This window comes from Mucilaginibacter sp. P4_A11 (assembly GCF_056402535.1).
Window position 1 is genome coordinate 173,015 of record NZ_JBFUHE010000011.1, and the last position, 57,671, is coordinate 230,685.

Annotated in this window: 48 protein-coding genes (2 of these 48 running past the window's edge); 13 read left to right on the plus strand and 35 right to left on the minus strand. The window is 43.4% G+C overall.

Annotation, left to right across the window (positions count from 1 at the left end; all coding sequences use genetic code 11):
• Window positions 1-642, minus strand: the 5' portion of a protein-coding gene (gene recF / locus AC1DUD_RS20915) for a DNA replication/repair protein RecF (RefSeq protein WP_477377933.1). The gene continues 459 nt to the left of window position 1, outside the view; only the first 642 of its 1,101 coding nucleotides appear in the window; it begins with the start codon at window positions 640-642; its stop codon lies beyond the left edge, outside the window.
• Between the two features lie 285 nt (window positions 643-927).
• Between recF and AC1DUD_RS20920 the strand changes: the two genes are divergently transcribed.
• The 6 genes from AC1DUD_RS20920 to AC1DUD_RS20945 all read left to right on the plus strand — a co-directional run bounded on the left by AC1DUD_RS20920 (window position 928) and on the right by AC1DUD_RS20945 (window position 5,294).
• Window positions 928-1,605, plus strand: a complete 678-nt coding sequence (locus AC1DUD_RS20920; RefSeq protein ID WP_477377935.1) for a tetratricopeptide repeat protein — start codon at window positions 928-930, stop codon at window positions 1,603-1,605.
• A 186-nt stretch (window positions 1,606-1,791) separates the two neighbouring features.
• Window positions 1,792-2,286 carry a 6,7-dimethyl-8-ribityllumazine synthase gene (ribH, locus tag AC1DUD_RS20925; RefSeq protein ID WP_477377937.1) on the plus strand — a complete coding sequence of 165 codons (495 nt, stop codon included), beginning with the start codon at window positions 1,792-1,794 and terminating at the stop codon, window positions 2,284-2,286.
• Window positions 2,287-2,514: 228 nt separating this feature from the next.
• On the plus strand, window positions 2,515-2,844 hold the full coding sequence (gene ytxJ / locus AC1DUD_RS20930) for a bacillithiol system redox-active protein YtxJ (RefSeq protein WP_110586608.1): 330 nt from the start codon (window positions 2,515-2,517) through the stop codon (window positions 2,842-2,844).
• Between the two features lie 162 nt (window positions 2,845-3,006).
• The gene (gene lipA / locus AC1DUD_RS20935) at window positions 3,007-3,888 is read left to right on the plus strand and encodes a lipoyl synthase (RefSeq protein ID WP_477377940.1); all 882 of its coding nucleotides are present in this window, start codon (window positions 3,007-3,009) and stop codon (window positions 3,886-3,888) included.
• 24 nt (window positions 3,889-3,912) lie between these two features.
• The gene (locus AC1DUD_RS20940; protein WP_477377942.1) at window positions 3,913-4,464 is read left to right on the plus strand and encodes an RNA polymerase sigma factor; all 552 of its coding nucleotides are present in this window, start codon (window positions 3,913-3,915) and stop codon (window positions 4,462-4,464) included.
• A 2-nt stretch (window positions 4,465-4,466) separates the two neighbouring features.
• Complete coding sequence (locus tag AC1DUD_RS20945) at window positions 4,467-5,294, plus strand: anti-sigma factor (protein ID WP_477377944.1); 828 nt, start codon at window positions 4,467-4,469, stop codon at window positions 5,292-5,294.
• Between the two features lie 348 nt (window positions 5,295-5,642).
• On the opposite strand, the gene AC1DUD_RS20950 is transcribed toward AC1DUD_RS20945, so the two are convergent.
• Both AC1DUD_RS20950 and AC1DUD_RS20955 read right to left on the minus strand, forming a co-directional pair.
• The gene (locus AC1DUD_RS20950; RefSeq protein ID WP_477377946.1) at window positions 5,643-7,148 is read right to left on the minus strand and encodes an NAD(P)H-hydrate dehydratase; all 1,506 of its coding nucleotides are present in this window, start codon (window positions 7,146-7,148) and stop codon (window positions 5,643-5,645) included.
• A 189-nt stretch (window positions 7,149-7,337) separates the two neighbouring features.
• Window positions 7,338-8,837, minus strand: a complete 1,500-nt coding sequence (locus AC1DUD_RS20955; RefSeq protein WP_477377948.1) for a catalase — start codon at window positions 8,835-8,837, stop codon at window positions 7,338-7,340.
• Window positions 8,838-8,929: 92 nt separating this feature from the next.
• Between AC1DUD_RS20955 and AC1DUD_RS20960 the strand changes: the two genes are divergently transcribed.
• The 3 genes from AC1DUD_RS20960 (at window position 8,930) to AC1DUD_RS20970 (ending at window position 13,679) form a co-directional block, all read left to right on the plus strand.
• On the plus strand, window positions 8,930-9,865 hold the full coding sequence (locus tag AC1DUD_RS20960; protein WP_477377950.1) for a LysR substrate-binding domain-containing protein: 936 nt from the start codon (window positions 8,930-8,932) through the stop codon (window positions 9,863-9,865).
• Between the two features lie 226 nt (window positions 9,866-10,091).
• The gene (locus AC1DUD_RS20965) at window positions 10,092-12,509 is read left to right on the plus strand and encodes a TonB-dependent siderophore receptor (RefSeq protein WP_477377952.1); all 2,418 of its coding nucleotides are present in this window, start codon (window positions 10,092-10,094) and stop codon (window positions 12,507-12,509) included.
• A gap of 3 nt (window positions 12,510-12,512) precedes the next feature.
• Complete coding sequence (locus AC1DUD_RS20970) at window positions 12,513-13,679, plus strand: PepSY-associated TM helix domain-containing protein (RefSeq protein WP_477377954.1); 1,167 nt, start codon at window positions 12,513-12,515, stop codon at window positions 13,677-13,679.
• A gap of 113 nt (window positions 13,680-13,792) precedes the next feature.
• Here AC1DUD_RS20970 and AC1DUD_RS20975 read toward each other — a convergent pair whose 3' ends face one another.
• The 7 genes from AC1DUD_RS20975 to AC1DUD_RS21005 all read right to left on the minus strand — a co-directional run bounded on the left by AC1DUD_RS20975 (window position 13,793) and on the right by AC1DUD_RS21005 (window position 21,560).
• Complete coding sequence (locus AC1DUD_RS20975) at window positions 13,793-14,815, minus strand: 2Fe-2S iron-sulfur cluster-binding protein (RefSeq protein ID WP_477377957.1); 1,023 nt, start codon at window positions 14,813-14,815, stop codon at window positions 13,793-13,795.
• Window positions 14,816-14,818: 3 nt separating this feature from the next.
• Window positions 14,819-16,279: an amino acid permease gene (locus tag AC1DUD_RS20980; RefSeq protein WP_477377959.1), complete on the minus strand. Its 1,461-nt coding sequence runs from the start codon at window positions 16,277-16,279 to the stop codon at window positions 14,819-14,821.
• Window positions 16,280-16,626: 347 nt separating this feature from the next.
• The gene (locus AC1DUD_RS20985; protein WP_091220078.1) at window positions 16,627-17,238 is read right to left on the minus strand and encodes a superoxide dismutase; all 612 of its coding nucleotides are present in this window, start codon (window positions 17,236-17,238) and stop codon (window positions 16,627-16,629) included.
• 196 nt (window positions 17,239-17,434) lie between these two features.
• A complete protein-coding gene (locus AC1DUD_RS20990; RefSeq protein WP_477377962.1) occupies window positions 17,435-17,908 on the minus strand; it encodes a nucleoside deaminase in 474 nt (157 codons plus the stop codon).
• Window positions 17,909-18,244: a tRNA-binding protein gene (locus tag AC1DUD_RS20995; RefSeq protein ID WP_321556869.1), complete on the minus strand. Its 336-nt coding sequence runs from the start codon at window positions 18,242-18,244 to the stop codon at window positions 17,909-17,911.
• 169 nt (window positions 18,245-18,413) lie between these two features.
• Window positions 18,414-18,737, minus strand: a complete 324-nt coding sequence (locus AC1DUD_RS21000) for a hypothetical protein (RefSeq protein WP_477377965.1) — start codon at window positions 18,735-18,737, stop codon at window positions 18,414-18,416.
• A gap of 207 nt (window positions 18,738-18,944) precedes the next feature.
• Window positions 18,945-21,560, minus strand: coding sequence for a ligase-associated DNA damage response DEXH box helicase (locus AC1DUD_RS21005; protein ID WP_477377967.1), 2,616 nt, complete (start codon window positions 21,558-21,560; stop codon window positions 18,945-18,947).
• 84 nt (window positions 21,561-21,644) lie between these two features.
• Here AC1DUD_RS21005 and AC1DUD_RS21010 point away from each other — a divergent pair, with 84 nt between their 5' ends.
• Entirely contained in the window at window positions 21,645-22,313 is a 669-nt protein-coding gene (locus AC1DUD_RS21010; RefSeq protein ID WP_477377969.1) for a hypothetical protein, read from the plus strand.
• A gap of 220 nt (window positions 22,314-22,533) precedes the next feature.
• Here the strand turns inward: AC1DUD_RS21010 and AC1DUD_RS21015 are convergent, their stop codons facing one another.
• The 4 genes from AC1DUD_RS21015 to nagB all read right to left on the minus strand — a co-directional run bounded on the left by AC1DUD_RS21015 (window position 22,534) and on the right by nagB (window position 29,284).
• Window positions 22,534-25,395 carry a M16 family metallopeptidase gene (locus AC1DUD_RS21015; protein WP_477377971.1) on the minus strand — a complete coding sequence of 954 codons (2,862 nt, stop codon included), beginning with the start codon at window positions 25,393-25,395 and terminating at the stop codon, window positions 22,534-22,536.
• 71 nt (window positions 25,396-25,466) lie between these two features.
• Complete coding sequence (locus AC1DUD_RS21020; protein ID WP_477377973.1) at window positions 25,467-26,012, minus strand: DUF2059 domain-containing protein; 546 nt, start codon at window positions 26,010-26,012, stop codon at window positions 25,467-25,469.
• 1 nt (window position 26,013) lies between these two features.
• Entirely contained in the window at window positions 26,014-27,126 is a 1,113-nt protein-coding gene (locus AC1DUD_RS21025) for an acyltransferase family protein (protein ID WP_477377975.1), read from the minus strand.
• 238 nt (window positions 27,127-27,364) lie between these two features.
• Window positions 27,365-29,284 (minus strand): glucosamine-6-phosphate deaminase, encoded by a 1,920-nt coding sequence (nagB, locus tag AC1DUD_RS21030; RefSeq protein ID WP_477377977.1) that lies wholly within the window; start codon window positions 29,282-29,284, stop codon window positions 27,365-27,367.
• A 116-nt stretch (window positions 29,285-29,400) separates the two neighbouring features.
• Here nagB and AC1DUD_RS21035 point away from each other — a divergent pair, with 116 nt between their 5' ends.
• Window positions 29,401-30,594: an anhydro-N-acetylmuramic acid kinase gene (locus AC1DUD_RS21035; RefSeq protein ID WP_477377979.1), complete on the plus strand. Its 1,194-nt coding sequence runs from the start codon at window positions 29,401-29,403 to the stop codon at window positions 30,592-30,594.
• Between the two features lie 6 nt (window positions 30,595-30,600).
• On the opposite strand, the gene AC1DUD_RS21040 is transcribed toward AC1DUD_RS21035, so the two are convergent.
• The 13 genes from AC1DUD_RS21040 to AC1DUD_RS21100 all read right to left on the minus strand — a co-directional run bounded on the left by AC1DUD_RS21040 (window position 30,601) and on the right by AC1DUD_RS21100 (window position 50,311).
• On the minus strand, window positions 30,601-31,503 hold the full coding sequence (locus tag AC1DUD_RS21040; RefSeq protein ID WP_477377981.1) for a glycosyltransferase family A protein: 903 nt from the start codon (window positions 31,501-31,503) through the stop codon (window positions 30,601-30,603).
• Window positions 31,504-31,622: 119 nt separating this feature from the next.
• Window positions 31,623-33,572 carry an OmpA family protein gene (locus tag AC1DUD_RS21045; RefSeq protein WP_477377983.1) on the minus strand — a complete coding sequence of 650 codons (1,950 nt, stop codon included), beginning with the start codon at window positions 33,570-33,572 and terminating at the stop codon, window positions 31,623-31,625.
• Between the two features lies 1 nt (window position 33,573).
• Window positions 33,574-34,572 (minus strand): PorP/SprF family type IX secretion system membrane protein, encoded by a 999-nt coding sequence (locus AC1DUD_RS21050; RefSeq protein ID WP_477377985.1) that lies wholly within the window; start codon window positions 34,570-34,572, stop codon window positions 33,574-33,576.
• The gene (locus tag AC1DUD_RS21055; RefSeq protein WP_477377987.1) at window positions 34,569-36,608 is read right to left on the minus strand and encodes an Ig-like domain-containing protein; all 2,040 of its coding nucleotides are present in this window, start codon (window positions 36,606-36,608) and stop codon (window positions 34,569-34,571) included. The genes AC1DUD_RS21050 and AC1DUD_RS21055 overlap by 4 nt, the downstream gene beginning before the upstream one ends.
• Window positions 36,609-36,887: 279 nt before the next feature.
• Complete coding sequence (locus AC1DUD_RS21060) at window positions 36,888-37,889, minus strand: PorP/SprF family type IX secretion system membrane protein (protein WP_477377989.1); 1,002 nt, start codon at window positions 37,887-37,889, stop codon at window positions 36,888-36,890.
• Window positions 37,886-42,508, minus strand: coding sequence for an Ig-like domain-containing protein (locus AC1DUD_RS21065; RefSeq protein ID WP_477377991.1), 4,623 nt, complete (start codon window positions 42,506-42,508; stop codon window positions 37,886-37,888). The genes AC1DUD_RS21060 and AC1DUD_RS21065 overlap by 4 nt, the downstream gene beginning before the upstream one ends.
• A gap of 48 nt (window positions 42,509-42,556) precedes the next feature.
• On the minus strand, window positions 42,557-44,041 hold the full coding sequence (locus tag AC1DUD_RS21070) for an oligosaccharide flippase family protein (protein ID WP_477377993.1): 1,485 nt from the start codon (window positions 44,039-44,041) through the stop codon (window positions 42,557-42,559).
• Window positions 44,042-45,172, minus strand: coding sequence for a glycosyltransferase (locus AC1DUD_RS21075; protein WP_477377995.1), 1,131 nt, complete (start codon window positions 45,170-45,172; stop codon window positions 44,042-44,044).
• 1 nt (window position 45,173) lies between these two features.
• Window positions 45,174-45,941 (minus strand): class I SAM-dependent methyltransferase, encoded by a 768-nt coding sequence (locus tag AC1DUD_RS21080; protein ID WP_477377997.1) that lies wholly within the window; start codon window positions 45,939-45,941, stop codon window positions 45,174-45,176.
• 56 nt (window positions 45,942-45,997) lie between these two features.
• Window positions 45,998-46,681 (minus strand): class I SAM-dependent methyltransferase, encoded by a 684-nt coding sequence (locus tag AC1DUD_RS21085; protein ID WP_477377999.1) that lies wholly within the window; start codon window positions 46,679-46,681, stop codon window positions 45,998-46,000.
• Window positions 46,682-46,786: 105 nt separating this feature from the next.
• Complete coding sequence (locus AC1DUD_RS21090) at window positions 46,787-47,818, minus strand: LamG-like jellyroll fold domain-containing protein (protein WP_477378001.1); 1,032 nt, start codon at window positions 47,816-47,818, stop codon at window positions 46,787-46,789.
• A gap of 118 nt (window positions 47,819-47,936) precedes the next feature.
• Window positions 47,937-49,937 (minus strand): TonB family protein, encoded by a 2,001-nt coding sequence (locus AC1DUD_RS21095; protein ID WP_477378003.1) that lies wholly within the window; start codon window positions 49,935-49,937, stop codon window positions 47,937-47,939.
• A gap of 2 nt (window positions 49,938-49,939) precedes the next feature.
• Window positions 49,940-50,311: a BlaI/MecI/CopY family transcriptional regulator gene (locus AC1DUD_RS21100; RefSeq protein ID WP_477378005.1), complete on the minus strand. Its 372-nt coding sequence runs from the start codon at window positions 50,309-50,311 to the stop codon at window positions 49,940-49,942.
• Between the two features lie 157 nt (window positions 50,312-50,468).
• On the opposite strand from AC1DUD_RS21100, the gene AC1DUD_RS21105 reads away from it, so the two are divergent.
• On the plus strand, window positions 50,469-51,872 hold the full coding sequence (locus tag AC1DUD_RS21105) for an MBL fold metallo-hydrolase RNA specificity domain-containing protein (protein WP_477378008.1): 1,404 nt from the start codon (window positions 50,469-50,471) through the stop codon (window positions 51,870-51,872).
• A gap of 195 nt (window positions 51,873-52,067) precedes the next feature.
• On the plus strand, window positions 52,068-52,316 hold the full coding sequence (locus AC1DUD_RS21110; RefSeq protein ID WP_477378010.1) for a GIY-YIG nuclease family protein: 249 nt from the start codon (window positions 52,068-52,070) through the stop codon (window positions 52,314-52,316).
• 231 nt (window positions 52,317-52,547) lie between these two features.
• Here the strand turns inward: AC1DUD_RS21110 and AC1DUD_RS21115 are convergent, their stop codons facing one another.
• The 8 genes from AC1DUD_RS21115 to AC1DUD_RS21150 form a co-directional block, all read right to left on the minus strand.
• Window positions 52,548-53,402 carry an NAD(P)-dependent oxidoreductase gene (locus AC1DUD_RS21115; protein WP_477378012.1) on the minus strand — a complete coding sequence of 285 codons (855 nt, stop codon included), beginning with the start codon at window positions 53,400-53,402 and terminating at the stop codon, window positions 52,548-52,550.
• Between the two features lie 58 nt (window positions 53,403-53,460).
• Complete coding sequence (locus AC1DUD_RS21120; protein ID WP_477378014.1) at window positions 53,461-54,234, minus strand: SDR family NAD(P)-dependent oxidoreductase; 774 nt, start codon at window positions 54,232-54,234, stop codon at window positions 53,461-53,463.
• Window positions 54,235-54,327: 93 nt separating this feature from the next.
• Window positions 54,328-54,900 carry a Crp/Fnr family transcriptional regulator gene (locus AC1DUD_RS21125; RefSeq protein WP_477378017.1) on the minus strand — a complete coding sequence of 191 codons (573 nt, stop codon included), beginning with the start codon at window positions 54,898-54,900 and terminating at the stop codon, window positions 54,328-54,330.
• A 144-nt stretch (window positions 54,901-55,044) separates the two neighbouring features.
• Window positions 55,045-55,473: a nuclear transport factor 2-like protein gene (locus AC1DUD_RS21130; protein ID WP_477378019.1), complete on the minus strand. Its 429-nt coding sequence runs from the start codon at window positions 55,471-55,473 to the stop codon at window positions 55,045-55,047.
• 109 nt (window positions 55,474-55,582) lie between these two features.
• Window positions 55,583-55,717, minus strand: a complete 135-nt coding sequence (locus AC1DUD_RS21135; protein ID WP_477378021.1) for an SDR family oxidoreductase — start codon at window positions 55,715-55,717, stop codon at window positions 55,583-55,585.
• Window positions 55,710-56,336: an SDR family NAD(P)-dependent oxidoreductase gene (locus AC1DUD_RS21140; protein ID WP_477378023.1), complete on the minus strand. Its 627-nt coding sequence runs from the start codon at window positions 56,334-56,336 to the stop codon at window positions 55,710-55,712. The genes AC1DUD_RS21135 and AC1DUD_RS21140 overlap by 8 nt, the downstream gene beginning before the upstream one ends.
• Window positions 56,337-56,478: 142 nt before the next feature.
• The gene (locus AC1DUD_RS21145; RefSeq protein WP_477378025.1) at window positions 56,479-57,219 is read right to left on the minus strand and encodes an SDR family oxidoreductase; all 741 of its coding nucleotides are present in this window, start codon (window positions 57,217-57,219) and stop codon (window positions 56,479-56,481) included.
• A gap of 354 nt (window positions 57,220-57,573) precedes the next feature.
• Window positions 57,574-57,671: the 3' end of a helix-turn-helix domain-containing protein gene (locus AC1DUD_RS21150; RefSeq protein ID WP_477378027.1), read on the minus strand. Its footprint extends 880 nt past the window's final position; 98 of the gene's 978 nt are visible here — the last part of the coding sequence; its start codon lies off the right edge, out of view — the gene reads right to left on this strand; it ends in the stop codon at window positions 57,574-57,576.

Here is a 57,671-nt window from a genome sequence, read left to right on the forward strand (position 1 = left end):
AAAATCATAATGCTGATTAAATACCGGCACAAAAGTATCCATAAAAGCACGCCGTCTTTCAAAAATGCGCATGCCCGAGTCCATTAACTGCTCATTTATCACTTCAAACAACCCGGCATCATACCGTCCTGTTTCATTTACCTGTTTTAAAAGCGCGTTACGATTGGTAAGGATCTTATTATAAACTATCAGCTCATCTAAATAATGGTTATCTGTTTGCGATATTACATTATCAATAAACTTACGACGCTCTTCGCTCCCTTCAGTAATGATACTGGTATCGTTAGGCGATATCATAACCAGCGGAAGCAACCCGATATGATCGGCCAGGCGCTGATAATCCTTTTTATTACGTTTAAACTGTTTTTTCTGATTGCGCTTTACCGAGCAGGCCACCGTTTCGGGCTGGTCATTTTTGTTAAAAGTACCGGTAATGATAAAAAAGTCGGCCCCTTGCTTGATTTGCTGGCTATCTATAGGATTAAAGTAGCTTTTACATAACGACAGGTAATGAATTGCGTCAAGCAGATTGGTTTTGCCTGCTCCGTTATTCCCCGTAAAAGCATTAACCTCCTCGCTGAAAACCAGTTCGGCCTCATCGTAATTTTTAAAGTTGATAACTGACAGCTGTTGCAGGTGCATGGGATGGCAAAGTTAGTATTTTTTGGTGGTTGATTTTGGTTGAGTGGTTGATTAAGTGAATGGTTGGTATGCGGTATTTTTTTGGTAAACCATTTATTAAATAAACGACTTAGCTTAAAATAAAAACATAGCTTTTTAACCTTTTTCCTACTCGCGAATCAACAAAACTAATTACTCACTCAATCAACACAATCAACTACTCACCCTTCTTTAAAGATTTAATACAAAAGGTATTGCCAGTAAATTTGAAAACCGTATTTTTGCAAACTTAATTTTAGAACAACAATGTCAAAAACCCAGGCGAACACCAAAGTTGCAGCACCGGAAAACAATTTTGGTCAGAGTGGCAAATTTGTACGCGAGAACCAAAAAAGCTTACTGTTTATTGTAGGGGCTATTATTGCCCTTATTGCAATCTATTTCATTTACATTAAATTATACTTAGGTCCACGTGAAGTAACTGCTGCTAACCAAATGTATAAAGCGCAGGATTTTTGGCAGCAAAAAAACTGGGATAAAGCTATTAAAGGCGATGCCGGCTTCCCTGGTTTTGAAAAGATCATCAGCGATTACAGTAACACAAAAGCTGCTAACCTTGCTTACTTTTATCTGGGTACAGCCTATTTAAATAAAGGTGATTACCGTAAAGCTATTGACAACCTGACTAACTACCGCGGCGACGATAACATGGTAGCAGCCGAAGCTTTTGGCAGCACCGGCGACGCTTACGTAGAACTGAAAGATTACGAAAAAGCCGAAACCTATTTCAGCAAAGCTGCCGATAAAGCAAAGAATAAATTTTTATCACCGCTTTACCTTAAAAAGTTAGGTTTAACTTACGAGGCCCAGAAAAACAACAAAGATGCTGTTGAAGCCTATAAAAGAGTAAAAACTGAATATCCCGAAAGCGCAGAGGCTCAAAATATCGACGAATATATAGCCCGCGCCGAAGCGAAACAATAATTTATTTCGGATTTGAGAATTTCGATTTCGGATTTATCAGGTAGTTAAATACCTTTAAATCCGGAATCGATTTTTTTTATAAGCAGATTTAATCGTCGATCACAGCGCTTAACAAATCCGAAATCGAACCTCCGAAATTCGAAATAAAAAATATCCGAAATCGAAATTCCCAAATCCGAAATTATCATGGCTACCCATCTTAAAAACCTTTCCGACTTTTCAAATACCGAAATACCTTCGGCAGCCCCATACCGCTTCGGTATAGTTGTGGCCGAATGGAATGCCGAAATTACCAATGCACTTTACCAGGGTGCCTACCAAAGCCTGGTTAGTAATGGCGCACTGGCCGAAAATATTTTTTCATACCAGGTGCCCGGTAGCTTTGAGCTTACATCAGGAGCAGAGCTTTTATTAAAAAAAGGCGACCTTGATGCGGTAATTTGCCTGGGCTGCGTAATCCAGGGCGAAACAAGGCATTTTGATTTTATTTGTAACGCAGTAGCAAACGGAGTAAGCAATGTTGCCATAAAATACTCAAAACCTGTTATATTTGGTGTATTAACTACCGATAATCAGCAACAGGCTATTGACAGGGCAGGCGGTAAACATGGCAATAAAGGCGATGAAGCGGCTATCACCGCTATCAAAATGGCGGCCCTTGCTGAAACATTAAACAGTTAAAACCCGTTAAAGCAATTAATTTTAGCTCAACATGAAAAAATTAGTTTACATAGCACTTATAGCCGTGGCAGTTGCTACAGTATCATCCTGCTCAAATAAATTGTGCCCGGCTTACGGTTCATACCCTAAAACAGGTCGTTAAATAATTGTCATTTTTAAACCTGCTTAAACACATTACACAGTTTTTGTGTTATAATTACGTTATAGCATTTTAACTATATAATAAATATGAACTGGATTTCGTTGGAGACGGCCGATCAGCTTATGGCGATCAAACAACAAGAAGGCTATAGCCTTATATTTAAACATAGTACACGTTGCTCCATCAGTATGATGGCAAAAAGACGCTTCGAGCTTGACTGGGATAACCTTCCCGAAAACATATCCCTTTACTTTTTAGACCTGATCAAATACCGCGACCTGTCAAACCAGGTTGCACAACTGTTCCAGGTTCATCATGAATCGCCACAATTATTACTTATCAAAGATGGCGAATGCATACTTGACCAATCCCACAGCGGTATTTCTGTTGATGAAACTTTAGAAGTGCTGAATTAGATTTCTTATCTTATAGATCATAGTTCATGGTTTTATGAGTTTTTTAGCTCATAGATATTTCGTTTTAGATTAATCTTAATCAATTTGCAATAATCCGTAGTTGCTATGAACTATGAACCATCATCCATGAACTAATATTTAGTTTTTAACTACATTTGTAACATGATTGAATTACCGGTAGTTCCTGCTGTTAGCCAACCTGTACGCAAGCCCGATTGGCTTAGGGTTAAGCTTCCTACAGGAAAAGAATACGCCCACGTACGCAGCCTGGTTGATACCCATAAGCTGCACACTATATGCGAAAGTGGTAACTGCCCTAATATGGGCGAGTGCTGGGGAGCCGGTACTGCTACTTTCATGATCCTGGGTAATATTTGTACCCGCTCGTGCTCTTTTTGTGCTGTTGCAACCGGCAGGCCTTTAGCTGTTGATGTTGATGAGCCTAACCGCGTAGCAAGTTCTGTACAACTTATGCAGGTAAAACATTGCGTTATTACCTCTGTCGATCGTGACGATTTGAAAGATGGCGGTTCCATTATCTGGGCCGAAACGATCAATGCCATTCGCCGCGAAAGCCCCGACACTACTTTAGAAACCCTGCTACCCGATTTTAAAGGTAACTGGGATAACCTTGCCCGCGTTTTGGAAACCAGGCCCGAGGTGGTTTCACACAACCTGGAAACTGTAAGGCGCCTTACAAAAGAGGTACGGATACAAGCCAAATATGACCGCAGTCTTGAAGCATTGAAACATATTTCAGAAGCAGGTTTACGTACAAAATCGGGTATTATGCTTGGTTTGGGCGAAACCGAAGAAGATGTACTGGAAGCTATGGACGATCTGCTTGCGGCCGGTGTACATATCCTTACGCTGGGACAATATTTACAACCTACACGCAACCACCACCCGGTGATAGACTGGATCCATCCTGATCAGTTTGCACGTTATAAGGAATTTGGCCTTCAAAAAGGCTTTAGGTATGTTGAAAGCGGGCCATTGGTGCGCTCATCTTACCACGCAGAAAAACACTTGTTTGAAATGTGATAATTCCTTTATATCTTCACCAAGTTGAGTAAAAAACGAAAAATATCGCTGTCGGAAGAAGAACTGGTGCTGTCATTGCAGCACCGGGAAAAAATTGCCGTCGAAGCGCTATATGATATGTATTCGGCCTCGTTATTTGGGGTAATATCACGCATTATAAATGACACCGCTATAGCCGAAGATGTTTTACAGGAAACTTTTGTAAAAATCTGGCATTCCTTTTCAAGCTACAGTACTGAAAAAGGCCGTTTATTTACCTGGATGGTTAATATCGCACGCAACCTTGCGATAGACAAGATCAGATCGAAAGATTTTAAGAATCAAAACAAAAACCAGGAGATAGAAAATAACGTAACTTTCATTGACGAGCAAAGAAACACAGTTTACAAACCTGAGTTAATGGGCGTTAAGGCTTTAGTGCAAACACTAAAGCCCGAACAAAAGCTAATCGTTGAGCTGGTGTATTTTAAAGGTTATACCCATGTGGAAGCCGCCGAAGAACTGGGCATTCCATTAGGCACCATTAAAACCCGGTTAAGAATGGCTATACTGGAACTCAGAAAACATTTTAATTGAAGGTGGAAGATTTAAAAGCATATATAGAATCAGGGATACTGGAGCTTTACGTTTTGGGGGATGTTATCCCAGCCGAAAAGCTACAGGTTGAGGAGATGGCTTCAAAACATCCGGCTATTAAGGCTGAGCTGGATGAAATTGAGCGCTCAATGGAACTGTATGCTGAAGAAAATGCCATTGAACCATCCGAACATTTACGCAGCCGCATATTAGGCAGCCTGCTTACCAATTTTGGCGACGATAATAACTTTCCAACACAAACACACGTAGAACGTGAAAAAGTTGTTGTTATGCAGCCAGATAAAGAAAAAGAAACCAATTTTTATAAATATGCATTTGCTGCATGCCTTGCTTTATTGTTAGCAAGCGCAGTGGCATTGTATAATCTTTATAGCCGCCTTAACGATACAAATACTCAGCTAAGCGCAATGCAGGCCCAAAACCAGCATTTTAGCAACACCGTTAGTGCAAAAGATAGCGAACTTAACCTTTTAAGAGATACATCATATAAACTGATCCACTTAAGAGGTACCGCCAAATCACCAGAATCGATAATGACCGTGGCCTTTAGCCCATCCAAACAAAAAGTGGTTATTGATATGGAAGGCCTTAAACTTCCGGCAAATGATCAAACTCACCAGTACCAGCTTTGGGCATTGGTAGGTGGTAAGCCGGTTGACCTGGGTGTATTTGATTCAACAGCAGATTCAAGCGGATTTAAGAACATGAAAGCAATAGCATCTGCAGACGCTTTCGCCGTAACACTTGAACCAAGGGGCGGCAGTTCAAGCCCAACACTGTCAGAAATGGTGGTTCTCGGCAAATACTAAAGCAATAAAAAGCATCCCACAGGTGCTAAAAACTAAAAAGCTTACATCTTTTTCAGATTTATTCCGAAAAAGATGTAAGCTTTTTGTTTTTTATGCGTTAGTTACCTATATTTCGTGTAAACCTAAACTACACTAAATAAATAATTTAACTTTTTTTTAACAAAAACCGAAACCAATTATTAGTTTTTTTGTAACTAATAGAAACGTACAAGCGTCTTATGATTAGTTAGGACATAAACGAGAAAAAGCAACCTAAAAAACCTAACTCCCAGATTTGAGTATTTAGTTCTTTATAAGATCAGTTAATAGTTAATTAAAACGGGCGTATGATACTTGCGGCCGTTTTTTTTATGCCTTTAATTTTGCCATCGTAACCGGTAATTGTGTAATAAGCTTACCAGGCAAAACCACATGCATACGGTTCGGTAACGCCAATTCATCTCCGGCCTTACCATGGATATAGGCGCCAATAATGCAGGCTTGCTCCGGTTGATACTTTTGCCCAAGCAAAGCAGCGATAACACCCGTAAGCACATCGCCCATTCCCCCGCTTGCCATAGCGGCATTTCCTGACGAATTAAAGTAAGCGATGCCACCCGGCGCGGCAATAATGGTGTAATCATTTTTCAGCAGAATACACAAATTTAGTTCCTGTGCTTTTTTTAGCGCGGTTTGCAGTCGTTGCCACCAGTTGGTATGTTCTCCAAAAAGCCTGTCGAACTCTTTCATGTGCGGGGTTAAGATACTTCCCGGAGGCAGCTGTGTTAACAATTCCTGGTTTTCGGCGAGCAGGTTCAACGCATCAGCATCAATAACCAATGGCTTTTTGTAGTTTTTGATGATCGCTTTTAACAATAGCAAAGCATCATCGTCTTTACCTAAACCTGGCCCAACAGCTATCGAACTAAACTTTTCCCATTCAATGTCGGGCAGCTCATCGCCATTCCGCACTATAGCCATAATTTCGGGCAGATAACTGTTAAGTGCAGTTAATCCACTTTCAGGAATACAAGCTGTTGTTAACCCAGCACCCGCGTGTGCCGCTGCAGATGAGCTTAATAACGCGGCTCCCATAGTTTTTGCCTGCCCGGCCACGATCAGTGCATGGCCGTATGTCCCTTTATTACTAAAACGATGTCTTGGCTTCAGTAGTTGTCTTATGTCCCTTTCCTCAACAAGCCGATATGTTGAATTTAACGACTGTATAAATTTTTCATTCAGGCCAATATTAACCACTTCCCAGCAATTGATATAAGGTGCCGATTCGGGCAGCAAAAAATTGATCTTAGGCTGCTGAAAGGTAATCACCAAGTCGGCCTTTATGGCGGTGGTATCTGTGGGCACTTCCCCTTCCGAAAAGAAACCTGTAGGCACGTCAACAGCAACAACCGTGCGTTCAAGGTCATTAATATAATTCACCAGGCGCTCATAATCGCCGGAGAGTGGTTTGTTTAAACCACTGCCAAGCAAGGCATCAATAATTACTGGACTGCTATCTATCGGTATCCCGTCACCTTTTGAAAGTTCAGTTATGGTTACACAAGTTTGTTTTAATCTTTCAAAATTGCGGTTAAAATCATCCGACGCTTTATCCGAAAACCGGGCTACTACAACGTGAAGCTTATTATAATGATGATCACATAAAATACGCGCAATGGCAAGCCCATCGCCGCCATTATTACCTGTACCGCAATAAAAGGTTATCGGTTCGTTTTTATCGGGGAAACGGTTGGCAAACCAACCTACAAAAGCTCTTGATGCGCGTTCCATTAAATCAATGGAAGCAACAGGTTCATGGGCGATGGTATGAGCATCAGCCTGGCGAATTTGTTCGGCAATTAGTAAAGGAAGCATATCTCCTAAAGTAAGGATTTGGGAGATTTGTTTGAGGGGGAGATGACGGAATAAAAATATTAAAACTATAATCCGAAAATTACTTGAAGTATTTTAGCTATGACTTGCTCAAATACTTCAACAAAACTTATTGCACAAAACAAAAAAGGCGGCCAAATGGCCGCCCTCAATTATTAAAAGTGTAGGGGGTTAAACAGTTTGAGGCATTTGCTTCATGGTTTCGGCCAAGTCAAGCTCGAGGCCTTTGGCAACAGCCATACCTAAATTGATGTCAGCCCTAAACCAGTGGCAAAGCTGACGGTTAACGATCATCTCCTTTTTAGGCCCTTCAATACCGCTCATCGAGTTTACGATATTAGCGATCAGGTCTTTCTTTTGCTGGGCATCCATCAAGCGGTAAAGGTTGCCCGGTTGGCTATAATGATCATTTTCACCTTCGGCGTTGCGGTCATACCAATCGCCTACCGGGCTGCCAAAATCCCAGGCCGGCTCTTTATAGCTTTGGTCAACCTCAATGTCATCAAAACTGTTAGGGAAATAGTTGGGGTTTGAACCGCCATTTCCATTAACAGTCATCTGCCCATCGCGCTGATAATTGCTTACCAGGTAAGGGCATTTGTTTACCGGGATTTGCTCGTAGTTACCACCTAAGCGGTAACGGTGTGCATCAGGATAGGAAAGGATGCGGCCCTGCAGCATTTTATCAGGCGAATAGCCTACGCCGTCAATAACATGTGCAGGAGCAAAAGCCGCCTGTTCCACATGTGCGAAATAATTATCAGGGTTTTCATTCAGCTCCAGTATACCTACATCAATCAATGGATAATCGGCATGTGGCCATACTTTAGTTAAATCGAAAGGATTGATATGGTATGTTTTAGCATCAGCCTCGGGCATAACCTGTATTTTAAGCGCCCATTTTGGGAAATCGCCGTTATCAATAGCAGTTAACAGGTCATGCTGTGCAAAATCAGGGGCTTTACCACGCATGTCTGCTGCTTCGGCATCGGTAAAGTTCTTAATGCCCTGCTGTGTTTTGAAATGGAACTTGATCCAAAACCGCTCATTTTTGGCATTGATAAATGAGAAGGTATGACTACCAAAACCATCCATGTGGCGATAACCATAAGGCGTACCGCGGTCGCTCATTAAAATAGTAACCTGGTGCAAACTTTCGGGATTAAGCGACCAAAAGTCCCACATCATGGTTGCGCTTTTACAATTGGTATATGGATCACGTTTTTGGGTGTGGATGAAATCGCCGAATTTTTTAGGGTCTTTTATAAAAAATACGGGGGTATTGTTGCCTACCAAATCCCAATTGCCATCTTCTGTATAAAATTTAATAGCAAAGCCGCGCGGGTCGCGTTCAGTATCTGCCGAACCTTTTTCGCCGCCAACAGTTGAAAACCGAAGGAACAATTTAGTTTGTTTACCTATAGTGTTGAAGATCTTGGCACGGGTATATTTTGATATATCATGTGTAACTGTAAAAGTACCGTAAGCACCTGAGCCTTTAGCATGAACCACACGTTCAGGGATCCGTTCGCGGTTAAAGTGGGCCATTTTTTCGTGCAAAATGAAATCCTGTAACAGGATCGGCCCGCGGGGACCGGCTGTCATCGAGTTCTCATCTTCCACATATGGCTTGCCCGATGCTGTAGTTAATTTCTTTTTATTAGTTTCCATATTAGTTGGTTTTGATAATTCAAACCTCACTAAAATATTTCAATAGAAAAAATCAATAATTATTATCTTCGCATAGCATTTATCTATATTACATGACTATTACACAACTGGAGTATATTGTGGCTGTTGATACCTATCGCAGCTTTGTTTTGGCAGCCGAGAAATGTTTTGTTACCCAGCCAACATTAAGCATGCAGGTACAAAAACTGGAAGACACCCTTGGTGTAAAGATCTTTGACCGCAGCAAACAACCTGTAGTACCAACAGAAATAGGTATTGAAATAATTACCCAGGCAAGGATAATGCTATCAGAAAGTGAAAAGATCAAAGAGATCATTTCCGATAGGCAAAAAGAACTTTCGGGCGAATTACGGGTGGGCATTATCCCTACTGTTTCACCTTATATCTTGCCAAAGATCATTCATGGTTTTATTGAAAAATATCCGCAGGTAAAACTTATTGTTTGGGAACAAACTACCGAAGAGATCATTCAACAACTAAAACTGGGCATGCTTGATTGCGGTATCCTATCTACCCCGCTGCATGAAAGCAACCTGACCGAGATCCCGGTATTTTATGAAAACTTTGTGGCCTATGTATCCAAAAACAGCAGGCTCTCAAAAAAGAAAAATATTGTTCCCGATGATATAGATATGGAGGAGATCTGGATCCTGAATGAAGGCCATTGTATGCGTGAGCAGGTATTGAACATTTGCCAACGACGTAAGTCGACCAAAGGATTTCAGCATTTTGAATACAATACCGGCAGCGTTGAAACCCTTAAACGCATGGTTGATCAAAATAACGGAGCTACCATATTACCTGAACTCGCCCTGTCTGAATTGAGTGACAAACAACTGGATAAAGTACGCTACTTTAAATCGCCCGAACCAGCCCGCGAGGTAAGTATTGTGATACAACGCAACTTTTTAAAACGCCGTATGATCGAAGCCTTAAAAGCCGAGATCCTGGAGTTTGTACCTAAGCGCATGAAAAGCAAAAAGAAAAAGGAAGTGATGGATATTTAGGTATTTGCGTTTCCTCCCTGCCAGGCTTAAGAAGTTTTAAAAACTTCTTAAGCCTTCCTTTCTCCTTTGGTTAAAGATTTCTATTTAGAAAACAGTTAATCCATACCCTATAATTTACTGACTCACAGACAATACAACCACGCTATTTAGATTTATTATAAATAATTTGCATCATAACGCCTACCTGATTACTTTTGCGCAATTATTTATATTTAGTCTAAATAAAATGAATCAATACTTGTACTCCTTCCGTAAACTATTCTCCTTCTCACTTCTGGCAGTTTTTTTTCTCTTCAATATAAAACCCGCGCTGGCAGAAGTTAAACCCGGCACCATTACCGGCACCATTACCACTGCCGACGGCCAAACCGTTCCCGGTGTTACCGTAAACCTTAAAGGTACTGGCGGCACATCTGTGGCAACCGTTACCAACGAAAGCGGAAGATTTACATTCAACAAGGTAAAACCGGGCAGCTATACCATTAAGGCAACATTTGTAGGTTTAGCCCCCGAAGAAAAAGCAATTGAACTGGCCGATGGACAGCGTGCTACGGTAAACTTTATGCTGCGCGAAAACGCCAACCAGATTGGTGAAGTTTTAATTTCGGGCCGTAAACAAAAATATAAGATCGATGATCCATCACCCAGCCTGAGGTTAAACGAGCCATTGCTTGAAGTGGCACAAAACATCCAGGTAGTATCTTCAGATCAGATCAAAGACCAGCAGATCTTTAACATGCTTGAAGGCGTATCACGCAACGTGAGCGGTTTAACCATGCAGGAGCACTGGGGCAACTACGCCCGTGTTAATGGCCGTGGCGACAGGCTGGCGCCATTCCGCAACGGTATGAATATAGAAGCAACCTGGGGCCCGCTTACCGAGGATATGTCGTTTGTTGACCGTATTGAATTTGTAAAAGGTCCTGCTGCCTTCATGCTGGCTAATGGTAACCCATCAGGTTTTTATAACGTTGTTACTAAAAAACCTACCGGTACAACCAGCCAGGCATTCAATTTCACAGCAGGCAGCTTTAACAGCTACCGCGCCACGGCCGATTTTGACGGCGTACTTACCAAAGATGGCAAACTACAATACCGTCTTAACTTAATGGGACAAATGTCAAAATCATGGCGGCCTTATGATTTCACTAACAGAACGGCTATTGCCCCTGTGCTACGCTATAAATTCGACAGCAAAAACACCCTCACTGCCGAGTATACTTACCAGTACCAGCGCATGAATGCATTTGGTACGGCCTACCTGTTCTCTACCGATGGTTACGCTACACTTCCGCGCAATTTCACCAACGCGCCTTCAAACTCACCATCATCAGGTATACAGGATCAAAGTGCATTCTTGACCTATGAACATGCTTTTAACAGCAAATGGAAAGTTACCGCGCAGGGAGCATACTTTTACTACAAACAAACCGCATACAGCTATTGGATAAACAGCATCAACTCCAATGGAGATGTTGACCGTAACCTTGGTCTATGGGATGCTGTTAACAAAAACAAATTTGCCCAGGCATTTTTAAATGGCGAATTCAATACCGGTAAAGTTGTTCACCGTTTGTTAGGCGGTGTTGATATTGGCGATAAATATTATATCCCTGACTATCTTCAATCAGGTTCGCTTGATCCCGATTCAACTAAACTTTTCAATATTCATCATCCAAACAACGGCCCTGTTACTTTGCCTACGTTTGACAGGTCAACCCCGCTTAGTGTGCGCGGTGCAGGCTCTGTATCTACCGAAAAATATCAATCGTTTTATGCACAGGATGAGTTAGGTTTCTTTGATCAGAAACTACGTTTAACCATTGCTGCCAGGTATACTCATGCCACCACTACCGATCCTTATGCCGGTAATACTAACGACAGAAAATTTACGCCCCGTGTTGGCCTAAGCTATAGCATCGACCCTAACACAAGCGCTTATGCCGTATATGACCAATCATTTGTACCGCAAACAGGCAGAATATTCGGCGGAGAAAAAGTCAAGCCTATTACCGGTAATAACATGGAACTTGGTTTAAAACGCGATTGGTTTGGCGGTAAATGGAACACCACGTTATCTGCCTACCAGATCTTGAAAAACAACCAGTTGGTAACTGACCCTGATAAGCATGGGGAATCGGCAGCAAATTATGTACTGCAGTTAGGTCAAACTAAAACTAAAGGCATTGAATTTGACGCCCGTGGCGAGATCATAACCGGCCTGAGCCTGATGGTTAACTATGCTTATACCGATTCGAAGATCTCTAAAGATACCGACCCAACAAATGTTGGCAACCCCGTTCCAGGCTTTGCAAAGCATGTTACCAATGCCTGGTTAACTTACCGTTTGCAGCAGGGCAGTCTGAAAGGTTTAGGCTTTTCAACCGGTTACCAGTGGCAGCTTGACCGTTTACCATGGAGCCTTGGTACAGGCACCTCCGATCTGCCAAACTATTTCCGTTTAGATGCAGGTGCATCATACCAGATCAAAAAGATGAGTTTTGCGTTAAATGTAAACAACGTACTTAACGCATATCTTTATTCAGGTGGCCATGAGGGTGTAAGTACCGATGGCAAAACTATTTACAGCTGGCAGGCCGAAGCACCAACAAACGTACGTTTAAGCATCGGCTATAAATTTTAATGAATGACGTCATTTAAAAAAACATTACTATTCATACATCGCTGGCTCGGATTTATATCCGGGCTTGTGGTGTTTATAGTGAGTATCACAGGTTGTATCTTTTGTTTCCAGGACGAGATCCAGGATGCCATATACAGCTACCGTAAAGTTGAGGTACAAAGCAAACCATATATAGCGCCATCAGTATTAAAAGCTGAAGCCCTTAAAGGATATAAAGGAGCAACTGCCAGTTATATTTATTATTATGGCGTCGATCGCCCGGCTGGGGTACTGGTAACCGATCCTAAAAAAGGACTGTTATACATTTACATGAACCCTTACACTGGCAAAATCACCCATACAGAAAGCCCTACTACAAATTTCTTCATCATTGTTGAATATATCCACCTGTATTTATTGCTGCCAGCCAATATAGGTGGCATGGTGGTAGGTATTTCAGTAATTATTTTTGTGGTGCTGATGATCACCGGTATCGTGCTCTGGTGGCCCAAACGCAAAAGCGACCGCAAACGCAGCTTCACCATTAAGTGGAATGGCCGCTGGCGCAGGGTGAATTACGATTTGCATAATGTACTGGGTTTTTATGCAACCAGTATCGCCATTATTTTGGCCATAACCGGTCTTTCCATTGCTTTCGATTGGATGCGTGAAGGAATTTACACTACCGCCAACCTCGGTAAAGCACACCCCGAAGAAAAGGTAGTTTTAAAATCCGACTCGTTATTGCATGGAAAAATGGATACTACCCAGGTTATTAACAAAACCTTCCTGGCAGCAAAAGCAGCTTCGCCAAAAGCCGAAATGTTTCTGATTTACGATGATGCCGCAAAAGCAGGAGCAATAGGTGTAACCGCTTATGCGGAGGCCCTCCACTACTACGAAAGCGACAGTTACACCTTTGATAAATACACAGGCAAACTCCTGAACCGTACCGCTCATGGGCAAAAAAGCGCCGGCATGAAGATGAATGAAATGAATTATGATATTCATGTAGGCCAGATCCTGGGCCTTCCAGGCAAGGTCATTGCTTTTTTAGTGAGCCTCATTTGTGCCAGCCTGCCAATAACCGGCTTCATAGTTTGGCTCGGCAAACGCAAAAAGTCTAAATCGAAAAAAGTGAAAACGGTTGTACACAGGCGGACGGTAAGGCAACATTTACCTGCTAAGTAATAAGTACTCACTTACCGCCCGTCATTGCGAGGCACGAAGCAATCCCCTACTTTACAGGGCTAGCTACTCTGCTTATTGGGGATTGCTTCGTACCTCGCAACGACGTTTTTTAATCACAGTTCAACCACTACCGCATCATCCAGCGGATGCCCGGTACAAGTTAGGATCCACCCTTGCGCAAGGTCGGCATCAGTAAGTACATCGTTCTTCACCATTTCAACTTTACCGCCCGTACACTTCATCATGCAGGTTGAGCATACGCCGCCGCGGCAGCTATAAGGTAAAGGAATATTATTTTGCAAAGCCGCCTGTAATATGGATTGGTTTTCTCCTACCACAATATCATGCAGCTCTCCCCTGTATTTTATTTTAATGTTTTTGGGCGGAAAACTGGTATAGCCACTTGTTACGGCAACTGTTTCAAGCACAAAATTTTCACGGCGAATTTTGATTGTTTCAATCCCCATATAAACCAGGTCGAACCGGATCATGCGCATATAAGCAAATGGCCCGCAGAGGTAAAACTCTGCAGCTGTCAAATTAAAACGAGCATGTTGCTTCACCAGCTTTTCCACTTTATCGGTATTGAGCCGGTTTGCTTCACTGCTCAGCAAGTGAATAATAGTTAGCCTTTCGGGATGCTCAACGGCTAATTTATCCAACTCATCCTTAAATAAAATAGAAGCAGCATTTTGACTGCTATAAATGAGTATCAGCCGGCTTTTACCTTCCCTTTTAAGCACATATTTCAGTTGAGAAAACATGGGGGTAATACCGCTACCAGCCGCAAATAAAAAAATATCTTTTCCCGGCTGAGGGTCACTGATTGTAAACAGGCCAGCTGGTGCCAAAGCATTCAGCACATTGCCCTCCTTTATTTTGGTGAGCATAAATCGGGAAATCTCACCATTGGTAATCCGCTTAACGGTTATAGCCAAATAAGGTTCATCGGGCGACGAGCTTAACGAATACGAGCGCCTGATCTCGTCCTGCCGGTGATTAAATATCAGGGTAATAAATTGACCGGCTATATATGGGCTGCGATTACCTTCAACACTATTTAAATAAAATGTAGCGGTATCAGGAGTTTCCCATTTTATACGTTCAACTTTCAGTTTTAAAATATCGTCAGTCATTAATTAATAGCGCTGGTGCTTATCCTCAAGCATTCTGCGGATAACACTGTTCTTTTTACCGTAAGTATAGTAGATAACCAAACCAATTGCAAGCCAAATGATCAATCGCAACCAGGTATCGCCAGGTAAAAATGTCATCATGGCAAAACAGGTCAATATCCCCAGGATAGGCACTAACGGAACAAGCGGTGTTTTAAAAGGACGGTGAATATTGGGCTGTTGCTTGCGCAAAATAAGGACGCCTGCGCAAACCATAACGAAAGCAAGCAGGGTGCCAATGCTGGTCATTTCGCCAACCACACGGATCGGCACAAAGGCAGCAAACAGGGCGATAAAGGCGCAAAGCATGATATTCGATTTCCAGGGGGTACGAAATTTAGGGTGGATCTCTGAAAACACTTTGGGCAGCAAGCCATCCTTCGACATAGAAAAGAACACACGTGACTGACCCAGCAGATCAACCAATATAACCGAGGTATAACCAATTAATATCGCCAGCACAATAGCTTTACTCAGCCACTGATAATGCGTTTTTTCAATGGCGATGGCAACCGGTGCGCCCGAACCTATAAACTCTTTATAGTTAGCCATACCGGTCATTACGTGGGCAAATACAATGAATAATACCGTACAGATGAGCAACGAACCAATGATCCCGATAGGCATATTACGCTGCGGGTTTTTGGCCTCCTGTGCTGCAGTTGATACAGCATCAAAACCGATAAATACAAAAAACACAAGTCCTGCGCCTCTCAATACACCCGACCAACCATAGTCACCCCAAACGCCGGTATTTTGCGGGATATAGGGGTGATAATTTTGCGGGTTAATGAACGACCAGCCCACCGCTATAAATACCAACACCACCCCCACTTTTAAACAAACAATAATGGCATTAATCAATGCCGAACCTTTAGTGCCACGGATAATGATACTGGTAACCAAAATCACTATTAAAGCAGCAGGTAAATTAATAATCCCGCGCACCACATCGCCATTGGCTGCCATTGCTGTTTCAAAAGGCGAAAGTGTAAGCTGCGGAGGCAAATACAGATCAAACCAGGATAAAAATTTAGTGAGATATTGCGACCAGCTGATGGCCACGGTTGCCGCACCTACTGCATATTCAAGCGCGAGGTCCCAGCCTATAATCCAGGCAAAAAGTTCGCCCATGGTAGCATAGGAGTAAGTATAAGCGCTACCTGCAACCGGGATCATGGCCGAAAATTCAGCATAACAAAGTGCTGCAAAGGCACAACCTACGGCGGCTATTAAAAAGGAAATGGTCACCGCTGGTCCTGAATGCTGACCTGCAGCAATGCCGGTTAGTGAAAATAAACCGGCCCCTATAATGATGCCTATCCCGATTAAAATAAGGTTAACCGGTCCAAGCGAGCGTTTCAATGAATGTTCTCCTTCTTCCTTCGATTCGCGGAGCAGGGTTTCTATGGGCTTTTTGATCATGATATAAAAAAGTCCACAAAGTTAGTAGATTATTTAAGAGCTATGGTATGGGGATATAATTGGGAGGTAAAATATACGAATTGGGGACATCAATTGCGACGATCCGTGGAGACATTGATCAAGGGAAGGAATAATCCCCGCGTCCGTGTCCCCACGGACGCCAACAAAAAGCCCTTTTTCTTCATCACGTCATTGCGAGGCACGAAGCAATCCCCGATTGGCAGAGCAGTTATGCAGGTTTCTCTGTACAGTTTGGGATTGCTTCGTATCTCGCAATGACGGCGAGATTTAATAAAAAAGCGGCAGGATCATCAGACCCTGCCGCTTTAATTATATACTTAAAAATATTAAGCAGTTGCTTTTGCGTAAAGCTCAGCAACGTGGTTCCAGTTAATTACATTCCAGATAGCCGCTAAGTAATCAGGACGACGGTTTTGATATTTCAGGTAGTAAGCGTGCTCCCAAACGTCGATACCTAAAATTGGGGTACCTTTAACTTCAGCAATATCCATTAATGGATTGTCCTGGTTTGGGGTTGAAGTTACAGCTAATTTTTTATCGGCAGTAACAATTAACCATGCCCAACCTGAACCAAAACGGGTAGCACCTGCTTCAGATACTTTGGTTTTGAAATCGGCAAATGAACCGAAAGTGCTCTTGATAGCATCAGCCAAAGCACCTGTAGGCTCGCCGCCACCGTTTGGTGACAACAATGTCCAGAATAAAGTATGGTTGTAGTGACCACCGCCATTGTTACGTACAGCAGCAGGGAATTTAGAGATATTTTTGATGATATCGTCGATATTGCTATCGGCTTCCGGCTTACCTTCCAAAGCTTTGTTTAAGTTAGTAACATAAGCCTGGTGGTGTTTGCCATGGTGAATTTCCATGGTCAGTTTATCAATGTGCGGTTCCAGAGCATCAGTAGCGTAGGATAACGCCGGTAGTGTAAATGCCATAATTTTAGTTGTTAATTTTAAAGTTTACTGTTTGTTGTGACGTAACAAATATAAGCGTTGATAGAGGTATTTGTTCTAAATAATTGTCATGTTTTTGATCAGGATTTTCAGAATTTAAGAATTAGCAGGATGCTTGTTATTAGACCAATTCAAATTCTGTAAATTCTTAAATCCTGTAAATTATGATTCAGACATCCTACTTTTTCCTCTTTTCTTTAAAAAAATCCTTCACCAGCTGACTACATTCGGCTTCGCGGATACCTCCGGTGATCACTGTTTTGGGATGCGTTATTTTTTGATTAATGCGCCCGAAGCCTAACTTGTTGTCATAAGCCCCAAATACGATCTTGCTTACCTGGAACCAGTACGATGCCCCGGCGCACATAACACACGGCTCCATAGTAACGTATAGCGTACAGCCCTGTAAATATTTGCCTCCAATTAAGTTAGCAGCTGCAGTAAGCGCCTGCATTTCTGCATGGGCCGATACGTCGTTAAGCCGTTCGGTAAGATTGTGCCCTTTTCCTATAATGCGACCGTTGTAAACCACGATTGCCCCAATCGGGATCTCGTCTTCCTCCAATGCATAACGGGCTTCTTTTAATGCCTCACCCATAAAATACTCATCGGGCGATATAGCGGCCTCATCTTCAAAACTGATGTATCTCATTTAAATAAGTTTGCTACCGTTTGGCACAGGTTTTTCGACAGCGGTTAATACGATATCTCCATTCTCGTCGGCAAAGCCTGTAACCAGAAATTCCGACATAAAATTGGCGATCTGCTTTTTAGGAAAGTTAACTACCCCTACTATCTGCCTGCCAACCAATTCTTCTTTAGTGTAGTGTTTGGTGATTTGTGCGCTCGACCACCTGATGCCGAACTCACCGAAATCAACCCTTACTTTAAAGGCCGGTTTGCGGGCTTCAGGGAAATCAGCGGCCTCCAATACCGTGCCTACACGGAGTTCTACTTTTTCAAAATCATGCCAGGTGATGGTTTCCATAGGGGCAAAGGTAAAAAATATGCCTATTACTGTAGTTACAAACTACAGGCATAAAAAATCCGTAGACAGAGTCTACGGACAGCTAAGTAAAAAAGAGCCTCACTCCAACCCATCTCCGGATGAGAAGGACTAAAAAAGTCTCCCCAACCGGGGGAGATTTAGAGGAGGCTTATTTCCCATACTTAATCGCATCAGCCCTGATGGTAGCATTGGCATTATTGCCCTCTACCTGGAAAATAATGATGCCGTTGGCTCCCTGCGCTTTAGCTTTATCAGAAAGTAGTTTCTTAGCCACTGCCGAGTCTTCAGTATAAGCGATAGCCAGGTGGCCTATTACCTTGTAATCCTGCTTAACATCTCTGGCATCATAGTAAACATCAATGTTATTCGTTACAGGATAGGTATCGCCTAAATAAACCGCTGCGGGGACGGCACATGAGGTAAGGAAAAGAACAAATGCAATGATTAAGTAACGGAGTTTTAAGGTTTTCATAAGGATATTATTTATTCTTATGAGTAAAAAAAGAGGTGCAGGTTTAATGGCTAAGAGGTAACATGTTTGTTAGTTATCTCCGTCATCCCGAATTTATTTCGGGATCCCACAGGATAGGTTCCGGGGCATATTTTACCGTGGTTTTGCACAACGCAGACTTAGATGCTGAAACAAGTTCAGCATGACATTTTTTATCTTTTCAACGATTTAAAACCCCTTCTTCCTCGTGATCCCAGGTTTCCTTGTTTTCCTTTCCGCAGGTTCGGGAACTCCTTCGGCGCCGTAACTGCGGGCCATTTTGGCTATACGTTCTTCCATGGTTTCAGTAGTTAATTTTTCACGGCCGAGACTATCAACCATGATCGGGAAGGCAAAAGGCGTTGGGCGTTCTATTACTTTTAAAATGATGTTTTGTTTTTGGATCCGTTGCAAAGCGGCCCGAAGCCGAAACTCCTCCAGTTGAAAAGCCAGCGCCTCGTTATAGGCCTGCCGCACCAGTAAGTTATCGGGCTCGTACTCGCTGAAAACCTCAAACAGCAATGATGTTGATGCCTGCAAATGTTTGTTCTTAACTTGTTGTCCTGGGTAGCCGGTGAACACCAACCCTCCGATATGGGCAATATCCCTGAAACGACGGCGGGCCATTTCATTTGCATTCAGGCTATGTTGGATATCATCTATCAGGTTATCTATCGAAAAAAAGCCTGCATCTTCCAGCGCTTGTTCAATGGGGATATCCTCATCGGTAAGCAGTTCAAAACCATAATCATTCATGGCGATGGAGAAACTGGCAGGTTTTATTTTACTGATGCGATAGGCCAGCAGCGATGCCATACCCTCGTGCACTAACCGCCCTTCAAACGGATAAAACAACAGGTGATGCCCCTCCTTCGATTTAAACGACTCGATCAAAAACTCATGACTTTGGGGCAGGTGCGATAATTGTTGCTGTAAATCAAAAAGCGGCTTCAAGGCCTTAACCTCTATATCTTTTTCGATACCATGCGCTACTTCATCCAGCTTAAGCCTGAATACAGCTGCCAGTTGTGATGACAAGGGCATTCGCCCGCCATTCCAGCTTGGTATAATGCCCTTGGTTGAGTTTGATTTTTTAACGTAGGCTGTCATCTCCTTTACCCGCACAAACTCCAAACTGCGGCCCGCAAACCAAAAGGTATTACCGGGCTTTAGTTTGGATACAAACGACTCCTCGATAGTACCCAGACTGCCGCCGCTCAGCCATTTTACCCGGATGCTTAATTCGCTGGTGATGGTACCGATACTTAACCTATGTCGCATGGCCACCCGGCGACTGTTCACTTTATACAGGCCATTTTCTACCTCAACCTTCAAAAACTCGTCATACTGCGCAAGCGTTTTACCTCCACTGGTGATAAAATCGAGCAGCTGACCAAACTCGTTCCGGCTCAGATCGGCGAAAGCATAAGTGGTTTTAACTTCATCAAACAGCTCTTCGGCACGGAAACCATCTGATACAGCCAGCGTCACCATATACTGGATCAACACATCCATGGTAAGCAGCATGGGGTCGCGACTTTCGAAGATCTTGTCTTTGATCGCCTCCTTCAAAGCAGCTCCTTCTAACAATTCAAGCGAGTGCGTAGGCACAAAATAAGCCCGGGATACCGCACCGGGAGAGTGGCCGCTTCGTCCGGCACGCTGCATAAAACGGGCAACACCTTTTGGGCTGCCAACCTGCACCACGGTATCTACCGGCCGGAAATCTACCCCAAGATCCAGGCTTGAGGTACACACCACCAGCTTCAACGCCTCGGCATGTAAAGCAGCTTCCACCCAGTTGCGCAACTCATTATCCAGCGAACCATGGTGCATGGCCATGATCCCGGCATATTCGGGATAATTATCTAAAATAGCATGGTACCAGATCTCCGACTGTGACCGGGTATTGGTAAATATCAGCGTGGTTTTACTTTTGGCAACAATCTCCATCACTTCAGGCAGCAGCTTTAAGCCAATATGCCCGGCCCAGGAATAATTCTCAATGTTTTGCGGAATGATAGACCGGATATCCAGCTTCTTCTCCAGATTGGCCCGTACCATTTTTACCTGGTGCTGCGGAAAATCATTGCCTAATAAAACTTCGGCAGCTTGTTCAAGATTGCCGATGGTTGCTGAAATACCCCAGATCCGCAGTTGGCAGTTTTGAGTTTGCAGTTGGCGGTTTTTGTTTTCATTCGCATTCTCCTTTGAACCGCCATCACTTTCTGCAAACTGCAAACTGTTAACTGAAGCAAGGGCCCGAAGCCGGGACAAACCTAACTCAACCTGCACTCCTCTTTTAGTACCCAGCAACTCATGCCATTCATCAATTACTACTACCTGCAACTGGTTAAACAATTTGGGATATTCTTTTTGGGCCAGCATGAGGTGCAGGCTTTCTGGAGTTGTGAGCAGAACTTCGGGCAGCTTTCTTTTGAGGGCAGCTTTTTCTGCCGCAGAGGTATCGCCGGTACGGGTAGCTATACGCCATGGCAGGCCAATTTCGTCACAAGCTTCCTGCATGGCTTTGCGGATATCATTGGTAAGCGCCCGTAATGGCGTTATCCAAAGCATCAGCAGGCCATTATTTTGTTTGGTTTTATAAGTGTCGGGATGTGCGTTAATAAATCCGGCCAAAAAAGGCAGGAACAAAGCAAAAGTTTTACCACTGCCGGTAGGGGCATTCAACAAGCCCGAATAGCCGCCAAGATATGCGTCCATCATTTCGGCCTGGAAAGGGAACTGTTCCCAGTCTTTTTCCCTGTACCATTGCTGTATAACCTGTTGGCCTTTGCTTGTCATTATTCCTTTAACAAAATTTTTGCTGTTTGGTTATAGCTTGCATAACCGAGCCAACAAAATAACTATTAAATTGGTTATACTTATATGATCAGAAATAGCTTAATCATCGTTTCCATAGCCATCTGTCTTTTGGCCTGTGGAAATAACTCCAAAAAAGAAACAACTCTGGCCGATACCAACAAAGTACCCAAAGATACTACAGGGCAGCATATCGCAGACAAAAACGACACCACTACTCACCATACTATGGCGTCGGATACCGGCACGACCAATACTTCGCAATCCGATTGGATTATCACTCCCGGCAAAAGCATAGGGCACATTGTTTTAAACGATGATGTTCAACATGTAATCAAGGGATTGGGCAAACCCGATAGTTCGGACGCAGCTATGGGCAGTTCGTTAATGGTTTGGTTTGCCGATCACAATCCTGCGGGTAATCGAACTGCGGTGTTTTCACACCATAACATGGGCGGAAAGGATGAATCGGTGAGCTATGTGCAAAAGATCCTGGTAACATCACCGCAATTTAAAACTAATGATGATATAGGCGTGGGTTCAACCAAACAAGAAATCCGAAAGATTTATACCTTAAAACCGACAAGCAGCTATACCAATAAGACCGGCAAAGTACAGGTTTACACTGATTTGGCAAAGGGGATCTCTTTTGAGATAGATGGCAGCAGCAAGTGCATTGGTGTGGTGGTGCATAAAGTTAATGATACGGCATCGGCTTATTTGAATATGCATTGAGGTAAATACCGTTTGTCATGAGTGTTTAAATTCGGCTAACTCCGAAGGTGAAATGACAAAAGAGGGCTGGTCAGTCTGAGCCTGTCGAAGACTCGTGCGTAAAGGCCTACCCACCATGCTTCGACAAGCTCAGCATGACAGCCGTTTTCAAACGTGTCATGGGTAAAACAAAGAAAGCCTTCCCGAATCGGAAAGGCCTTCTTTATTTATCATTAACACCTTACTTCTTCTCAGGCATCAAGATCAGTTTAACCAGATTTTTACCGCTCAGGTATTTATTGGCGGCATCTTTAGTGCTTTGAGTAGTTATTTGTTCAAGGCTGTTTACATGCTTCAGGATCTGATCCGGATTTTCACCGTTTTGCGATGTGGAAGCAAGGTATCCTGCCCAAAAAACATTTTGCTTAAGCTGCTGCTGGGTTGAACGGGCTTCTTCGGCAACAAATTTCTGAATATCCGCCGGTAAGGCACCAGTCTGTTTTATTTTACCAATTTCTTCCATAGTGGCGTTAACCAGCTTATCCACATTTTCGGGCGCACAACCAAAGGAAATAGTAAAAGTATAACGCCCGCCTGGGATTTTGTGATAACTTGCCCTTACTCCCGGAGCATAAACACCGCTTTCCTGCTCGCGTAAACGCTCGATTAACTTTATGTTCAGCACTTCTTCCAGTGCATCAACTTGTATGTTATTAATGTCGTTGTAATCGTAATCGCCGCTAAAAACCAATTGAACAGTGCTTTTATCCCCAACACCTTTATTTACCGTTTTGCTGATCACACCGGCAGGTGGCTGGATAAACATATTTTTATAGGTTTCCTTACTGTTGGTTGATGGCAGGCCGCCAAGATAATGCTCAAGATATGGCTTCACTGTTTCTACATCGAAATTACCTACCAGGGTAAAGGTAAAAGCACTGGCATCAGCAAAACGTTTTTTGTAAAAATCGTAGGCCTTATCAAACGTTGCAGCGTTTAGTCTTGGAATAGTTGTAACCATACCGCGGAAATTATAGTTACTTAACACAGCCGACACCGTATCCTGGTAAACACTCCCCGGATCAAGGCCGCGGTTTGCAAGCACGGCCCTGGTCTGCTCCATATTGGCATCCCAGATATCCTTGTCTTTACGGGGTTGGGTAAAGTACAGGTAAATCAATTGCAGTGCAGTTTCAAAATCGGCAGGCGAGGTGTTTCCAGAAATGCCCTGTGCAAACTCGCTGATATAGGGCGAAATGCTCAGGTTTTTGCCGGCCAGCTTTTTATCAAGCATCCCCTGGTTAAACTGAGCTATACCGCTACCGCTAATGATAGATGAAGCCAGGTTTGCCGATGTAAAATCATCATCACTTGCCAGCGATGTACCGCCAAAGGCGTACCCGTTTATCAGGATCTGATCGTTACGATAATCTGTTGGTTTTAATATTACTTTTAAGCCGTTACCCAGCGTAAGTACAGTTGTGCCGATGGCTTCATCTGTATCCTGTTTGGCTACTTTAGAACCTTCAGGAACTTTGGCCAATAGAGGGTCACTCGATACATTGTCAATATAGGCGGTAACATTTTGACCGCCTGTGGCAATCCAGTTAAGCAATGTTTTTTCATCGGGCAGGTTGGCTTTTTCTTTATCCGGTGCCTGTACTACCACTACGCGGTTTTGATCGCTGATAAATTTACCAGCCATCGCATTCATATCGGTCAGGCTAACTTTATAGATATTGCCTATATAAAAATTGTATTCAAAATCGATGCCCGGAATAGCCTCGCCGGTTAAAAAGTTGGCCTGGTATTCACGTACAAAATTTGCCGATGGGGTTTTATTCCTTTCGCGGTAAGCGTTACCGATGCCTACCAACGCGTCCTGCTTGGCACGTTCCAGTTCGGTAAGGGTAAAGCCAAATTTGCGGGCACGTTCTGATTCGGCCACTACAGCTTTAACCGCCTTTTCAAGTTCGCCGGGTTTAGCAACAACCAATGAAGTATAAGCATCCTGATCGCCTATAAAATTCCCGTAGCTGGTACGACCATATAAAAACGGCGGATTAGGTTTTTGTAATAACTCATTCAAACGCGAGTTAAGCATCTGGTTAAATAACTGCACCCTTACCTGTTGCATGTAATCACCGGTAGTTTTGGTAACCGTACCGGAATGTTTTACAATGATCTGCGCTATAGTGTAAGGATACTCCGGATCGGTTACAATTTTAACCGCGGTACCCGGTGTAGCCGGTACAGAATATTTTGTCCTTGGCTTTTCAGCAACCGGGTTTTTAAGCTGCGAAAAATTTTGTTTGATAAGCGCCTCAACACGTTTCGGGTCGAAATCGCCAACGGCAATCACAGCCTGCAAATCTGGGCGATACCAATCCTGGTAAAAAGCTTTGATAGTTTCGGGCTTAAAGTTTTTCAGGATATCCTCTTTACCAATAGGCAAACGAAGCGCATATCTCGAGTTATTAAGCAGTACAGGTAATGTTTGCTGTTGCATACGTTCCTGTGCGTTTTTACCGCGCAGGCGCTCCTCTTCCAAAACAACACCACGCTCTTTATCAATTTCGGCAGGATCAAAGCTTACATAGCCGGCCCAGTTAGCCAGTATGTTAAATCCTTTTTCAAATACGCTTGCTGTATCGGTTGGCAAAGGCAGCTGAAATACGGTTTCATTAAATGAGGTGTAAGCGTTCAAATCGGCGCCAAATTTCACCCCTGCTTTTTGCAGATAATCTACCATCTGATTTTTTGGAAAATCGCGGGTACCGTTAAATGCCATGTGCTCGGTAAAGTGAGCTAAACCCTGCTGATCTTCGTTTTCCAAAACCGACCCGGCTTTGTTAACCAAATAAAGCTCAGCCCTGCTTTTAGGCTCGGCATTAGCACGGATATAATAAGTTAAACCGTTTGGTAGCTTGCCTATGATCACACTTTGATCAACCGGTAAAACATCACTTTTAGGAGCGATTGCCGGAGCTCCGGGCTTATTTTTAGGTGAAGGAACGGGTTTCTTTTTAACTTGTGCATAAGCACTACCCCCCGAAAGGGTTAAAGCCAATAAGGCCAATGGAACGTATTTGTTCAGGTTCATTATAAAGTTTGAATAATCAGGGCACTAAGATGCAAAACGAAAATCTTAGTTACAAAGTATAGTTGTGAAAATTAATGTTTTGTAGCTGCTTTTGAGGCCGGCTTTTTAGCCGGCTGCTGATTGGCCGGAGCCTGATTAGAAGTGCCAAAAGCATCCTGCATCATTTGCGTTAACTCATCTTTATGTTCGGCAACCGCATTCTGGCCAACCATCATCCCCCTTTGCATCAATGCAGGCAATTTTGAGCTTACTTTTTGCCCTATCGGTGAGCTATAAAAAACTGAAATCTGATTAAGCTCATCTTCAGTAAATTCTTCAGCATAAATAGCCGCCATTTTATCTTTAAGCAAATCCCAGGTAAAGTATTTGTTCATAAAGGTTTTCATTACATCAATGAATTTGGTACGCTGCTCCGCAGGAATTTGATTACTTGAAGAGCTAATGATATTATCCATCATTCCGCCAAATTGTTTATCTATACCAATAGAAATCAACAATTGCTCTGCGGCCTTTAAATGTGACGGGGTAATAGCTTGATCTGTATTTTGCGCTTTTAAGCTTGAAAAAGAAAACAGGATTACACCTGTAAGTGCGATAAGTTTAAGTTTGAGGTTCATACTAAATTTTGATAAAGATCTTTTTGATGTAGAAGATCCACATCACTACCCATAAAATGAGTACTGTAAATATAGCGCTTACCAGCGAAGCATTTACTGGCGAAAAATAAGGCGCAAACAATGTTTGATAAATAGATAAGCCATGGATTTTGATCATCCCCATATAATGCGGGATAAAACCGGACAATACATAGGCTGTAATAGCATTGGTACCAAATACCACAAATGGATAAGTAAAGCGTTTGTACCCTTGTATATCAATAAGCCAGTAACTTAACGCCAGTGCAATGGTTGCCAGGCCGCCAGTATACAATACAAACGAGCTTGTCCACAAGGCTTTGTTAACTGGAAAAAAGAGATCCCAGAACAGGCCAGCTACAACTGCAATTATTCCGAAAGTAAACATCCAGTTCGTTTTTACCTGGTCATCTCGGTCTTTACGTTTGAGCCAGCTGCCAACCCTTATCCCAAACAAAGCGGTTGCTACCGCAGGAATGGTACCCAGCAAACCTTCCGGGTCCCAGGTGTGCGATTCGCGCCAGAGATGATCTGGTGTAAATATCAGTCTGTCTATCCAGGCCCCCATGTTGGTTTCGGGCTCAAGGTTGGCATAACCGACGCCCGGTACAGGGATAAAGGTCATGATAATGAAATACCCGATAAGTGCGCCGGCAAAGATCCAGTCGCGTGTTTTTTGTGACGTTTTGAGATAAAGTAGAGTGCTGATAAAATATACCAGAGCTATACGCGGCAGCACACCCGGCAGGCGCAAATGGGCCAATCCACCATCCGGGTGAAAGATGAATTGAGTTATCCAGGGGATCAGCAGCAGGATCACAGTACGGTACAGCGCTTTCAGAATGAGTTTGCTGTGCGATACGGTATCCTTTTTACTTTCCATGGCATATATAACCGATACGCCAACCATAAACAAAAAGAAAGGAAAAACCAGGTCGGTAGGTGTACAGCCGTTCCATTTGGAATGTTCCAATGGCGCGTAGATGTGCCCCCAATCTCCGGGATCATTTACCAGGATCATCATGGCAATGGTGATTCCGCGGAATACATCTAATGAAAGAAGACGTTTTGGTTTTTCGATTACGGTTGAGGTCATAGTAATTATTAAAGAAATACTCTCGGGAGGGGTGCGTTGGGATGCGAAGTGGCAAGGAGGGGTTTATACGCTATCGCAAAAAAAAATGCACTGGCTGATGAAATCCCTCCCTACACCCTCCCGGGGGATGGAATCATACAGGGCTCTCGCTCTTTTCTTTTATCTTTTCCCATTGCCCGCGTCCTCACGGGCATTATCCCGTCGCCCGTGAGGACACGGGCGACGGGATGCAAATTCATTAAAATATGTATCGCTTAAAAGCTTCCATAGCCTCATATTCGGCAAGGCCAAGGCGGTCATAGCGTTGGGCAGTATCGCGGGTACGGTCTTCGGCACGTACCCAGAACTCCCTTGCATCATCGCCCGGGAATACCGGCCTGTCTTTCTGCGACTGGTGCTTGAAGATAGCGTTACGTTTGCGGATCACCTCCTGTGGTGATAATGGTACCGCCATCTCTATTTCATGAGTTTCAAATTCATGCCATGCACCACGGTACATCCACAACCAGCAATCTTCTACCCAGGCCTCTTTGCCTTTCAATCTGTCCAGTGCTGCCAGGATGATCTTGAAGCATACCAAATGCGTACCGTTAGGGTCGGCAAAATCTCCTGCTGCGAAGATCTGCTGTGGTTTTACTTTTTGGAGCAGTTCGATTGTTAACAGCACATCTTCCTCGCCTACCGAATTTTTTTTGATCTTACCTGTTTCGTAAAAAGGCAAGGCCATAAAGTGGATATGATCGTCCTGTAAGCCTGCATATCTTGCGCCGGAGATCGCTTCTGTTTTCCTGATGAAGCCTTTTACGTTACGGATCTCCTGGGTATCAATCTCGTTCGGTTGTTTGTTCGGGAAGAACGCACGCATATCTTCATATGACTGTTTCAGGTGTGCGGTGTCTTCGCCGATGCTATTGGTAAAGTCTATCGCGAATTCCATGTAACGCAGTACATCGTCATCCCATACCGCGGTATTGCCCGAGGTTTGGTAGGCTACGTGTACATCATGGCCCTGATCCACTAATCTGATGAATGTTCCGCCCATCGAGATCACGTCATCATCAGGGTGTGGTGAAAAGATGATGGAGCGTTTTTTAGCCGGCTGTGCCCTTTCCGGTCTTTGCGAATCATCCGCATCGGGTTTGCCGCCCGGCCAGCCGGTGATGGTATGCTGGATCTGGTTGAAAATATCAATGTTGATATTATATACCGGCCCCTGCTCTACCGCCAGTTGCGCCATGCCGTGGTTATTGTAATCTTCTTCTGTTAGTTTCAGTACAGGTTTGTTAATTTCGCTTGCAAGCCAGATCACGGCTTTCTTTTTCATGGTATTGTCCCATACACAGTCTTTAACCAACCATGGGGTGTCAAACCTTGTCAGTTCTGAGGCTGCTGCTTCATCAAGTACAAACTCCACATGTTGTGACAGTTGCAGGTAGGTTGCAGGTACGTCACCTGAGATCTCCCCTTCTACTGCTTTCTTAATGATCGGTGCTTTCTTTTTGCTCCAGGCCATCAGGATAATTTCCCTTGCCTTGAAGATCGTGCCGATCCCCATCGTGATCGCTTTCGTTGGCACATTCGCTTTCCCACCAAAATCCCTTGAAGCATCGCTTCTTGTCAGGTCATCCAGGGTTACCAATCTTGTTCCCGAGTTGGGCGCCGAGCCCGGCTCGTTGAAGCCGATGTGGCCTGTACGACCAATACCCAGGATCTGAAGGTCTAATCCGCCAAGTTCTTCAATCTGTTTTTCGTAGGCCAGGCAGTATCCTGCTACCGCATCTTTATCCAGCGTGCCATCAGGGATGTGCACATTGGCTTTTTCTATATCGATATGACTGAAAAGGTTTTCATACATGAAGGTCACATAGCTTTGTGCTGCTGTGGGTTTCATYGGGTAGTACTCATCCAGGTTGAAAGTGATCACATTTTTAAAGCTCAAKCCTSCTTCTTTGTRYTGCCKTACCAGTTCGGCATAYACSCCRATAGGGGTYACGCCTGTAGCRAGGCCYAATACYGCTTTTTCGCCTTTKGMTTGTTTTGCGCGGATCAGATCTGCTATCCGGTTCGCCACCGCCACCGAGGCTTCGTGCTGGTTGCTGTATACGCTTACTGGTAACTTCTCGTAACGCGTCTCTTCCAATAAATTTAATCGTGCCATGAATATTAGGAAATGTAAATGAGGTTAGTTGTCCAAAACAAATATATCAGATATTTACATAGCGCAGCTATAATTTTAACTTTTGCCAACCGCTACACAAATAGTAATTTAAGCCTATGATACCATTGAACCAAAACCTACAGCACCTGTTCTGCATCGCCCAAAAACAATCAAAAATGGGCATCGGCCTAATGTCGGGGACCTCTTTGGACGGGCTTGATATTGCGCTATGCAGATTTATGGGCAATGGTTTAAGTAGCCATTTTGAGCTGGTTCAATTTATTACAATTCCCTATCCCGATGATTTTAAGCAGGAAGTTCAGCAGGTATTTGCAAAGCGTAACGCCGATCTTGAAAAAGTTACTTTGCTCAACGCTTATATCGGCACCTATCATGCTGAACTGATATTGGAGGCTCTTGAGCAATGGGAGATAAGTCCGAAAGATGTTGATTTCATTGCCAGTCATGGTCAAACTATTTACCATGCGCCACAGCGACTGCATCAACATCAAAACTATCTTAATGCCACCCTGCAAATTGGCGACGGCGATCATATCGCCGTAAAAACCGGCATATTAACCATCAGCGATTTCAGGCAGAAACATATTGCCGCCGGAGGCGAGGGCGCTCCGCTGGCCTTATATGGAGATGTGTTACTGGGTAACAAAACCGGCGAAAACCGGGTACTATTAAACATCGGAGGTATCGCCAATTTAACCTGGCTGCCGGGCGACAGCAATTTTAACCGGGTACTTTGCACAGATATCGGTCCTGGCAATACCCTAATTGATGCCACCAGCCGTAAATATTTTAATAAGCCTTACGATGAGGACTCGGCTATAGCTTTTAGTGGAAAAATTAATGAGGATCTGTTGACAGCGCTCCTCGCCCATCCGTTTTTTAAAGAAAAAGCCCCTAAAACTACCGGACCAGAATTATTCAACCTCAACATCGTTGATGTAGCGCAGCAGCAATCGTGTACCGGGCAAATTAGTAAAGAAGACCTTATTTGTACCTTGAGTGCATTCACTGCAGCATCTATAGCAGGCTTTATTAAGGAAAATATCTCCGGCGATGATGTTAAAATTTTCACCAGCGGCGGGGGAGCGAGAAATCCATTCGTAATCGGCGAATTAAAAAAATTATTGCCAACAGCCTTGATTGGAGATAGCAGTTCGCTGGGAATTAACCCCGATGCCAAGGAAGCGATATTATTTGCCCTGTTAGGCAATGAGGCTTTATGCGGCGAACCGATCAGGATCGGAACTAATCCGGCTGTGTTGATGGGGAAATTCTGCTTCCCGGGTTAAGAAACATCACCTTCCCATCTGCTGCTTCACAAACCGCCTAACCCGTTGCAACAAGGTCCCCTTCCTGTTAGCCAGGAAATGCTTGATAGCCTTATAAGCCTGCTCATTTTCCTGTATTACATCCGGAAATTGTGTTACCTGTTTACGTGCCATTTGCACGTGATAAATATCTTCGTTGTTGGAGTGCACACCCGTACCATCATGCCCTATGTTTTGAATAAGCGATTGTGATGGATTTAATGTTAACCCGTTCTTTAAAAAGATAGAGGCATACCAGCGAATAGCCCATGAATTATTTTTACCAGCCTTAAACTGTTCAATCTGTTTCCAAAAATTCATTTTACCCTCTATCGAAAACCGGGCTATTTTCAGCGTATCAAACTGGTTGATCAGCGTATCTACATCGGGCTCAAAGTTTTTCCATGCACGGGCCCAGGTTGCCCAGCCCCAGCTGGTGGCCGCGCGGTAAAAGAAAGTTTCGGGCAGGGTTTTATCTGGCAGGTTATACATGTAGGCGCCTATATGCATTACCTGCTCGTGATTTGCATACTTTGTCAGGGCATCGTTGAAATACTGTAAGGTATGCGGAGAGGATAATAAGTCATCCTCAAATACGATCACTTTTCCATACTCATAAACCAACTGCGTTACCCCGCTGATGATAGACTCGGCTAAACCAAGGTTATGATTACGCAAAATAACTTTTACCGATTTAAAACCGCTTACCTCCTGTGCCACCTGTCTTACCTGTTCAACCTTCGCTTTATCAGTATCAGCTTTGGCTGCATCACAAAAAATAAACAGGCGTGACTCATCGGCCAGTAAATTTTGCTGCAAATAACTGATAGTACGGCGGGTATGGTCGGGCCGGTTATAAACAAAAAGGGCTATCGGGGCAAGATTTTGCATGGTATGACTTCAGCAGATAGGGTATTGAAATTAAATGCCCTGCATGTGCAGGGCATTTAATTGTGAAGACAAAATTATATCATAACCTTGCTATTGCAAACAAATAAAACAATTTGTTTTTATCCTGCCGATTTTACTGTGAATGTGGTGCGGCGGTTAAGCTGCCTGCCCGCTGGGTTATCCTTACCGTTTGGTAATTTGTTAGGAGCAATAGGCATTCGTTTTCCGTAGCCTTTGGCGGTAATCCGTGATGATTTAATCCCCTTTAACAACAGGTAATCAACACAAGTTTCGGCACGTGCCTGCGACAATTTCAGGTTCCCTGCATCGGTGCCTATTCCATCGGTATGAGAGCCAAGTTCGATCTTTATTTTAGGGTTATCGGTCATAATGGCAACCAGCTTATCCAGTGTATCATACGATTCGGATCTGAGGTGTGCATTACCAAAATCGAAATAAATATTTTCAATTACGATCTGAACATTAACCTTATAATTCTGCAAACAAATTTCGGGATTAATGAGCGTATCAATACCCGGCTTTACTATTGGCGCAGGAATAACTTTAGTAAAGTATCCTTTTTGCGAGATCTCCAGCTTATAGCTTGGTAGCTTTTCTTTTACCTGGAAAACATAATCGCCTTTCTCATCTGTAACCTTAGCAACCAAACCCATTTTTACATTCGGATCTTTAAGGATCACCCTTGCACCGGCCATACCGCTGTTAGTGTGACAATCAATGATACGACCGCTGATATATAAGAATTTATATTGCCCGGTGAACAGGCTTAAACAACAATCGGAGCCACGGGCCGAGCTTAGGTAAAATTTATTAGCATTGGTTGGATCAAGGCTATAATACAGATCGTCTTTAGATGAATTGACAGGGTAACCCAGGTTAACCGGGGCCGACCAGTGCCCGAAATCACCGTCGCTGCGGTAAACATCCAGACCGCCCATGCCGGTAAAGCCTGTCGAGCTAAAAAACAAGGCCTTATTGGCTACGTCATAAAACGGCGACTGTTCATCATAAGGGGTATTTACTACATCGCCCAGATTGCTTACCGTTTTCGGCTGTCCGGCATCGTCAAGGGTACTTTCCCAAATGTCATCGCCACCTTCACCGCCCGGCCTGTCTGATGAGAAAAACAGCCGCCTGCCATCGGCACTGATGAAAGGATGTTTGGAATTATAACCTTCGGCATTAACGGTATTGTTTAACCTTACCGGCTGTTGCCATACACTGCTTACCAGTTGACTAAAATAAATGGCCGATACCGTTTTCCCATCTTTTTTATACCAGCGGGTTAGGTACATTTTGGTACCGGTAGCATCAAGAGAAGGCGTGGCGTATTCAATTTGCCCTTCTTTATCAAACACGTTGAAATTGGTAGCAAGTACTTTTGTTGAATCAAGTATAGCTGAACTGTAGATCCTGTTAGTAAAAAACTTATCCTTATCAACCATACGTGACGAGGTAAACCAATACCTGCCCAGGTTTACTGTAAGGGCATAATCGCCCTGGTCTTTATTTAAAAACACCAGAGGTGATACATCAACTGCACGCGGATGTTCCAGTTGCTTCAACGCATACTCGCAGGAAGCAATTTCCTTATTGGCAAATACGGCATATTTAGCGTCAGGGTTACTACCAGCAAACTGTTTTAACTGAACAAGGGCGTCGTCATAATTACCATTAGCCTGTAAGCAGATGCCATACCAGAGCGGAGTTAAAGGGTATTTCTCTACCGATCCATCGTTACTCATTTTGGCATACCAGATGGTAGCATCGGTATAATCCTTATATAACCTGTATGATTCGGCAAGGCGATAAGTTATATATTGATTGGTAGCTTCCTTTTTTGAGCTGCTTTTTCTAACCGGAGAAACAGGCACGCTGTTTTTTGACTCAGCGGAAGTACCATCAATAATGTGCTTGTAATAAAAAGCAGCAGTATAATATTCATGCTTCTTAAAAGCAGTATCGGCCAGGGCCTTGTAGTTTTTCGCCTGCCCAAAAGAAACCGCCGGAAACAACGACAGTAAGAAATAAGGTAATAGTTTTTTCATATTATATCCTTGGGCAAATTGGGGCCGGAGAATCGGTGTAACGACTAAATATATAACTTACTGATAACTCAAAACCACCCCGTCCCGACGTAACAGCACGAAGGCCTGAAGTGTTAAAATCATAACTGGCACCAATAACCATCTGGCGTATATGGTAGCCAACGTTAGCAATTGCAGCATCCTGCAACCGTACCATACCGCCAAGTACAAGACCGTTATCATCAGCAAACTTAAGCTCAGAATAAATACCGAAAGCTTTGATCTCTCCTTGTCCCTGTTTTATATAAACAACATTAGGGATCAGGTCAAAAAAATCAGAAGCTTTGAGGCGAAGGCCCCCATGTGCGGTAAACCGCATTGGTAATTTGCTGTTGATACCGCCTGCCGCAAAAGGATCTGTTACATCATTAATGTGGTTGATACTAAGCCCGCCAAACAAATTGGCTTTGTTCATCGGGTCGGCATTATAATAATAGATGCCGGCACCTGCATCAAATACTGTTTTTGACGAATAGCCGAAGTTTTCAAAATTGGGCAGTGTTGGATCGAAGCCTGTATTAGGGTCGTATTGATTATCAGACTGAAGCTTTCCCGGATCAAAGCTGCGGCTGATAACGCCCGCCTGTAAACCGAAATGCAACCGCTGATTTCCATCGTCGGATAGCGTTATGCCATATCCAAATGAGCCATAAGCCGTAAAATAATTATACCCGGCAGTACCTGCCTTTTGATCAAGGATATTGAGACCGATGCCCACCTTATCGGTTGGTTTAAAATCGGCTGATACCCCGGCTGTGCGATAGCCATTACTGATGTTTGCCCACTGGTCCCGGAAATTGGCAGATATGCGCGTATCGCCGTCAAAAACGCCGGTAAGTGCAGGGTTTAGCCAAAGCGGGTAAGCGTAATATTGTGAAAAATGCGGATCAACCTGTGCCTTCACTGTTCCTGCAGCTGCAAACTGCAGCGCTATGGTGATTATAAGTAGTAGTTTCTTCATCGTAATAGCGTAATTGTTCCTTTTTTACTCAATTGCGCCCCGTTATTCATTGTTGCTTTTAAATAGTATACATATACGCCCACGGGCATTAATGAGCCTTTAAAATAGCCATCCCATCCTTTGTTAACATCGGTTGATGTAAAAAGCAATTGCCCCCATTGGTCATATACATAAAAGGAAAGCGTGGTTATATTTTTGCCATGTACATAAATAATATCGTTGTTGCCGTCGCCGTTAGGAGTAAAGTTATTGGCCACATATATCACGTTATTATTATCAATGGTAGAGGCGGTAACCGCGGCCGAAGCTTCGCTAAGCGTACATGACGTAGCACCCAAAGCCTTAACCTTAATGGTTACTGACTGATTAATGTCAAGACCTGTCACTTTATGCGTTAAGCCGTTACTGCCAGAACTTGGCTCAGCATAGGTTAAACCGTTATCGGTACTTATCTGGTAGCTGGTAGCACCATTCACCGCGTTCCACTCAAAAGTTATGCTTGATGAAGTTACCTCGCCTACAGTTACCACTGGAGGATCAAGCGGTTTGGTCATTTGTACCTGCACTGCAGTTCTGCCGTTGCTGCTACATCCGGTGCCGTTGGTAGCTTCTACATAATAATTTTTTGCAGCGTTCAAATTACCGGTAGTGTACGTACTGCCTTTGGCAAGCAGGTTGCCCCCGGTTGGCGCATCATACCATGATATCACTGCTGCCGCATCTGACGATGAAGCTGATAATGTAGCGCTCGTACCCGGACAAATAGAAGTCCCCGAAGTGCTTACAGTAACCACCGGCAGGGTAACCACAGATAAGCTCATAGTACCCCGCGCCGAAGAGCTGCAACCTGTAGCATTTACGGCTTGTACATAATAAGTTGCCGCCGATGTTACATTACTAATTACATAACTTGTTCCGGTATGTAAAATATTGGCATCGGTTGCACTACCGTACCAGTTATAAACAACGCCACTTTGTGCATTTTGTATGGTGACCGTTGTTGTAGAACCAGAACAAACGCTAACTGTGCTTTGTGCAAACTGCGGTACAGCAGGTAATGGCGTAACGGTTACCGTTATGGTTGTTAACTGGCTGCCGCAAGAACCATTTGATGATTCGACATAATAGCTTCTGCCGGCATTTAAAACAGGGGTAGTAAAAGATGTCGTCCCCGAAGCGAGCACAGTAGTTTTAGCCGGCGAATCATACCAGTTAATGGTTAACCCTGGCTGCGGCGCGCCAACCGACAACGTGGCTGAAGTTCCCTGGCAAATGGTTACGACTGATACTGTAGGCGATGGTGCAGGTGGAGGCGCTGAAACCCTAAATGTGATCACATTACTAACCAGGGGAGTTGTACATGCACCGGATGATACCATCCGTCGGTAGTAAATATCGTTATTTAAAACAGGCGGATCGTAATTCTTCGATGTGGCCCCAGTGATATCAGTAAAAGTTAGGTTATCCAATGATGATTGCCACTGATATGAAAAAGTACCGTCTCCGCCGGTAGCTGTGCTGCCCGTAATAGAAGTAGGATTACCTGCATTACAAAATTGGGCGACAGCAGGCGCAGTGATCGTATTATTGGCCACCGCCCTAATAGGTCTTACCGTAACATCGTAAAATGAGTCATAAGTAATAACCCCGCCGGTAGTGATTTGCCTGCGCAAACTGTACACTATACTTGTTGCCGAATTGTTTGTTAGTGACGATGTTATATAATCTTTTTGAGTATTTACAGACGGCGCGCCTACCCAGCTTCCATTACTGTTTATTTGCCAGATGTAACTATCAGGAGCTGGCGTTTTTACATCACCATTAAGCACAGCCGCGGCAGCAGAGCAAATGGTAATTGCCTGCAGAGGGGCAACTGACAAACTGGGCCCGGCAAATCGCATTTCGGCAGACGGGGCCTCTATATTAACGGGAAAGGGGGATTTAAACGTTCGACTAAAACCAGTGAACGGAAAAAAGAACAGGCAAAATATTGCCCATAAAAAAGTTTTATACAAACGTACAGGTTCAGGGTGCATAGCTTAAATTAACGGATAATGATAATAATTATCTTTCATATTATTAAATTTTCAGAATGTTTTAACCCCAACAAAAAATATTTTAAAGCAAATCAAAATTAATTTAACTCAATCGGGGCTAATAAAATGTTTTATGTTAATCCAGGTTTGTCAGTAAAGTTGTATCATAACGATATCTTCAACTCTTTTACGATACAATTAATTATAATGTTCACATTATCAAAAAACTTTACCATATCTTACTTAGCGCCAACTGAAGCTATCACAAATCAGCACAGGCTAAAAACGCGGACAAACCTGTGCCGGATTGGGCGCATGACGTGAAAAAATATAACTTATGGAGAGTTCAAATCCCCCCTGCCCAGCCGTGGCCGTGCGCAATGCCGAAGTATTAAAATCATAGCTTGCACCAATTGCCATATTATTAAAACGATAGCCAACATTAGCTACCGCAGCGTCCTGCAAACGGAGCATAGCGCCAAGAATAAGTGCGTTGTTATCCTCAAATTTTAATTCCGAATACACACCACCGGCCCGGATCTGATTTTTCTGCTGCTTTATGTAAATAAAATGCGGCGTAACGTCAAAAAAATCAGATGCCTTTATCTTTACCCCTCCATGAATATTAAGTCTTACCGGTAAACGGCTGTTGATTCCCTCAGTTGCAAACGGATCTTTGGCATTGGCTAAATGGGCAAGGCTCAGCCCCAAAAAAGGATTTGCAGCGGTGAACTGATCACTATTGTAATAATAGATACCGGCGCCGGCATCAAACACAGTTGCGCCGGAGTTAACAAAATTTTCAAATCCGGGGAGATTAGGGTCATATCCCCCGACATTGGGATTGTACTGATTGTCCAACTGAATTTTGTTAGGATCAAAACTCCGGTTTATAATTCCGGCCTGTACCCCAAAATTTAAGTGTTGTGTTTCATCGTCAGATATGATTATCCCATAACCAAAGGAACCATATGCTGCAAAATAATTATACCCGGCGGCACCGGCGGCCTGGTTTATAATATTCAATCCGAGGCCAACTTTATCATTAGGTTTAAAATCGGCAGATAATCCTACTGTCCGATAGCCATTACTGATGCTTGCCCACTGATCTTTAAAATTACCTGTTAAGCGCGCATCGCCGTCAAATGCTCCTGTAAGTGCAGGATTAAGCCATAAGGGGTACGCGTAGTATTGCGAAAAATGCGGATCAACCTGCGCCTTCAGCAACCCGGCGAACGCAAGCTGGAGCAATATTGTAATTATGAGGATCCGTTTCTTCATCGTAACAGCGTGATTGTTCCTTTTTTATTTAATTGCAGCCCACTATTTGTTATCGCTTTTACGTAATATACGTACACACCTACAGGCTCCCTTGTGCCTTTATAATACCCATCCCATCCTTTACTCATATCTGCAGAAGTAAAAATCAGCTCGCCCCATTGGTCATAAACATAAAATGCTATGCTCTTTATGCCTTCACCATGCACGTAAACTATGTCGTTATTCCCATCACCATTAGGTGTAAAAGTATTTGCCACATAAATTTGGCTTCCGTTAGGGCTAATGGCGTTACCTGTTACAGCTGTTGAACTACCGCTTAGCTGGCATGATGAAGCACCAAGCGCCTGTACCAATATGGTAACCTGTTCATTGAATTGCAGCCCGCTAACCGTATGGCTTAAGCCATTGGCACCTGAACTTGGCTGGCTGAAGGTTTGCCCGTTGTCAATGCTCACCTGGTAACCCGTTGCTCCTGTTACAGGATTCCATTTAAATGCAACGCTTGTGTTAGTAGTAGCATCAACACTCACAACAGGCGCATTTAATTGCTGTAACATAGTAACATCAACCTTTATACGTGCAGGTGTACTACAATTATTGCTATTCATAGCCTCAACATAGTAGCTTGTTGCCGAACTTAGGCTTGGTGTAGTAAAGCTGCTTCCCGTATAAACAGGGGTTGTTGCTGAAGCGCTTGTATACCATAATATGGTATTATCTCCGTCACTGCTTGATACTGTCAACGTTGCCGTAGTGCCGGGACAAATAGCTGTACCATTAACGGCTATTTGCGGCAATGCGATAGTATTGACATTAACAGCAGTACGGGTATCGGATGGACAGCCTCCTGCATTTACGGCTTCAACATAATAAGTGGCGCCCTCAGTAATGGCTGGCGTGGTAAAACTAAGTCCTGTATGTAAGGGCACTTCACCAGTAGCGCTGCTATACCAGTTATAAGTAAAGCCTGCCTGCGGATTTTGGATATTAAGCGTTGCTGTTAAACCGGCACAAATATTAACAGGATTTTCAACAAGTGCAGGGGCAGTTGGCGTTGGCGCCATACTTACCTGGATCTGGGCAAGGGCGCCACATATACCGTTTGAAGCTTCAACATAATAACTTGTTGCTGTGCTTAACGGGCCCGTTGGGAATGATGTACCGCTAAATAACAGGTTATCTTTTGCCGCAGAACTATACCAATTATAGGTGATACCCGCCTGCGGTGCGTTGATAGCTATAATTGCCGAAGTGCCGGGACAAATTACAGGCGGAGTACCCGCAAATATGGGGGAAGCCGGAACGGCAAGGATAGTAATACCCACTACATTACTAATTGATGGTGTGGTACAAGTACCTGATGACACCATACGGCGATAATACGTGCTGGCACTAACAAGTGGCGGATCAAAATCTTTTAATGTTGCCCCTGGGATATCTGTAAAATTGGTATTATCTGCGGAGATCTGCCACTGGTATTTATATACACCGTTACCGCCGGTTGGAATACTTCCGGAAATAGTTGCCACATCGCCGGTGGTACAAAATGAGGTTACCGAAGGTGCTGTTATGCTATTACCCGCTATTGCTGTTTCAATAATTATAGTTACTGCATTGCTTACAAGCGGCACAATACACGGGCCCGAGGTAACCAAACGCCGGTAATAAGTTGTTGCTGTTATTACGCCGGGATCATAATCTTTTCCGGTTGCGCCGGCTATATCCGTAAACAATATATTATCATTTGATTTTTGCCATTGATATGCATAAGTACCATTGCCTGCTGTTGGGATACTTCCTGTTAAGAGTGCAGGATCGCCGGTTGTACAAAATGTAGTTATAGCTGGGGCAGTGATTGTATTACCCGCGATGGCAGGCAACATTTTCATACTAACAACATTACTCACTGCAGGAGGAACACAAGTACCAGACGATGCAACACGGCGATAATAGGTATCGGCAGAAACTGGTCCCGGATCATAACTTTGCCCTGTGGCGCCCGCTACATCAGTAAAGGTTACATTATCTGCAGATGACTGCCACTGGTAAGTAAATGTACCGATGCCACCTGATGGAATATTGCCGGTTATAACCGCCGGATCACCGCTTACACAAAATGCGGTAGCTGCCGGGGCCGTGATCACATTATTGGTAATAGGTATTGTCCCCTGGATTTGAATACTGACAACGTTGCTTGCCAAAGGCGCGGTGCAGCTTCCTGATATAACTACCCGGCGAAAGTAGGTTGTTACACTTACAACCGGCGGATCATAATCTTTTGCTGTTGCTCCGGCAATGTCTGTGAAGGTTACATTATCTGCCGAGCTTTGCCATTGATAGGCAAAAGCAGTGCTGCTTCCAGGTACGCTACCTACTATTATCGAAGGATCACCACTTGTACAAAAAACCTGGTTAGCTGGAGTTAGAGTTATTACGTTATTGCTGATAGCCGAATTGGTAATAGTTGCATCTTCGGCTGTGTTAATGCTTCCATTATAATTTGATCCTCCTACACTACCAAAACTTATAGTTTGATAGGCAGTATTCCATCCAGTAAATGCGCCGGTTTTTGGTGTGATCAATCGGTTCGGCTGGGTATAGTCACGGGTGGGGTCAAGATAAACTGCCTGGGCGCTGGCGTTGTAAGTGCCTGAAGCAATACAGCCTACTGAGGCAATAAGGTTTATAGTTACCGTACCACCCGCGGGTATTATAAAAATGCCCATCACAACGCCTGTGGCACTACCGGTATTGGTAATAGCTGTAGGCCCTGTAGCCGTTCCCTGGTAAGTAACAATAGCCGACTGATAACTGATGCCCGCCGGCAAAGCAACCTGTGCCTGTACGCCCTCGGCATTACCAGCCGACGGGTCATTTGTAATTTTCATTACATATGTTGCTGTGCCGCCTATGGTTTTAGGTGTTGCTTTATCCAAGACACTCAAAGTAGTAGTAAGCATTGGGAAACAAATGGAATTATTACCCTGTAAATATGGGGGCAATGCGGCTACGTTTAAGGAGATTGCAAGCCCGTTTCCTCCGCCTGTAGCCTCATGTGTGATGCCGTTTCCGCTGTCTGTTTTCCCGGGGCCTCCCCCTGATACATCACTATGAAATGTTCCGGACGGGACGTTGTAAAAAACCAGCCCACCACTGCCACCACCACCCGGCCCGTGGGGTTGCACGCCGGTAACATTGGGATTATCGCCTTCTGTATTACCACCTTTCCCACCTTTAGCATTAACTGTTATGTTTGCCGTAGCACTAGCGTTTGAAACTTTTAGAAAAACTGTTCCGCCTGCACCACCGCCTCCTGATCCGTCAGGATGTGAGCCAAAAACCCCGGGAGCGCCGTCGCTCCCATTTGCTAAAACAGTGCCGCTTCCCGAAATTGTCCGGCTGTTGATGATAACTATGCCACCGCCAACGCCGCCCTTTACGCCCGTCAATGCATCGTTTGCATGACCGCCGCCACCGCCGCCACCCATTACCAAGCGGGTAGCATCGTCAGGAGCTGTATTAACGAAACTTTTTGAACCCGGTCTACCGCTGCTTGGGTTATTTCCACCAATAGGCTGATAACCCAAACCGCCAACACCGCCGTAGTTTCCATTACCGCCGCCGCCGCCGCCTGCATTAGAGTCATTACCACCGCCGCCTGCATCTGCTGGAGCCCCCCTTCCGGCGGAACCACCGGGCAGGCCTTCAATAACATTATCTACCTCATTAAAACCATCCCACATATATCTCGGGGTGCCGGCTATGCCCTCGCCTTTTCCCGATGCACGGTCATCAGTTGAATTAGTTACGTATAAATCAGACACATTGCCGACAGATATCTTCACAGGGCTATAACCTCCCCTGAACCCCCTTGCCGAAACATCAACAGTGAAACCATTAAAATCCATATTCCCTGCAACTTCAAAAGCTATTATACCACCTGCGCTTCCATTAAACGGAGGAGGAGAAATATTTGAAGTAAGTCTTAGATTTGAATACTGCGGAACCCTGATCACCTGGAACGACCGCTTCCCTCTGCCGGCTGTGGTAGCTGCATTGGTATAAGTATACACCGCGCCAGCACCTCCACCCGAACCTTTAAAGTTCAATGTACCTCCGGTAAGCGGAACATTATTTGTAGCCACAACATATTCAAACTTGCCACTGTTCCCCTGATCGGTGAAGCCGGTTGCGCCTAATCCATCAGGGCCTCCATTAGCATCGTTACCACCATATAAAACCGAATTGGTAAAATTTATTGTAGCATCCTGTGTTTGTATGATAAGCAGCAGATCTCCTGTTTTTATTACTGCAGTACCAAAATTATTTCCATGAGTATCGGCAGCGGGTACGCCCGCAAGATTTATGCTATTGCTGCCTGCCGCTAAGGTTACATTCCCCTGTGGTGGGAAATAGGTATTAATTGAACCATTGATATTCGTAGTACCGTCTGCGCCGGAGGTTGCACATACAGTGGGGTCTGATGGAGGAACGGCCTGCGTTATTATACGTTTTCCCTGGTTTGCTTTAGCCGTTAAATGTCGCTGGGCTAATAATGCAAACGGCAAAGTTATTATGAACAGGAATACAAATAAAGCTTTGGTAAAAGTTTTGCGCATGCAATATTGTGACAGTTTAGGATAGTTTAGCAATCAATGCAGCCTGATTCATATCTTTTTTAGGATGCGATCAAATATAAGATTAATATCTTCTGAAATTTTTAAAACATACGCAAAAAACACATAAACCACACCGATAATACCCGAACGGTAAACCATATCCAGAAACACATTTTTTAACGGCGGAAGGTAAAGGCCTATAAGCAAACAAACCGTAAATATCAACAATATATAAAGATGGGCTTTTGCAAAAGGCTGCAGGTTAAACTTAATTTTAATAAACAACCAATAGGCAAAATTTAGTACAAACATGGTGATTAGGTAAGATAAAGCAGCCCCCATCATTCCCATCAGTGGTATTAAGATCCAGTTTGATACCACACAAAGTACCACCGCCGAGACAATAAAAACAGTGGTAAGCCTGTAATATTTGGATACATTCATGATATAGCCGTTTAAGCCTCCTGTCATATCAACCAAAAACGCTACACCTACTACAATAAACACGTTGAAATAAGGGGCATAATCATGTTTGTGCAATAACATGACGATAAACTGCCTGTTGATAACCAGGCCTATAAACAGCAGGCATCCGATAAGCATCTGTACCACTGATGTTTTATAATATATCTTGCCGATCTTTGCGAGATCATTGGTAACCCAGGCTTGGGCTATAATCTGCAACGATGTACGGCTCAATGCCTTGGCCGGTAAACTTATAACCACTGCTATGGCAAAAAACGTGGCATAAATTCCCACAAAAGTAAACGACTGCTTGGTAAGCAGGCTCAGCATCAGGGTATCAAGATTCTGGATCATTACGAATGAACTGCCGCTTAACACGGTAAAAATACCATAACTGAGAAATGTTTTTCGTTCACTCACTAATTGGGCACCAACGGCCGAAAACTTAAAATGCCGGCCTTTAGCAATATAGGCAAGCAATACTAACATAGCTATGAAGTTAGCCGCTATGTATATCAGCAAAAAAACATGGTAATCAACCAGCTTAATCGCTATCAATAAAACCCCGGCAGTTGAGAACAAACGCAGCCCTACTTCCCGTAAAAAAGAGGAGAGCACATTTTTAAATACGGTAAGTGCCATATTTTCCAACACGGAAAACACCAGTGTAAAAAACGACAATGGAATGAGGTAGTAAAAATATTTGATAAGCAGCGGGGCACCATCTTTATCCTTATAATAACTGATGATGGCATCTTTAAACATTACAAAAAGCAGGGTAAAAATCACAAAACCAATCAGGCTCCAAACAGCAACAAAAGATGCAAAACCGCCATGCTTTTTATCGTCGGTACGGTAGTAAGGAAAATATTTAAGAATGATATTACCGATCCCTAATCCTGCAAACTGGGCATAAAGCAATGAGATGGTTCCCATTAAAGAAAAAAAACCGATCTCTTCGATGGTAAGGATCCGCTGAAAAAGAATGATAAGATTAAAAAAACCAAGGGCCACCCCAGCGTACAATATGAGGCTGTTAAAAAATCCCTGTTTTTGTAATAGGTTCATTTAGTTTTTATTGCTGATGCTGCTTTGAATAACGCTGTCAAGCAAAGCGATGCGCATGTGAATATCATAATTAGCAACCATATGGCTGCGTGCGGCTTTACCCATTTGTATTGCTAAATCAACAGAATCTGCCAGGGTAATCATGCGTTCAGCCATTCCGGCTATATCGTACTCGTCAACCAAAAAACCAGTCTCGCCATCAATAACAGCTTCCTTTATTCCTGAATGGCGGGTTGAAACCACCGGCAGGCCTGATGATGACGCTTCGAGTACTGTAACCGGCGTACCTTCTTTATCGCCATTGGCAGCTGTAACCGAGTGCTGTATAAATGCCCGCATGGTTTTCATTAATGCCCGGATCTCTTCCGGCTTTAACACCCCGGCAAGGGTAATCTGCTCATTAAGTCCAAGCTCAGCAATCAGCGCCTGGGTTTCATCAAACAGCGGACCACCACCAACCATCCAAAGCCTGGCATCGGGATGCTGTTCCTGTACAATTTTAAATGCCTTAACCAATGATTGAGGAGATTTTTTTTCAACAAAACGCCCAACAAACAAAAAATCCTTAGCTGAAGCGGAGATATCAAGTAAAGGAAAAGCAGCAGTATCCACACCGCAAGAGGCAGTAAACACTTTATCGGCAGGAGCACCCATTTCTTTTAACGTAGCTGACATATCAACAGATACAGCAATAAAAGCACTTGCATATTTAAATGCCTCTTGATAAAGCCGCGCATAAGCAGCAACCGTGTCACGATGATAAACATCAGCCCCATGAAAATGGATGATTAAAGGTACACCAGCCATTTTACATGCTTCTGTAACCGATGCGCCAACCATGCCGTATTCGGCAAATACGGCATCTATTTTCTGTTCTTTGAGATATTTGTATAGGGCACGTGTACGTACCTTGATATCTTTCTTTTTAAAAATTCGCTTTTGGATAAGATAACTCAGCAAACCCAGCTTTGAGCGGATCAGCGTTTTCCCCTCATGATCATAAACAGGGAAAGCACCGCCATATAATACCTTTTTATTACCGGCCAGGCCATCAATATGCGCCTGTATAAAGGTTTCGGAAAAAGCAGATTTATTGGGCTTTATGATGCATAAGTTATACGACCCGCTCATATCAACCTAACTTTTTACGAACATAATACCTGCGGAAGAAGCTGCCTAATTTATATTTAGCCTTATTGAAGATCCTCCGGCTGCGTTGTGACGCAGTTACCGGTTTAGGATGAAAGAATGCAGCTTCGAAATCGTCATTTTTTTCAAGTACGATGTGCGCATAGTCGCCTACGTTCCACACGTTTTTAAGTTCGTACAAAATCACTTCGGTACCGGTATCCGCTGCCAGCTTACCAATAACATCAAAAGAAATATGTTCGTCGACCGGCTGCATGGTTTCCGGCTTATTAACCAACGACCATTTTAGGTTAGTTGGCGTAGGTACCGTTAAAATGATCCGGCCTTTATTACGTAATATTTTTGCCAATGCGGCATGAACGGCAGGCCTGTCTGTAACGGCTATGTGTTCATACACATCCATGAAAATAATAAGATCAAACTGCTCATTAAAAGTATCCGGGGTAAGGATACTTTCTTTAAAATTGAGGTTGCTGTCACCAAAAAGTTTTTGGGCAATCTGTATAGACATGGTACTGATATCGATACCTGTAATAATAGCATCAGGCCAGTATTTGCGCATTCTTGAGCAGATATTTCCCATACCACAACCGACCTCTAAAATGCGGGCCGGTTTTGATGGCGTAAAACTCTTAATGGTCTCCCAGCCAAATTCAATGCGGGGATTAACTACAATGTAATCATTAAGCTTGTTTTTAACGTGCTCATCATAATAAGACACTACATTTTCGCGGTTCGGATTTCCAGTCATTACAGATATAGAGTATAAAAAGCTATGCTTTGCAGATACAAAGTTAATAAATAATATTAAAGGGGCTTTTGAGCAACTATTACATAGATAGCGCCATCGCGGTCGCGCTGCGCCTGCGTGTTTATTTTATTGAACAAGCCAATCATAGCCTGCATTACCAGCGCAAAAGGGGGAATCAAAAATTTAGGCATCTTAATAGAAATAGCATCCTGAAACAGTTGCAAACCACTTGCGGCCAAACCCATGATACCATAAAAGGAGTTGATTTTAAAACCTTCTGCTTCTATAGTTTTACGAAGACCCGCGCTTGTCCATCTCCAGTAATCATTTGGTGTAGGGTGATAAAACCAATATCCATGAGTAGTTATAATGGCCGAGCCGCCTGGTTTTAAAATACGCATGGCCTCCTGCAAATAACCGGATGGGGTATCCACATGTTCAAGTACCTGATTACTGAGCACAATATCGCAGTAATTGTCGGGCAGGGTTGTTTTACTGTCAAACCCTATATGATGCTCGGCCTTTGGGTTCATTTCAAGATCGATACCCAGATATTTACCTACCACAGGGTCAATCAATTCGCGGTAGGGCATATCGCCACAACCAAAGTCAGCAAGCAGCAAGGTTTTATTATCAGCAGTAAGTTGTTTTACTATTTCTATGGTTTTATCCCTTAATTGTGAAAGGGATACATAGCGCGTGTGAAAAACAGAGGGGTATAATCGGTCGTTACCTTTCATGCGGCTAATTTAGCAGTTTTACTTAGTTTTTCACCTGCATGTTTCAAAGCAGAACAGGTTTCATATGATGGGGAAACTTGTTCTGCTTTATTTATCACATTAATACTAATGCTTTGCGGTATAGAGCTTCTTGATCTCCTTAGCGGAAAGCGCCCTGTCATATAAACGCATATCATCCAATGCCCCTTTTAGGAAATACCCGGGCGATGGAACATCAGGATTATCTTTACCAATATAAACATCAGCAGTCACCGCAGGATTGGGTGAAGCAAAACCCTCAAAAATTATATTTTTTACTCCGTCAATGTACAATGACATAGTATGTATATCATAATTATATACTGTGGTTATCATGTGCCAGCCATTTAAAGCAACAGGTTGGGTAGTAAGTGTTGTTAAGCTACTGGTGCCTTCATGAAAGTTAAGCAAGCCCAAACCTCCCTGGCCGGTTGAAACGAAGTCGTTTCCTGTAATAGAAAAGTTCCATCCATTAGCCTCGCCTCCAATTCTTTTATCTATTATTTGCGTGCCAAAGGAAGCGTTATACTCATCCAGTTTTACCCAATTAGTAATGGTAAAATCGGTATGAGATAGCCTAAGTGTTTGTTTGTCTTTAACAACTATATAACTGTTAAAACCGTTAAAATGATAAGCACTGTTGGCATTACCAAACCTATCGGCAACTTGTATCAAGTTATATCCAATACCATTATTGCCGTTACCGGATGCATCTGTTACATTAACACCAAAAGGGTAATAAGCTATAAGGCCAATTTTAAGGCTATCTTTAACCGTTATTGTGCAGCTTATTGATTTTGTTTTTTCCGCATTACTTACCGAAATTCTTGCATTTCCTTCATCCTTAGCTTCTATGCGGCCTAATTTGCTAACGGATATAACTGAAGTATCTGAGGATGTCCAAACCAACTTAGTGGTATCAAAATTTATAGGCCTAACCTTTACATCTAATTGTACCGCCTGGCCAGTATACATAGTTAGTGTATCACGTAAGGAAATTTCGGTGAGGGTTTTGGTGCTGTCAGTTACCGGTTTGGGTTGATCTGTAAGTTTTGTACATGAAGTGTGTGTAAAAGCAAATATTGCTACCAGCAATAATAGAGGGTAAATTTTTTTCATCTGATAAGGTTATAGTTTTCCAGCACGAAGATAAAATAAATCAACTATTTTATTCCAGATGATATTATAAAACTACGTTGCTATCGGCGCATGGGCTTATCCTTGCATTAAATTCCTATCAATTACCATTTGCAGGCGCTGCTGCCGCCTTTTTCTTCGCGGCAGTTTTTGTAGTAACCAATACAACACCATTTGCCGCTTTTTCGCCATAAATGGCTACAGCAGTTTTATCTTTTAACACATTTATTTGTTCAATATCGTTCGGATTAATTTTATCGAGCGATGATCCCTGCGCCAGGGCTACCCCATCGATAATAATTAAAGGCGCCGATTTACTATTATACCCATCACCAAGGATTATATGGGATTTTGTGGTGTCAGTAATCACTCTGCCAGTATAAATTACCTGATTGACGTTAGATGGATTTGCCACAGCCCCGGTTTTGTTTTCGCCGGGTTTTGCCGGTTTACTTTCGGCAAGCGAAAAGCTTATAGGAACAGAATATTGTACCTTTACTTTTTTCCCGTTTTGTATGCCCGGTTTCCAGGCCGGCGATATGCCAAGCACCCTTACCGCTTCTTCGTCGCAACCTGAACCTATCCCCCTTAAAACCTTCATATCTGAAAGCGAGCCATCTTTTTCAACAACAAAAGTTATGATCACCCTGCCCTGAACATTATTATCGCGGGCAACTTTTGGGTATTTAACGTTGGTTGCCAGAAACTTGCCAAATGCCTCTATCCCACCTGGAAATTCCGGCACTTGCTCAACCGATGTGAACACAGGGTCAGAACCGGATTGAGCTGAAGCTATTGAGAATGTTGGCCTGATAGTTTTAGTGGTGTCGGCGTTAGCAGCAAGCGCAAAATTGATCGGTACAGAATACTGCACCCTTACCGGGCGATTGCCCTGCATCCCCGGCTTCCAATGTGGTGATAATTTCATCACGCGCAAAGCTTCATTGTCCAGATCATTGGTGATACCCCTTACAATTCTTTCGTTTGAAAGCGAGCCGTCCCTTTCAACAACAAAAGTAATGATCACCCTTCCCTGGATCTTTTGCTCCCGGGCAGACGCCGGGTATTTGATATTAGTGGCCAGAAATTTGCCGAAAGCTTCCAGTCCGCCCGGAAACTCAGGCACACGTTCAACCGCAGTATATACCGGTGTGGTATCCCCCCCGGCAACCTGCCTTTCATCAACTTTTGGCGGTTCATCAATAGTTATTTCGGTAACCTTACTTGCCGGGGTCGAAAAAACCTTATCCGCTTTGGTGTTAATGACAGAAATGGTATTACTGTTATTAATAGTTGCCGACGATAGCACCATCATCAAGATAAACAATGGAGCCGAAAGCCCGTATTTAACAAGTGCCATACGGTGCGATTTATTTTTTTGTAGCATGATGATACGTTCTTTTAATAAGCTTTTGTTAAAAAATGAATTAACAAGATCATGAGAAGGAGTATGAAATGTTTGGCTCAAAAGCAGCATGGCGTAATCGGCTTTATCAGTACCGGCATCAACAGCGTGCCTGTCGGCTATAAACTCGTGAATATGTTTTATTGCCCGGCGATAAAAGTACACTATCGGGTTAAACCAGTTGATGATCATCACCAGCTCAACCAGCAGCACATCTGCCGAATGCCATTGTTTGGCATGAACATCTTCATGCGTTGCTATTGCTTCATTGGCTTCGCCATCGGCATTCAGTTTTACCTTTTTGAAAAAGGAGTAGGACACATCAGATACAGGCTCGCTAATCACCTGCTTCAATTTAAACAGTTGCCATACCAGTCTTCCTGATAAAAAAACAATACCTGTAAGATATAGCACCAGTAACACCTGCCCTATGCTAACAGCTGATTCTTCTATCGGCTTAAAATTATAAACCAGCACCGGGCTACTGTACAAAGTATATTTAACCTGTTGCGTAATAAACAGGTTTTGCACCCAATTAGCCTGCATAACCGGGATCATAAATGATAACAGTGCGGCGCTTACCAGGTAAAGCCTGTTAAGCTGAAAAAAGGTTTCCTTACGAAGCAACAGTACATAAAACCCGTAAAACAGCAACAGGTATATGTTTACCAGTAATAAATATTGCCACCAGCTCATAACTATTTTTCTTTTAGTTTTTCAATCAGTTTCATGATCTCATCGGCCTCTTTCAGGTCGATCTTTTCCTTATTCACAAAAAATGAAAGCATCCGGTTAACAGAATTGTCAAAATAGCCGCTAAGCAATTTATCGGCGGCAAAATTCTGATACTGCTCCTTACTGATCACCGGGTGATACTCGTGACTTTTGCCAAACGCGGTATGACCAACAAAACCTTTGGTTTCCAGGATGCGGATAATAGTCGACACGGTATTATAAGCGGGCTTGGGCTCGGGCAACTGGTCGATAACGTCTTTAACATACCCTTTTTTCAACTGCCAGAGCACTTGCATGATCTGCTCTTCGGCGCGGGTTAACTCTTTAATTTCCATGTGCGTACTTTAAATATTAATACCTCGTGTATTAATGCGTTTAATTGGTTAAACTAAGGTAAGAGATGTATTTTATATTTACAACTAAATTTTTAGTTATTAATTTCTTAAACTTTAAATGAGCATATTCGTTGTGATACTTCATACCATATTATAAATGAATATAACCTTCCATGGTGCTGCCCGTAACGTAACCGGCAGCAAACATTTACTCCGTTTAACCGATGGCACCAGCATATTATTAGACTGCGGCATGTTTCAGGGACTGGGCGAACAAACCGAAGAAATGAACGAGCACTTCGGGTTTAACCCCAAAGGCGTTACCCACATGATCCTGTCGCACGCACATATTGACCACTGCGGTTTGATTCCGCGACTGGTTGCTGAAGGTTTTGATAGAAATATATATTGCACCTCCGCCACGATGGACCTGACCCGGATCCTGCTGCTTGATTCGGCCAAAATCCAAACACAGGATATTGAATATGATAATAAGCACCGCGCCCGTAAAGGCCTGCCCCTGCTTACCCCCTTATATACCGAAGATGATGTAATGGAGGCGCTGCGCCTGTTTAAAATTGTTGAATATGGGGAAGAATTTGTAACTACTCCTGAAGTGAAATTTAACTTTACCGATGCGGGGCATATTTTGGGAAGCGCAGCAGTACACATCACTGCAACCGAAAACGGGAAGGACACGCATATTACTTTTAGCGGTGATGTTGGCCGCTACGGCGATCTGCTGCTGAAAAGTCCGCAAACTTTTGAGCAGGCCGATTATATCCTGCTCGAATCAACCTATGGAGATTCGCTGCATAAAGAGCTTGGCCCAATTGAGGAGTCATTATTGGAGATCATTAAACAAACCTGTGAAGTAAAAAATGGCAAGGTGATTATCCCGGCGTTTAGTGTTGGCCGCACACAAGAATTACTGTATGCTTTAAACAGCCTTGAGCTGAAAGGCACGCTCCCCGATATTCCTTATTATGTAGATAGCCCCTTATCGGAAAAGGCAACCCAGGTACTGATGAACCACCCGGAGGTTTATAACAAAAACGTGCAGGAGGTTTTAAAAACTGATGCCAATCCTTTTGGGTTTAAAGGCCTGCGCTTTATTGAAAGCGTGGAGGAATCAAAAGCGCTGAATGATGATCCGCGACCGTGTGTTATCATCTCGTCATCGGGCATGGCCGAAGCCGGGCGGGTAAAACATCACATCAAAAACAATATCAACAACCAAAAGAACACTATATTAATGGTGGGCTACGCGGAACCAAATTCATTAGGCGGCAGGTTAATGCGGGGCGATCATGAAGTACACATCTTTGGTGAAATGTACGAGGTCAAGGCCGAAGTCCGCTCCATCAAATCAATGAGTGCCCACGGCGATTACGACGACCTGCTCCATTTCCTGGCCTGCCAGGACCCAGCGTTAGTGAAAACGGTATTCCTTGTTCACGGCGAGTATGATGTACAGCAGCATTTTGCTGGGAAGCTAAAGGAACACGGGTTCAATCATATTGAGATCCCCTATCAACATCAGAAGATAAATTTGGAGTAACAGGTTTTAACAAATAACACAAAAGTAAAAAATGTCATTTCGATAGAGCATGGGGAGGTATGAGCGCTGCGCGAAAGAGAAATCTTATACGCTATGCAAATCCATTTTACATAATCTGCCAAACGCTGCTTATGATTCCTCTGTATATCTATGGAAATGACAATCTTCCTATTACAAAATATCTACCTCTAAAACATGTGGAATCGTAATTATTACGTCTATATCACCACCAATCCGGGAAAAACCGTGTTGTATATCGGGGTTACCAATGATATAAGTGTAAGGGTTTTACAACATCTCGAAAATAAAGGAACCAACAATTCTTTCACGGGCAGATACTACTGTTACCATTTAGTTTACTACGAACACTTTACTCATATTGAACATGCCATAGCCCGGGAAAAGGAGATCAAAAAATGCGACGGGAAAAGAAAATTGCTTTAATTGAATCTACTAACCCCAATTGGACTTTTTTAAATAACAGTGTAATAGAATAATATTAACGCCCAGTAATTAGGATCAAATGGCAAGATCTAAGTGTTGACAGTAAAAAATCTTATACGAGATATAATGTATCTTAGCATCTCGTATAAGATTTCTCTTCAGCGCCACCGCATATTCCTCTCCATGCTTCATCGAAATGACAAGGTGTTTTTACGGTATTGTTGATCTTTATTATTTCCCCACCTGCTTAATCACCGCAATAATATCCTCCTCACCAAAAGCGGCTTCAGCATCCTGGTAGGTTTGATAAGCGGTTTCACCAAGCGGAGTAGTCAAACCAAGATCTTTTGCCAGACGCAGATCTTTAGCGATATGTTTTAAGGCAAACGCTGCGTTATAATTATTGTTAACAATGGCGTCACCTTTTATTTTGATGAATGGACTGCCTAATGCGCTGTTACCGATCAGCGTGGTTAGCGCTTCGGCAGTAATGCCGTTTTGTTGGGCAAGTGTTACTGTTTCGGCGAGACCTTGTGCAACAATACCGAGCAGGGTATTGATAGCCAGTTTGGCTATATTTCCTGCACCAGTATCACCTACCAGCATAACCAGTTTGCCCAGTTTCTCAAGGATAGGTTTGGCCTGTTCAAATGCACCGGGCTCACCGCCAACCATAATAACTAACATCGCATCTTCCGCTTGTTTTACACTGCCGGATACCGGAGCATCCAGGTAATGATTGCCTTGTTCCTTACAAGCAGCTGCCACCTCCTTGCTGATTGCCGGAGAAACGGTGCTCATGTTAATGATTATCTTACCGCTCACTTTTGAAGCCAGCAAACCTTCATTGCCGTAAAAAATATCATTGATAGCCTTATCGTCTGACACCATTATAAAAATAACATCAGCATCGCTTAATAATAAAGCGGGGGACGCCGCTGTACCAATACCCTGCGCTTTAAAAGCTGCTTCTTTATCCTTGCTCCGGTTGAAAACACTAAGCGGATACCCGGCTTTGATCAATTGCTGCGACATGGGGATCCCCATTTTACCCAAACCTATCCAGCCTGTTTTAACTGTATTCATAGTAGCTATTTTGTTTTTGATTTATATAGATTTTATTGATACCTATTTCCGAATCCCATCAAACCGGAAATTTTATTCCTGAGATCCCTTCGCATTGAGCATTAAAGCGATCCTGAACCGTAGAATCAGAGGCTGCGGGATGAACAGAACGCAGCTTTTTATGGTAGAAATACTTCCCGCTTACCAGCACATCAGGCTCATTACCTGTAGCCAGCCATACCTGCGTTTTCGGGGCATCCGCCAAACTATCCGGGGCACTTGGGCCGCCCATTTTGGTTGCCACCCAACCCGGTTCCAGTGCATTTGAGTATACATCGGGCCATTTACGGGCAGCGTAAAAAGCCAGGATCACGTTATGCAATTTTGAGTCAGCATAAGCCATGTAGCCATTCCAGCTGCGGACGTTCCATTCCAGGTCGCGCAGTGTAGCATCGCCATCTTTATGCAAACCCGAACTGATGTATACAAGGCGCTTTGGCTTATTGATAAGACAGGTAAGGATATAGGGAGAAAGGCTGTTGATAGCAAACACATGCGGCAGACCGTCAACCGTCGCAATTCTTCTTGTTTCCTCATACCCAATTGCAGCATTGTGAATCACTGCATCAAATAAGCCGAGTTTATTTACCTGCTCCGCAACTTTTATAGTTTCTGCAATGGTGGACAAGTCTCCGGTAACTACGGTTTCAGCCCCGGGCACAGCGGCTAATGCCTCTTTTGCCCGGTTAGCATTACGGGCATGCAGTACCACAATATGGCCATCTTTGATTAATAACTGTGCAGCCATTCGCCCTAATCCATCGGCCGAACCTGTTATAAATATTCTTGACATGCTATTCTGTTTTAATTGTCCAACAAAGTTCGGCAGCAGATTGCTCCCGGCATTTAACAAATGGTAAGAAACGCAGTTTGTTTAAGTTTAGCCTTAGCGGATATTTTTACGGATCCTACTTAACGACTGAGGTGTTACACCCAGGTACGATGCAACATCAGTTAATGGTACCCTCATTGCCACTTCGGGCTGTCGTTCCAAAAACAGCTGGTAACGCTCAGACGAATCATGGCCAAGATAGACATTGCGGGTCTTTATCTTTTCCAACAGGGTATGCTGCGAGATCTGATCGATCATTTCTTTAAGATAAGGCAGCTTTTCATATAAAGCCAGCAAATTATTTTTACTAATAGCCAACAGTTCTGTATCGCAGGCCGCCTGGATACTTTCTTCGGCAATCATGTTATTATTGAAACTGTACAGGATGGTGCAAAACTGGTTGTCTTTTAAAAAGAAATAGGTAACCTCATTTCCCTTATCATTTTGCGCCATAATACGCAACACACCATTGGTAATAAAAAACAGCTGCCTTGCCACATGCCCCAGTGGTAAAAGTGTATCCCCCTCTTTAAACTTCATAGGCTCAAAAGCTTTCACAATGAGTTCCTGATCATCAACCGGGATAGGTTTTAATTGCTGTAAGCGGGCAATGAGTTGCTGTTGCATGATGCAAATATCAGGTAAAATTACAATTAAAAACGTCATTGCGAGGCACGAAACAATCCCAAACTATTCAGGGCGAACCTGCTTATTGGGGATTGTTTCGTGCCTTGCAATGACGTGATGAAGACTGTGTGCTTGCTTTAAGCTTTAATAACTCGCCTGCCCTATTTCCAGTTTGCTGATCTTACCGTCAGCATCAACCGTAAACTTAAAATAGGTTTTAAAATCGCCCCATTTGTCGCTGTGAAATTTGCCGTAAACATGTGTGCCGTTGTGTTCAATTTTATCAATGCTGGTAAAACGTTCATGACCTAAGGCTTTTTCAAAAAAACTTTTAAAGTTCATCTTATTGCCATCGTCAAAAAGCTGGGTATCGTTGGTAAACAAAGCAAACCAGGCTTGTTGGTCGCCGCTTTGCAGGGCGTCAATGGCTTGTTTTATTACCGGGTTAGTTAGTTTTTCAGTATTCATGGTGTTGACGTTGTGCGTAGTTGAAACAGCCGTTTTTGCAGCTTGAGCATTTACAGATGAAGTAATTAATGTACCGTATATGATATAATGATTAAGCGTTTTCATGACGTAGTAGATGTAAAATCAAATAATATTATTTTTAAATCCTGTTAAATAATCACAACAGGTTATAGCTAAGACTACAACCTGCTGCAAAATGTTACTTGACTGATAATTAATTTGTTGCGCCACCATTTACCAGCAAGTGCTGACCGTTTACAAATGACGAAAGATCGCTGGCGAAAAACTCGGCCACATTGGCCACATCTTCAACTTCGGCCAGGCGGCCCATCGGACAACTGTCAAGCAATTGCTTCCTTAATGCGGGGGTAGCTATCAGCTTCTGCAAAGATACCTGAATGATCAACAGCAAACGGTATAATGGAGTTAACTGTTACACCGCGGTGACCAATCTCTTTTGAGAGGATATCAACCAGGTACCTTGGAGTGGTTTTACTACCGCCATACACAGCCATTCCGGGTACAGGGAATGAAGTGGTGCTTGAAGCAATGTAAATGATCCGGCCATTGTCTTCCACATTTTTAGCCGCCTGCTGCATAGTGAAGTAAGTGCCTTTAGTATTGATACCGAATACGCGGTCAAACTGTTCTTCAGTAAAATCAGTGACAGGTGTTTCAACTAATTCGATACCCGCATTAGCAACTACGATATCTATTTTACCGAAAGCCGCTTTGGCCTCTGCAAACAGCCTTTCAATATCGGCAACCTTGCTTACATCGGCCTGTACGGCAATTACCATTGCGCCCATCGCCTTGATGTTGCTTACCACTTCATCGGCCGATGCTTTATCACGTGAATAGTTGATCACGATATCGGCACCCAATGCTGCATAACGTTCTGCAATTGCTTTACCTAAACCACGGGCTGAGCCGGTTATTACTGCTACTTTATTATTTAATGAATTCATGATTATTTTCTTTGATTTCACCGATGAGGATTGATTTCACCGATTTTTTTGATTGTTAATTTATTTTTTCTTGACTTCTTGATTCCTGGCGTCTCGACTACTGATCTCTTGCCTCCTGACTTTTGATTTCTTGATTCTTCAATTAAGCCATTGCGCCATTGGCACCGATATTCTGAGCCGAAATCCATTTGGCTTCGTCGCTGGCCAGGAAGGCTACTATCCTGGCGATATCTTCAGGTTCGCCGATGCGGTTGAAGGCAGATAGCGATGCCAGGCGATTAATGAGTTCCTGTGGCTTGCCTTTGGTAAATAGTTCGGTATTTGTTGGGCCGGGAGATACTGTATTTACATTGATGCCCCTTGCGCCAACTTCTTTGGCAAATACACGGGTCAATTGTTCAACAGCGCCTTTGGTGGCAACGTAGGTAGCATAAGTTGGCATCATAACGCGGGTAGTGGTTGATGAAAAGTTAATAATACTTCCACCGTTGGCTAATTTGGTAGCGGCCTCACGCATGGTATTGAATGTACCGCGAACGTTGATATCAAACTGGCGGGTAAAATCCTCGTCGGTGGTATCTTTTATAAGTTTGGTGATCATGATGCCGGCGTTGTTAACCAGTACATCTATTTTACCGTAATGAGCTATTGCTGCGTCAAACATGGCTGCTACTTCGTCGGCTTTGCTTACGTCGGCCTGTAAGGCAATGGCGTCACCGCCCTGTTGCTTGATAGCATTTACAGTTTGGTCGGCAGCTTCTTTACCGCCTGCATAGTTGATAATTACTTTAGCGCCTTCGGCTGCTAATTTGTGGGCTACTGCTGCACCGATACCTCTTGAGGCGCCGGTTACCAATACTACTTTTGATGCTAATGTGTTCATGATTTCCTTTGTTATATTGTTTATGTTTTGTTGTCGTTGATTGACAATACAAAGGTGGCAAGAGCAAGGCCCCTGAATGATACACATATCAAAGCATTACTTACGAATATTTAAGATTGGTTATTTTGTAACTGGGCGAGGGTGTGTTTATGTTGGTGAGTTTGTGGGTTAATTTAACTCACAGAGGATCCTGCAAGTCACCGAATGCATGGCATAGATATCAGGGTCCTCTGCGAGAGACCCTGATGGGACAAGAAGAGAAAATAAAGTTTTCCTCACGTCATTGCGAAGAACGAAGCAATGACGTTTTCTGTTCCTTCTTTATGGAGTTGTCAAATTTTTCAAATCAAAATACTACACTTGCCCTGCATGCCCTTTCCTGAACAGCACCGGCGAAGTATCCGTATGCTTTTTAAAGTAATTGCTGAAATGTGTAGCTTCAGTAAAGCCCA

Bases quoted from the DNA above. Each gene is read 5' to 3' on its own strand.
- AC1DUD_RS21010 (WP_477377969.1), top strand. From the start codon at position 21,645: ATGATCAGAAATAGCTTAATCATCGTTTCCATAGCCATCTGTCTTTTG.
- AC1DUD_RS20955 (WP_477377948.1), bottom strand. From the start codon at position 8,837: ATGGAAACTAATAAAAAGAAATTAACTACAGCATCGGGCAAGCCATAT.
- AC1DUD_RS21015 (WP_477377971.1), bottom strand. From the start codon at position 25,395: ATGAACCTGAACAAATACGTTCCATTGGCCTTATTGGCTTTAACCCTT.
- AC1DUD_RS21125 (WP_477378017.1), bottom strand. From the start codon at position 54,900: ATGCAACAGCAACTCATTGCCCGCTTACAGCAATTAAAACCTATCCCG.
- AC1DUD_RS20965 (WP_477377952.1), top strand. From the start codon at position 10,092: ATGAATCAATACTTGTACTCCTTCCGTAAACTATTCTCCTTCTCACTT.
- AC1DUD_RS20990 (WP_477377962.1), bottom strand. From the start codon at position 17,908: ATGAGATACATCAGTTTTGAAGATGAGGCCGCTATATCGCCCGATGAG.
- lipA (WP_477377940.1), top strand. From the start codon at position 3,007: ATGATTGAATTACCGGTAGTTCCTGCTGTTAGCCAACCTGTACGCAAG.
- AC1DUD_RS20970 (WP_477377954.1), top strand. From the start codon at position 12,513: ATGACGTCATTTAAAAAAACATTACTATTCATACATCGCTGGCTCGGA.
- AC1DUD_RS21055 (WP_477377987.1), bottom strand. From the start codon at position 36,608: ATGCACCCTGAACCTGTACGTTTGTATAAAACTTTTTTATGGGCAATA.
- AC1DUD_RS21075 (WP_477377995.1), bottom strand. From the start codon at position 45,172: ATGAGCGGGTCGTATAACTTATGCATCATAAAGCCCAATAAATCTGCT.
- AC1DUD_RS21020 (WP_477377973.1), bottom strand. From the start codon at position 26,012: ATGAACCTCAAACTTAAACTTATCGCACTTACAGGTGTAATCCTGTTT.
- AC1DUD_RS21050 (WP_477377985.1), bottom strand. From the start codon at position 34,572: ATGAAGAAACTACTACTTATAATCACCATAGCGCTGCAGTTTGCAGCT.
- AC1DUD_RS21085 (WP_477377999.1), bottom strand. From the start codon at position 46,681: ATGAAAGGTAACGACCGATTATACCCCTCTGTTTTTCACACGCGCTAT.
- AC1DUD_RS21045 (WP_477377983.1), bottom strand. From the start codon at position 33,572: ATGAAAAAACTATTACCTTATTTCTTACTGTCGTTGTTTCCGGCGGTT.
- AC1DUD_RS21105 (WP_477378008.1), top strand. From the start codon at position 50,469: ATGAATATAACCTTCCATGGTGCTGCCCGTAACGTAACCGGCAGCAAA.
- AC1DUD_RS21095 (WP_477378003.1), bottom strand. From the start codon at position 49,937: ATGAGCTGGTGGCAATATTTATTACTGGTAAACATATACCTGTTGCTG.
- AC1DUD_RS21140 (WP_477378023.1), bottom strand. From the start codon at position 56,336: ATGAATTCATTAAATAATAAAGTAGCAGTAATAACCGGCTCAGCCCGT.
- AC1DUD_RS21110 (WP_477378010.1), top strand. From the start codon at position 52,068: ATGTGGAATCGTAATTATTACGTCTATATCACCACCAATCCGGGAAAA.
- AC1DUD_RS21115 (WP_477378012.1), bottom strand. From the start codon at position 53,402: ATGAATACAGTTAAAACAGGCTGGATAGGTTTGGGTAAAATGGGGATC.
- AC1DUD_RS21040 (WP_477377981.1), bottom strand. From the start codon at position 31,503: ATGCAAAATCTTGCCCCGATAGCCCTTTTTGTTTATAACCGGCCCGAC.
- AC1DUD_RS21120 (WP_477378014.1), bottom strand. From the start codon at position 54,234: ATGTCAAGAATATTTATAACAGGTTCGGCCGATGGATTAGGGCGAATG.
- AC1DUD_RS21070 (WP_477377993.1), bottom strand. From the start codon at position 44,041: ATGAACCTATTACAAAAACAGGGATTTTTTAACAGCCTCATATTGTAC.
- AC1DUD_RS21025 (WP_477377975.1), bottom strand. From the start codon at position 27,126: ATGACCTCAACCGTAATCGAAAAACCAAAACGTCTTCTTTCATTAGAT.
- AC1DUD_RS21005 (WP_477377967.1), bottom strand. From the start codon at position 21,560: ATGACAAGCAAAGGCCAACAGGTTATACAGCAATGGTACAGGGAAAAA.
- ribH (WP_477377937.1), top strand. From the start codon at position 1,792: ATGGCTACCCATCTTAAAAACCTTTCCGACTTTTCAAATACCGAAATA.
- ytxJ (WP_110586608.1), top strand. From the start codon at position 2,515: ATGAACTGGATTTCGTTGGAGACGGCCGATCAGCTTATGGCGATCAAA.
- AC1DUD_RS21060 (WP_477377989.1), bottom strand. From the start codon at position 37,889: ATGAAGAAACGGATCCTCATAATTACAATATTGCTCCAGCTTGCGTTC.
- AC1DUD_RS20960 (WP_477377950.1), top strand. From the start codon at position 8,930: ATGACTATTACACAACTGGAGTATATTGTGGCTGTTGATACCTATCGC.
- AC1DUD_RS20985 (WP_091220078.1), bottom strand. From the start codon at position 17,238: ATGGCATTTACACTACCGGCGTTATCCTACGCTACTGATGCTCTGGAA.
- AC1DUD_RS20920 (WP_477377935.1), top strand. From the start codon at position 928: ATGTCAAAAACCCAGGCGAACACCAAAGTTGCAGCACCGGAAAACAAT.
- AC1DUD_RS21035 (WP_477377979.1), top strand. From the start codon at position 29,401: ATGATACCATTGAACCAAAACCTACAGCACCTGTTCTGCATCGCCCAA.
- AC1DUD_RS21090 (WP_477378001.1), bottom strand. From the start codon at position 47,818: ATGAAAAAAATTTACCCTCTATTATTGCTGGTAGCAATATTTGCTTTT.
- AC1DUD_RS21100 (WP_477378005.1), bottom strand. From the start codon at position 50,311: ATGGAAATTAAAGAGTTAACCCGCGCCGAAGAGCAGATCATGCAAGTG.
- AC1DUD_RS21065 (WP_477377991.1), bottom strand. From the start codon at position 42,508: ATGCGCAAAACTTTTACCAAAGCTTTATTTGTATTCCTGTTCATAATA.
- AC1DUD_RS20995 (WP_321556869.1), bottom strand. From the start codon at position 18,244: ATGGAAACCATCACCTGGCATGATTTTGAAAAAGTAGAACTCCGTGTA.
- AC1DUD_RS21130 (WP_477378019.1), bottom strand. From the start codon at position 55,473: ATGAAAACGCTTAATCATTATATCATATACGGTACATTAATTACTTCA.
- AC1DUD_RS21000 (WP_477377965.1), bottom strand. From the start codon at position 18,737: ATGAAAACCTTAAAACTCCGTTACTTAATCATTGCATTTGTTCTTTTC.
- AC1DUD_RS21145 (WP_477378025.1), bottom strand. From the start codon at position 57,219: ATGAACACATTAGCATCAAAAGTAGTATTGGTAACCGGCGCCTCAAGA.
- AC1DUD_RS21080 (WP_477377997.1), bottom strand. From the start codon at position 45,941: ATGACTGGAAATCCGAACCGCGAAAATGTAGTGTCTTATTATGATGAG.
- AC1DUD_RS20950 (WP_477377946.1), bottom strand. From the start codon at position 7,148: ATGCTTCCTTTACTAATTGCCGAACAAATTCGCCAGGCTGATGCTCAT.
- AC1DUD_RS20975 (WP_477377957.1), bottom strand. From the start codon at position 14,815: ATGACTGACGATATTTTAAAACTGAAAGTTGAACGTATAAAATGGGAA.
- AC1DUD_RS20980 (WP_477377959.1), bottom strand. From the start codon at position 16,279: ATGATCAAAAAGCCCATAGAAACCCTGCTCCGCGAATCGAAGGAAGAA.